At 70.9% G+C, this 55,523-nt stretch carries 55 protein-coding genes, 1 tRNA gene and 3 pseudogenes (2 of these 59 running past the window's edge); 32 read left to right on the top strand and 27 right to left on the bottom strand.

The annotated features are described in order from the left end of the window. Positions 1-573: the 3' portion of a phosphatase PAP2 family protein gene (locus O7627_RS07160; RefSeq protein WP_278092708.1), read on the top strand. The gene continues 378 nt to the left of window position 1, outside the view; the window shows 573 of its 951 coding nt (coding positions 379-951); its start codon lies beyond the left edge, outside the window; its stop codon occupies positions 571-573. Positions 574-688: 115 nt separating this feature from the next. On the opposite strand, the gene O7627_RS07155 is transcribed toward O7627_RS07160, so the two are convergent. Both O7627_RS07155 and O7627_RS07150 read right to left on the bottom strand, forming a co-directional pair. After that, on the bottom strand, positions 689-1,762 hold the full coding sequence (locus tag O7627_RS07155) for an SDR family oxidoreductase (RefSeq protein ID WP_347404703.1): 1,074 nt from the start codon (positions 1,760-1,762) through the stop codon (positions 689-691). Between the two features lie 102 nt (positions 1,763-1,864). Further along, positions 1,865-2,140 (bottom strand): annotated as a pseudogene (locus O7627_RS07150) (single-stranded DNA-binding protein); the annotation flags it as partial. Between the two features lie 1,178 nt (positions 2,141-3,318). Between O7627_RS07150 and O7627_RS07145 the strand changes: the two are divergent. Together O7627_RS07145 and O7627_RS07140 are read left to right on the top strand one after the other, a co-directional pair. Then, positions 3,319-3,633 carry a recombinase family protein gene (locus tag O7627_RS07145; RefSeq protein WP_278092707.1) on the top strand — a complete coding sequence of 105 codons (315 nt, stop codon included), beginning with the start codon at positions 3,319-3,321 and terminating at the stop codon, positions 3,631-3,633. Between the two features lie 788 nt (positions 3,634-4,421). After that, positions 4,422-5,327 (top strand): hypothetical protein, encoded by a 906-nt coding sequence (locus tag O7627_RS07140; RefSeq protein WP_278092706.1) that lies wholly within the window; start codon positions 4,422-4,424, stop codon positions 5,325-5,327. Between the two features lie 677 nt (positions 5,328-6,004). On the opposite strand, the gene ssb is transcribed toward O7627_RS07140, so the two are convergent. Then, on the bottom strand, positions 6,005-6,808 hold the full coding sequence (gene ssb, locus O7627_RS07135; protein ID WP_278092705.1) for a single-stranded DNA-binding protein: 804 nt from the start codon (positions 6,806-6,808) through the stop codon (positions 6,005-6,007). Between the two features lie 206 nt (positions 6,809-7,014). On the opposite strand from ssb, the gene O7627_RS07130 reads away from it, so the two are divergent. After that, entirely contained in the window at positions 7,015-8,100 is a 1,086-nt protein-coding gene (locus O7627_RS07130) for an alpha/beta hydrolase (protein WP_278092704.1), read from the top strand. Between the two features lie 337 nt (positions 8,101-8,437). Here the strand turns inward: O7627_RS07130 and O7627_RS07125 are convergent. Continuing rightward, positions 8,438-8,818: pseudogene (locus O7627_RS07125) on the bottom strand (DUF1444 family protein); the annotation flags it as partial. 91 nt (positions 8,819-8,909) lie between these two features. Between O7627_RS07125 and O7627_RS07120 the strand changes: the two are divergent. Further along, positions 8,910-8,982 (top strand) — tRNA-Arg (locus tag O7627_RS07120). 104 nt (positions 8,983-9,086) lie between these two features. Here O7627_RS07120 and O7627_RS07115 read toward each other — a convergent pair. Further along, positions 9,087-11,378: an Hsp70 family protein gene (locus tag O7627_RS07115; RefSeq protein ID WP_278092703.1), complete on the bottom strand. Its 2,292-nt coding sequence runs from the start codon at positions 11,376-11,378 to the stop codon at positions 9,087-9,089. Between the two features lie 92 nt (positions 11,379-11,470). On the opposite strand from O7627_RS07115, the gene O7627_RS07110 reads away from it, so the two are divergent. Continuing rightward, a complete protein-coding gene (locus tag O7627_RS07110; protein ID WP_278092702.1) occupies positions 11,471-11,878 on the top strand; it encodes a hypothetical protein in 408 nt (135 codons plus the stop codon). Between the two features lie 9 nt (positions 11,879-11,887). Here the strand turns inward: O7627_RS07110 and O7627_RS07105 are convergent, their stop codons facing one another. Then, the gene (locus O7627_RS07105) at positions 11,888-12,547 is read right to left on the bottom strand and encodes an MOSC domain-containing protein (protein ID WP_278092701.1); all 660 of its coding nucleotides are present in this window, start codon (positions 12,545-12,547) and stop codon (positions 11,888-11,890) included. 87 nt (positions 12,548-12,634) lie between these two features. On the opposite strand from O7627_RS07105, the gene O7627_RS07100 reads away from it, so the two are divergent. Then, on the top strand, positions 12,635-13,942 hold the full coding sequence (locus O7627_RS07100) for a hypothetical protein (RefSeq protein WP_278092700.1): 1,308 nt from the start codon (positions 12,635-12,637) through the stop codon (positions 13,940-13,942). 31 nt (positions 13,943-13,973) lie between these two features. On the opposite strand, the gene O7627_RS07095 is transcribed toward O7627_RS07100, so the two are convergent. Next, positions 13,974-15,320, bottom strand: a complete 1,347-nt coding sequence (locus tag O7627_RS07095) for a hypothetical protein (RefSeq protein ID WP_278092699.1) — start codon at positions 15,318-15,320, stop codon at positions 13,974-13,976. A 444-nt stretch (positions 15,321-15,764) separates the two neighbouring features. Here O7627_RS07095 and O7627_RS07090 point away from each other — a divergent pair, with 444 nt between their 5' ends. Continuing rightward, a complete protein-coding gene (locus tag O7627_RS07090; protein WP_278092698.1) occupies positions 15,765-16,193 on the top strand; it encodes a pyridoxamine 5'-phosphate oxidase family protein in 429 nt (142 codons plus the stop codon). Between the two features lie 15 nt (positions 16,194-16,208). On the opposite strand, the gene O7627_RS07085 is transcribed toward O7627_RS07090, so the two are convergent. The 4 genes from O7627_RS07085 to O7627_RS07070 are packed head-to-tail and all read right to left on the bottom strand — an operon-like array spanning position 16,209 to position 19,482. Then, positions 16,209-17,720 (bottom strand): amidohydrolase family protein, encoded by a 1,512-nt coding sequence (locus O7627_RS07085; RefSeq protein ID WP_278092697.1) that lies wholly within the window; start codon positions 17,718-17,720, stop codon positions 16,209-16,211. A 48-nt stretch (positions 17,721-17,768) separates the two neighbouring features. Next, complete coding sequence (locus tag O7627_RS07080) at positions 17,769-18,266, bottom strand: DoxX family protein (protein ID WP_278092696.1); 498 nt, start codon at positions 18,264-18,266, stop codon at positions 17,769-17,771. Beyond that, on the bottom strand, positions 18,263-18,625 hold the full coding sequence (locus tag O7627_RS07075; RefSeq protein ID WP_278092695.1) for a hypothetical protein: 363 nt from the start codon (positions 18,623-18,625) through the stop codon (positions 18,263-18,265). The genes O7627_RS07080 and O7627_RS07075 overlap by 4 nt, the downstream gene beginning before the upstream one ends. After that, positions 18,622-19,482, bottom strand: coding sequence for an extradiol ring-cleavage dioxygenase (locus tag O7627_RS07070; protein WP_278092694.1), 861 nt, complete (start codon positions 19,480-19,482; stop codon positions 18,622-18,624). Before O7627_RS07070 ends, O7627_RS07075 begins: the two co-directional genes overlap by 4 nt. A gap of 211 nt (positions 19,483-19,693) precedes the next feature. On the opposite strand from O7627_RS07070, the gene O7627_RS07065 reads away from it, so the two are divergent. The 5 genes from O7627_RS07065 (at position 19,694) to O7627_RS07045 (ending at position 23,544) form a co-directional block, all read left to right on the top strand. Next, positions 19,694-20,566, top strand: a complete 873-nt coding sequence (locus O7627_RS07065) for a citryl-CoA lyase (protein WP_278092693.1) — start codon at positions 19,694-19,696, stop codon at positions 20,564-20,566. Positions 20,567-20,616: 50 nt separating this feature from the next. Next, complete coding sequence (locus O7627_RS07060; RefSeq protein ID WP_278092692.1) at positions 20,617-21,417, top strand: IclR family transcriptional regulator C-terminal domain-containing protein; 801 nt, start codon at positions 20,617-20,619, stop codon at positions 21,415-21,417. A 111-nt stretch (positions 21,418-21,528) separates the two neighbouring features. Beyond that, the gene (locus O7627_RS07055; protein ID WP_278092691.1) at positions 21,529-22,707 is read left to right on the top strand and encodes a CoA transferase; all 1,179 of its coding nucleotides are present in this window, start codon (positions 21,529-21,531) and stop codon (positions 22,705-22,707) included. Positions 22,708-22,939: 232 nt separating this feature from the next. Further along, positions 22,940-23,152 carry a hypothetical protein gene (locus O7627_RS07050; protein WP_278092690.1) on the top strand — a complete coding sequence of 71 codons (213 nt, stop codon included), beginning with the start codon at positions 22,940-22,942 and terminating at the stop codon, positions 23,150-23,152. Continuing rightward, positions 23,143-23,544, top strand: a complete 402-nt coding sequence (locus tag O7627_RS07045; protein WP_278092689.1) for a type II toxin-antitoxin system HicB family antitoxin — start codon at positions 23,143-23,145, stop codon at positions 23,542-23,544. The genes O7627_RS07050 and O7627_RS07045 overlap by 10 nt, the downstream gene beginning before the upstream one ends. A 57-nt stretch (positions 23,545-23,601) precedes the next feature. On the opposite strand, the gene O7627_RS07040 is transcribed toward O7627_RS07045, so the two are convergent. Together O7627_RS07040 and O7627_RS07035 are read right to left on the bottom strand one after the other, a co-directional pair. Next, positions 23,602-23,976: a hypothetical protein gene (locus O7627_RS07040; protein WP_278092688.1), complete on the bottom strand. Its 375-nt coding sequence runs from the start codon at positions 23,974-23,976 to the stop codon at positions 23,602-23,604. 58 nt (positions 23,977-24,034) lie between these two features. Beyond that, positions 24,035-24,679, bottom strand: a complete 645-nt coding sequence (locus tag O7627_RS07035; RefSeq protein ID WP_278092687.1) for a hypothetical protein — start codon at positions 24,677-24,679, stop codon at positions 24,035-24,037. A gap of 183 nt (positions 24,680-24,862) precedes the next feature. On the opposite strand from O7627_RS07035, the gene O7627_RS07030 reads away from it, so the two are divergent. Then, positions 24,863-25,225 (top strand): hypothetical protein, encoded by a 363-nt coding sequence (locus tag O7627_RS07030; RefSeq protein WP_278092686.1) that lies wholly within the window; start codon positions 24,863-24,865, stop codon positions 25,223-25,225. Positions 25,226-25,440: 215 nt separating this feature from the next. Beyond that, on the top strand, positions 25,441-25,797 hold the full coding sequence (locus O7627_RS07025; protein WP_278092685.1) for a hypothetical protein: 357 nt from the start codon (positions 25,441-25,443) through the stop codon (positions 25,795-25,797). A gap of 205 nt (positions 25,798-26,002) precedes the next feature. Here O7627_RS07025 and O7627_RS07020 read toward each other — a convergent pair whose 3' ends face one another. Next, on the bottom strand, positions 26,003-26,656 hold the full coding sequence (locus tag O7627_RS07020; RefSeq protein WP_278092684.1) for a hypothetical protein: 654 nt from the start codon (positions 26,654-26,656) through the stop codon (positions 26,003-26,005). A 327-nt stretch (positions 26,657-26,983) separates the two neighbouring features. Next, positions 26,984-28,555 (bottom strand): restriction endonuclease, encoded by a 1,572-nt coding sequence (locus tag O7627_RS07015; protein ID WP_278092683.1) that lies wholly within the window; start codon positions 28,553-28,555, stop codon positions 26,984-26,986. A gap of 360 nt (positions 28,556-28,915) precedes the next feature. Here O7627_RS07015 and O7627_RS07010 point away from each other — a divergent pair, with 360 nt between their 5' ends. The 3 genes from O7627_RS07010 to O7627_RS07000 all read left to right on the top strand — a co-directional run bounded on the left by O7627_RS07010 (position 28,916) and on the right by O7627_RS07000 (position 30,448). Then, complete coding sequence (locus O7627_RS07010; RefSeq protein ID WP_278092682.1) at positions 28,916-29,440, top strand: hypothetical protein; 525 nt, start codon at positions 28,916-28,918, stop codon at positions 29,438-29,440. After that, the gene (locus tag O7627_RS07005) at positions 29,412-29,765 is read left to right on the top strand and encodes an ATP-grasp domain-containing protein (RefSeq protein ID WP_278092681.1); all 354 of its coding nucleotides are present in this window, start codon (positions 29,412-29,414) and stop codon (positions 29,763-29,765) included. Before O7627_RS07010 ends, O7627_RS07005 begins: the two co-directional genes overlap by 29 nt. Positions 29,766-29,929: 164 nt before the next feature. Then, a complete protein-coding gene (locus tag O7627_RS07000; protein ID WP_278092680.1) occupies positions 29,930-30,448 on the top strand; it encodes a DUF4279 domain-containing protein in 519 nt (172 codons plus the stop codon). 96 nt (positions 30,449-30,544) lie between these two features. On the opposite strand, the gene O7627_RS06995 is transcribed toward O7627_RS07000, so the two are convergent. After that, on the bottom strand, positions 30,545-31,036 hold the full coding sequence (locus tag O7627_RS06995) for a YfbM family protein (RefSeq protein ID WP_278098188.1): 492 nt from the start codon (positions 31,034-31,036) through the stop codon (positions 30,545-30,547). Between the two features lie 443 nt (positions 31,037-31,479). Here O7627_RS06995 and O7627_RS06990 point away from each other — a divergent pair, with 443 nt between their 5' ends. From O7627_RS06990 to O7627_RS06960, 7 genes are all read left to right on the top strand, one after another. Beyond that, the gene (locus tag O7627_RS06990; protein WP_278092679.1) at positions 31,480-31,815 is read left to right on the top strand and encodes a hypothetical protein; all 336 of its coding nucleotides are present in this window, start codon (positions 31,480-31,482) and stop codon (positions 31,813-31,815) included. Positions 31,816-32,229: 414 nt separating this feature from the next. Further along, positions 32,230-32,826, top strand: coding sequence for a hypothetical protein (locus O7627_RS06985; protein ID WP_278092678.1), 597 nt, complete (start codon positions 32,230-32,232; stop codon positions 32,824-32,826). Between the two features lie 193 nt (positions 32,827-33,019). Further along, positions 33,020-33,271: a hypothetical protein gene (locus O7627_RS06980; RefSeq protein WP_278092677.1), complete on the top strand. Its 252-nt coding sequence runs from the start codon at positions 33,020-33,022 to the stop codon at positions 33,269-33,271. Positions 33,272-33,884: 613 nt separating this feature from the next. Next, on the top strand, positions 33,885-34,802 hold the full coding sequence (locus tag O7627_RS06975; protein ID WP_278092676.1) for a 5,10-methylenetetrahydrofolate reductase: 918 nt from the start codon (positions 33,885-33,887) through the stop codon (positions 34,800-34,802). A 132-nt stretch (positions 34,803-34,934) separates the two neighbouring features. Next, positions 34,935-35,396: an SRPBCC family protein gene (locus O7627_RS06970; RefSeq protein ID WP_278092675.1), complete on the top strand. Its 462-nt coding sequence runs from the start codon at positions 34,935-34,937 to the stop codon at positions 35,394-35,396. A 672-nt stretch (positions 35,397-36,068) separates the two neighbouring features. Further along, positions 36,069-36,647 (top strand): TetR/AcrR family transcriptional regulator, encoded by a 579-nt coding sequence (locus O7627_RS06965; protein ID WP_278092674.1) that lies wholly within the window; start codon positions 36,069-36,071, stop codon positions 36,645-36,647. Further along, positions 36,644-37,300 carry a lysophospholipid acyltransferase family protein gene (locus tag O7627_RS06960; RefSeq protein ID WP_278092673.1) on the top strand — a complete coding sequence of 219 codons (657 nt, stop codon included), beginning with the start codon at positions 36,644-36,646 and terminating at the stop codon, positions 37,298-37,300. The genes O7627_RS06965 and O7627_RS06960 overlap by 4 nt, the downstream gene beginning before the upstream one ends. A 118-nt stretch (positions 37,301-37,418) precedes the next feature. Here O7627_RS06960 and O7627_RS06955 read toward each other — a convergent pair whose 3' ends face one another. The 4 genes and pseudogenes from O7627_RS06955 to O7627_RS06940 all read right to left on the bottom strand — a co-directional run bounded on the left by O7627_RS06955 (position 37,419) and on the right by O7627_RS06940 (position 40,417). After that, a complete protein-coding gene (locus O7627_RS06955; protein WP_278092672.1) occupies positions 37,419-38,213 on the bottom strand; it encodes a MarR family transcriptional regulator in 795 nt (264 codons plus the stop codon). 81 nt (positions 38,214-38,294) lie between these two features. Continuing rightward, a pseudogene (locus O7627_RS06950) lies at positions 38,295-38,614 on the bottom strand (DUF664 domain-containing protein); the annotation flags it as partial. A gap of 24 nt (positions 38,615-38,638) precedes the next feature. Next, the gene (locus tag O7627_RS06945; RefSeq protein WP_278092671.1) at positions 38,639-39,643 is read right to left on the bottom strand and encodes an alpha/beta hydrolase; all 1,005 of its coding nucleotides are present in this window, start codon (positions 39,641-39,643) and stop codon (positions 38,639-38,641) included. A 147-nt stretch (positions 39,644-39,790) separates the two neighbouring features. After that, positions 39,791-40,417 (bottom strand): TetR/AcrR family transcriptional regulator, encoded by a 627-nt coding sequence (locus O7627_RS06940; RefSeq protein WP_278092670.1) that lies wholly within the window; start codon positions 40,415-40,417, stop codon positions 39,791-39,793. Positions 40,418-40,490: 73 nt separating this feature from the next. On the opposite strand from O7627_RS06940, the gene O7627_RS06935 reads away from it, so the two are divergent. Both O7627_RS06935 and O7627_RS06930 read left to right on the top strand, forming a co-directional pair. After that, positions 40,491-41,678 (top strand): FAD-dependent monooxygenase, encoded by a 1,188-nt coding sequence (locus O7627_RS06935; RefSeq protein WP_278092669.1) that lies wholly within the window; start codon positions 40,491-40,493, stop codon positions 41,676-41,678. A 72-nt stretch (positions 41,679-41,750) separates the two neighbouring features. Beyond that, positions 41,751-42,530 (top strand): methyltransferase domain-containing protein, encoded by a 780-nt coding sequence (locus tag O7627_RS06930; protein ID WP_278092668.1) that lies wholly within the window; start codon positions 41,751-41,753, stop codon positions 42,528-42,530. Positions 42,531-42,628: 98 nt separating this feature from the next. Here the strand turns inward: O7627_RS06930 and O7627_RS06925 are convergent, their stop codons facing one another. The 3 genes from O7627_RS06925 to O7627_RS06915 form a co-directional block, all read right to left on the bottom strand. Next, the gene (locus O7627_RS06925) at positions 42,629-43,879 is read right to left on the bottom strand and encodes a DUF1501 domain-containing protein (RefSeq protein ID WP_278092667.1); all 1,251 of its coding nucleotides are present in this window, start codon (positions 43,877-43,879) and stop codon (positions 42,629-42,631) included. A gap of 15 nt (positions 43,880-43,894) precedes the next feature. Beyond that, positions 43,895-45,235 (bottom strand): DUF1800 domain-containing protein, encoded by a 1,341-nt coding sequence (locus O7627_RS06920; protein WP_278092666.1) that lies wholly within the window; start codon positions 45,233-45,235, stop codon positions 43,895-43,897. Between the two features lie 99 nt (positions 45,236-45,334). After that, positions 45,335-46,612 (bottom strand): serpin family protein, encoded by a 1,278-nt coding sequence (locus tag O7627_RS06915; RefSeq protein ID WP_278092665.1) that lies wholly within the window; start codon positions 46,610-46,612, stop codon positions 45,335-45,337. A 144-nt stretch (positions 46,613-46,756) separates the two neighbouring features. Between O7627_RS06915 and O7627_RS06910 the strand changes: the two genes are divergently transcribed. After that, positions 46,757-47,701 (top strand): serine/threonine dehydratase, encoded by a 945-nt coding sequence (locus O7627_RS06910; RefSeq protein ID WP_278092664.1) that lies wholly within the window; start codon positions 46,757-46,759, stop codon positions 47,699-47,701. Positions 47,702-47,809: 108 nt separating this feature from the next. Here the strand turns inward: O7627_RS06910 and O7627_RS06905 are convergent, their stop codons facing one another. From O7627_RS06905 to O7627_RS06890, 4 genes are all read right to left on the bottom strand, one after another. Beyond that, complete coding sequence (locus O7627_RS06905; protein ID WP_278092663.1) at positions 47,810-48,340, bottom strand: hypothetical protein; 531 nt, start codon at positions 48,338-48,340, stop codon at positions 47,810-47,812. Then, positions 48,337-50,037, bottom strand: coding sequence for a histidinol-phosphatase (locus O7627_RS06900; protein ID WP_278092662.1), 1,701 nt, complete (start codon positions 50,035-50,037; stop codon positions 48,337-48,339). The genes O7627_RS06905 and O7627_RS06900 overlap by 4 nt, the downstream gene beginning before the upstream one ends. A gap of 159 nt (positions 50,038-50,196) precedes the next feature. Then, positions 50,197-50,850, bottom strand: a complete 654-nt coding sequence (locus tag O7627_RS06895; protein WP_278092661.1) for a response regulator transcription factor — start codon at positions 50,848-50,850, stop codon at positions 50,197-50,199. Further along, positions 50,847-52,031, bottom strand: a complete 1,185-nt coding sequence (locus O7627_RS06890) for a histidine kinase (RefSeq protein WP_278092660.1) — start codon at positions 52,029-52,031, stop codon at positions 50,847-50,849. Before O7627_RS06890 ends, O7627_RS06895 begins: the two co-directional genes overlap by 4 nt. 220 nt (positions 52,032-52,251) lie before the next feature. Between O7627_RS06890 and O7627_RS06885 the strand changes: the two genes are divergently transcribed. The 4 genes from O7627_RS06885 to O7627_RS06870 all read left to right on the top strand — a co-directional run. Further along, positions 52,252-53,472 (top strand): ATP-binding protein, encoded by a 1,221-nt coding sequence (locus tag O7627_RS06885; protein WP_278092659.1) that lies wholly within the window; start codon positions 52,252-52,254, stop codon positions 53,470-53,472. Continuing rightward, positions 53,462-54,724, top strand: a complete 1,263-nt coding sequence (locus O7627_RS06880) for a hypothetical protein (protein ID WP_278092658.1) — start codon at positions 53,462-53,464, stop codon at positions 54,722-54,724. The genes O7627_RS06885 and O7627_RS06880 overlap by 11 nt, the downstream gene beginning before the upstream one ends. Next, on the top strand, positions 54,637-55,293 hold the full coding sequence (locus tag O7627_RS06875; RefSeq protein WP_347404642.1) for a response regulator transcription factor: 657 nt from the start codon (positions 54,637-54,639) through the stop codon (positions 55,291-55,293). Before O7627_RS06880 ends, O7627_RS06875 begins: the two co-directional genes overlap by 88 nt. Before the next feature lie 62 nt (positions 55,294-55,355). Beyond that, positions 55,356-55,523 carry the start of a hypothetical protein gene (locus tag O7627_RS06870; RefSeq protein WP_278092656.1) on the top strand. It continues 945 nt past the right edge of the window, so 168 of the gene's 1,113 nt are visible here — the first part of the coding sequence; it begins with the start codon at positions 55,356-55,358; the stop codon falls past the right edge of the window.

The raw sequence follows: 55,523 nt of genomic DNA, 5'->3' as shown, positions 1-55,523 counted from the left end.
CCGGCGACCTGGAACAGTCTGCCCAGTGGGCACAGCACGGCGGCGTTCTCGGTGGTGGTGGCGGTGCTGTTCGTCGTCCCGGCCCGGGTCCGGATGGTGACCGCGGTGATCGGCGTCGGTTACGTCTCGGCGACCGCGGTGGCCACGATCTCGGCCGGCTGGCACCGGGCCGGCGATTCGCTGGCGGCGTTCCTGCTGGTTGCCGCGTTGACCGCGGTGGCCGGAATTGTCGTCGCCACGATTGGGGACAGCAGCAAGCCGGCGCAATCGGCTCCGGTCGTCGCGGGTCGTAACGCGCGGTGGACGGCGACGATGGCGTCGGCGACCGTCGGGGTAGGTGCCACCGGGGCACTGGCGTTGGTCGCGGACTACTCGTTTCTGGACAGCAGAGCCGGCTACGCGGCAGCGCTGTTCACCAGCAGCGTCCTCGTTACCGGTATGGCGATCGTCACGACCGCGGTGGTGCTGCTGGTCCTGGACTGGGTCACCACCAGCAGGAGCCGGGGAGCGGGGAGCCGTCCAGCCGGCGTGGCCGCCCAGTCGATCGAGGGTGAAACCTCCGCGTCAGGTTAGGCCGTCGGAGCTGCACCTGGCGGGTCTGCGACAGCTCTGGATAGGTCACGGCGGCCAGCTCCTCGGGCGCACCGCAGATCGGGACGACCGGTTGCCGGCCAGGTCGGCGAGCCGGTCAGGTGGCTTCGGGGTCGGGTCCGTTGGCCGATCGTCCGCCGTCGACCGGGAGGATCACCCCGTTGATGAAACTGGCCGCCGGCGACAGCAGGAACGCGACGGCCTCCGCCACTTCGCCTGGGGTGCCGACCCTGCCTTGCGGATGCAGGGCCGCCAGCTGGGCGGCTGTTTCGGGGTGCTGGGCCCGGTACTGCTCGTACCGGTCGGTGGCGATGGAGCCCAGCGCGACGGCGTTGGTGCGGATGCCGTCCGGCCCGTGGTCCACGGCCACGGCGCGGGTCAGCCCCTCGATCGCCGCTTTCGCTGTCGCATAGGGCAGCGCTCCCCGGACCGGACGCTGCGCCTGGTGCGAGGAGACGTTGACGATGGCGCCGTCGCGCTGGTTGGCCAGGAAATGGTTGACCGCGGTGTGGCACCCGGTGACCGCCATCGCCAGGTTCGCGTTGATCAGCTCCAGGACGTCGGTGGCGGAGGCATCGCCGAGACCGGCGTCGCGGAAGATCGCGGCGTTGTTGACCCAGCCGACCAGCGGGCCGGCCTCCGCTGCCCTCCCGGCCGCTTCCCGGGTCGAATCCGGGTCGGCGGCATCACCGATGACCAGCGTGACGGAGGCGTGCCACCGGCTGGGCCGTTCGGCGACGTCCAGCACGACGACGTGCCCATCGCGGGCCAGCCGCGCGGTGATCGCCCGGCCGACGCCCTGCGCGCCCCCGGTCACCACGAACGACGGTCGAACCGACATGATCATTACCTCCCTCTCCGAGCTGCCCACAGCGTTACCGGTCCCGGAGCACCACCGCCAACCTCCGCAGGTCCCCGACACGGCGCACGGCGGCCCGAGACCGCGACGCGGCGGGCCACCGGCCTCGCCGTCACCGTCCTCGGCGCCGACGTTGCCGTCGGAACCGTCACCTTCCAGGCCCTCCCCGACCAGGTCTCCGGCGGCTTCCGAGCCGGCCGAACCCGTACCGACCGGCCCACCCCCGGCGGCCTCGATCCGGCCGGGCAGGTCGACATCGGCCGGACCGTCGGAATCGTGGTCGCCCTCGCCCGGCAGCCGGTCGAGCAGCACCCGGCTGTCCCGCTCGATCTCCCGGACCCCGGCCGGCAGCACCGGCAGGTCGAAGTCGTCCTCGAACGCGCGGCCGTCCGGGCGGGCCGGCACCTCGTGGTCCGGGACCGGCTCGGTGCGCTCACCGTTCACCCGGGCATCGGCCTCGGCGTCCTCGACGATGCTTGTCACGTTCGGCCGGTTGCGCAGGAACCGCGCCCGCCCCCTGGACAGGTCGTGGCCGACCGCCACCGCCTCCATCTCGTAGAGAGTCCGGTGGTTACCCGCCTCGTCGGTCCAGTCCCGGGTGTACATCCGCCCGAACACCACCACCGGATCACCGACCCCGACCGAGGCGCCCACCCCCTCGGCGAGCTTCCGCCAGCAGTTGACCCGCACCCCGGTTGTGAACCAGTCCCACACGAAATTCTTCCGCCCCCAGCACGCGGCGGGCCGTTTACCTGGCGGAAGGTTGAACGTTGGCCGCCGGGCCACACCGCCGAAGCGCGGCCGAGGTGTCGCGGGCACACACAACTTACGCGCTGCGCGCAACGTAAGCGCTCACGAAGCCTCTAATGCGCTGTGGGGACGCAACGCGCCGGCGGGTTGTGACGCGCAAGCGCTTCACTATGCGATGCTCTGTGCTGCAACGAAGCAGGGAAGACCCCCGCCCCAATGGTTCCGAAGCCCGAGGCGGAGGCCGTCCCACCCGGTTGGGGGCTCATCTGACCCTGAGGGTCAGGTGAGCCCGCACCCGTTTCCGGACGCCAGCATTCCTGCCAGCGCCACGGCGTACATGAGGATCCTCAGCAGAAGTGCTGTCACCTCTCCTGCTTGCCGCCACCGATCGGTCTTGGTTCGCAGGGTACTTCTACGGCCGGTAGGCCGTTCCCGACGCGCCATCCAGGCAACCTCTCCTCGATCGAGACAGAAGGCGTTCGCCTCCCGTATACGTCGAGGCGACCTATAACTTCCATCTCCCTCTGCGAATCAGTTCCGGGTTGGTGCGCCAAGCCGTCACTGTAGTGGCCGGACCCGACGACCTCGTCTGCGACACGTCTGGGCGTGTCGCCGTCCTAGGCGAGATCCATCCAGGCGTCCTGAAGCCGTCGTCTTGGCTGACTGGCCGCCTCTGCAACGGAGGGAGGCCCTCAAGAACTCCCAGGCCAGGTGCGGTTTCCACACGACGGGGTGGGCAGAAAGAAGCTGGGATGCTGGTGCCGGAACCTCTTGCCGAGAACCTCCACCATCGGCCACCCGTTGCCCGAGGCTGGCGCCGCCATTTGGCGAGGATTACCCCGAGCAGGTGGTATTACCGTGCTTGACTCGGGCACCGCCGACCGGACACCCCAGGCAGGCACTCTGCAACCCCAGTGCTATCGCCGTGGCGGGGTACGGCCGGACATGCGGGCTGCCCGCTGCCCGCCCGGACACCCTGTCTGGTTCTCCCACAACATGTGGCGCTGATTCTTGTAGAGCAACCAACACAACGCTCCGCACCAGGCCGCTACGAGGGCGTCGCTCGCCGACCGGGCGGGCGACCGAAGCCGGAGGGACCGGCGACCGGGCGGCGCTCTGTGGCCGGCATCGCCGGCACGAACGCCGTGTCGTGGGGGTACGACCCGACAGGTTGGCGGTCGTTGCCGGCCCGGGTCGGCACGGACGCCCTAGCTCAGGTCATCCAGGAGGAACACGCCGAGGTGATCCGGGAGGCCGCTCGGCGGGTGGCCAGCGGGGAAGCCTGCTACTCGATCGCTCAGGACTTCAACGCCCGAGGCATCCCCACGCCACGGGGCGGCAAGAAGGGGTGGAGCCTGAGTCAGATCGGCCGGATGTTGCAGAACCCCGGGGTACATCGGCAAGCGGGTCCACCTCGGCAGGATCGTTGGTGATGCTGACTGGCAGCCCCTGCTCGACGCGGAGACGTACGCGGTGTGCCGGTCGATCCTGACCGACGCTTGGCGGAAGATGCAGCGAGACACCACCGTGCGGCACCTGCTCTCAGGGCCAGCGCTCTGCGACGTGTGTGGCTCACGGATGCGGGTGCAGAAGAACCGCACGCACTACGCCTACCTGTGCGCCGAACGGTTCTGCGTCTCGGTGAAGACGACGGTCCTTGAGCAGTTCGTGGTTGCCGTGCTCATGTCCCGGCTGTCCCGACCGGATGCGCTCGACCTGCTCAACCCTGAGCGCGACGCGAGTAGCCGTCAGCAGGCAGAGCAGGAAGAGCCAGGGACAAGCGGGAGAGGCTCGAAGGCTGGTACGCGGCAGCGGCACCCGATGAGATCAGCCCTGCCGGTCTCGCGTCCATCGAGCGGACGTTGCTCGCCGACATCGATGATGCCGAGCGGCGTGCGGAACACGTTGACGTGCCACCCCTGGTGCGGGACCTGGTCGGACCTGGTGTTGAGGAGAGGCGGGAACGGCGGACCATCGGCCAGCAGCGTGAGGTGGTGTCGCTCCTGCTTGAGTTGCGGGTCGGCAAGACGTACCAGGGTGCGCGGAAGCTGGACCCTGCCAGGCTCGGCAACAGTCGCTGGCGTGGGGACTTGCGGACGTGGGCTGAGCGTGGGTTGGTCTGACCTGCTCGACGTTGTCGATGGGCCGGCTCGGGGTGCTCTGTGGACAGGAGTTGTAGCGTGGTAGACCCGCTTCCGGGCGAAGATCGGAGCACGGCCCCTTGACACTCCTTCTCGCGCTGTCCTGCGACTCGTTCGTGATGCAGGCTTCCGACAGGCGTCTTTCGGTAGCGCGCAAGCCTCTCACTGGTGAATGGAACAAGGCCGTTGTCTGGTGCAATATGGCAAGCATTGCCTTCACCGGGAACGCCTACCGGGATCATCGCAACGTCAAGCCAGTGGACGACTGGATCACCGAGATAGTCGGTGGCGCGAGATCAGTTCACGATCTGTACGCTTCCCTCCTCAATGGAGCAACTGACTGGCTGGAAAGCAGGCGAGTCCCGCACCCTCAGGCGTTCTCCTTGGTCGGATGGGCGCCGCAGCTCGACGGCACACACCTCGGGTACGTCGGGCTCATCAGCAACTTCCACGACAAGCGCGGCACCCTGCGCGCCCCCACGAAAGAGTTCACGTGGCTGCGCGCGATGAGAAACAGAACTGCGCGGCCACGCTCGTTCTTTCTGGCGCGAGCCGGCGCACTCATGAGACCTGAAGAGTTCCGTGCGGCCATGAGAGGGCTGAAGAGGGTAATGAAGGCCGGGGGAGATCCCGCCCGAGCCGCAGACATCCTCACCGGCGTTATTCGGCTGGTTGCCGAACGCGACCCGACGGTGGGCAGAGAGGTAATGATCACCTGCCTGCCCCGACCGTCCGGCACTGGGAATGAACAGTTCTTGGTAACGTCTCGTGCGGGCAGGCCGAGTCTCAGTCAACCGTCGTTCTTCTATCGCGGTACCGGCGACGACTCGGTGTCTTTCGCGCCGCAGACGGTGTGTCAGCACGCCGTGCAGACCATCGAGCGGATCAGGTACCTCAACGCCTCGGGTGGTGATGTCGACATGTTGATGTCCGTGCGGTTGCTGCCGTCGCACCCGATGTACCAGGCCAACCAGAAGAAGAAGTGAGGGAGGGGGTATGACCCCCTAAACGCCTTCATATTGGATGAAGGCCGACGCCATCGTAGCTGCGGTGCCTGCACCCTGGGGCCGAGCCGATTTAGCGTCAGCCGTCACCGCCTCGTCGGGTCGTCGCGTTGGGGAGGGCCGCCCGTGGCGCAGTGATGGCGCCATGCGAGGCGGGTGAGCGCCGGTGGCGACGCCGAGGACGACGCCCAGGTGACGGAAGGCGTCACGATGATGAAACTCAGGTCCTCTTCTATTACTTGTTCTGTCGTTGTCAAAGGTTCTAAGGAGTATTAGAGAGGCGGCGAGAAACGTCATCGTGACGCCTTCCGTCACCGACAGACCGCCCTGCCGCCTCGCAGGGGTGCCGTCACCGGCCGCCGCCCCCGGATAGGGCCTGGCCGTGACTGCGCCAGTCCGACGGCAGGCGGGCCGCCGCGCCAGCCGTCGCCCGCCCGCTTGGCTGACGCCGCAAGAAGAGGTGCGAGACCTAGATCACGAGCGTCGCTCTGGGCCTTTGGTGCACTTCTGTCCGGGTGACCCGACGCGGCAGGGTGACGGGTCGGTGAGGTGGCCGGCCCTGCCGCCGACCGACCACCCCACCTTCACCACCTACCGGCACCCCAGGCACCGGCAGGCGCCTCCGGCACCGGCGGGGAAGCCCGGCACCGGCAGGAACCTCAGGCCGGGACGGGAACCCGACCCCGCGCCCGCCTACCGCGACGCGGCAGGCCACCGGCCTCGCCGTCACCGTCCTCGGCGCCGGCGCTGCCGTCGGAACCGTCACCTTCCAGGCCCTCCCCGGCCAGGTCTCCGGCGGCTTCCGAGCCGGCCGAACCCGTACCGACCGGCCCACCCTCGGCGGCCTCGATCCGGCCGGGCAGGTCGACGTCGGCCGGACCGTCGGAATCGTGGTCGCCCTCGCCCGGCAGCCGGTCGAGCAGCACCCGGCTGTCCCGCTCGATCTCCCGGACCCCGGCCGGCAGCACCGGCAGGTCGAAGTCGTCCTCGAACGCGCGGCCGTCCGGGCGGGCCGGCACCTCGTGGTCCGGGACCGGCTCGGTGCGCTCACCGTTCACCCGGGCATCGGCCTCGGCGTCCTCGACGATGCTTGTCACGTTCGGCCGGTTGCGCAGGAACCGCGCCCGCCCCCTGGACAGGTCGTGGCCGACCGCCACCGCCTCCATCTCGTAGAGGGTGCGGTGGTTGCCCGCCTCGTCGGTCCAGTCCCGGGTGTACATCCGCCCGAACACCACCACCGGGTCGCCGACCCCGACCGAGACGGCCACCCCCTCGGCGAGCTTCCGCCAGCAGTTGACCCGCACCCGCAGGGAGTTCCCGTCGACCCACTGGCCGCTCTCCCGGTCGAGCCGGCGGGCGGTCGAGGCGACCTTGAAGTTGGCCACCATGGCGTTGCTCTGGGTACGCCGCCACTCGGGCGCGGTCAGCACGTTGCCGACAATCGTCACGTAGGTATCGAACATCGCGTCTCCACATCTCCAGGCCGTCAGGTCCGAGTCGACTCGTGGCAAGAGCCTGGCCGAGTCCGGCCGGCCCCGGCGACCGGATCTGCGGAGCTGTGGATGAACCGGCGGCCTGTGGACAACCGCCTGATCAAGCGGCGATGTGCTACATCGCGACGAGAAGTTGATCATCCGGAGGCACCGGCCGGCACGGTAACGTCGGCGTCGTGGATCCCGATGTGCTCGGCGAGCCGTACGAATGCCAGAAGATCGACCTGGGCACGGACGATGAGGGGCCGGTCGAGGCCACCCTGATCCGGAGCCGGGCCGACCGCCCGACCGGTCGGGCGGTCCTCTACGTGCACGGCTTCATCGACTACTTCTTCCAGACCCACCTGGCCGACTTCTACCGCGAGCGGGGCTGGGACTTCTACGCCCTCGACCTGCGCAAGTACGGGCGCAGCCTGCTCCCGCACCAGACCGCGAACTTCTGCCGCGACCTGACCGAGTACTTCCCGGAGCTGGACGAGGCGGCCCGGATCATCCGGGACACCGACGGGCACGACACGCTGCTGGTCAACGGCCACTCGACCGGCGGGCTGATCGCCGTACTCTGGGCCGACGCCCGCCGGGACGCGGGCCTGGTGGACGGGATCTTCCTGAACAGCCCGTTCTTCGACTTCAACGCCTCCTGGTTCGAGCGGCGACCCCTCGCGGCCACCGTCGACCGGCTGGGCCGCCTGGCGCCCTACCGGATCGTCCCGCTCGGGCTCTCACCGGTGTACGGGCAGAGCCTCCACGCCGATCACCGGGGCGAGTGGAACTACGACCTGACCTGGAAGCCGCTCGCCGGGTTCCCGGTCCGGGCCGGCTGGCTGGGGGCGATCCGGCGCGGCCAGCGCCAGGTCCGGGCCGGGCTGCGGATCCCGGTGCCGATTCTGCTGGCCTGCTCGACCCGCAGCTTCCGGGGCCGGCGCTGGGACGAGGCGGCGACGCTTGCCGACGCGGTGCTCGACGTGGAACACATGGTCAGGGCGGCGCCCCGGCTCGGCCGGCACGTCACCATCGCCCGGTTCGACGGTGGCCTGCACGACCTGGTGCTCTCCGGGTCGGCGGTGCGGGAGCGGGTGCTCAGCGAAGTGGCCCGTTGGGCCGACGCCTTCGTCGGCCGAACTCCTCCGGGGGCGGCGCGTCCGACCAGCGGACCGGTGGCCGACCCGGCTGACGCGGTGGACGCGGCTCCGGGGGCGGCCCCGGGCGGGGCGGCCGACCCCGCTCCCAGTGCGGCGGATCGGGCTCGTCCGACCGGCTGACCGGGGTCCGCTCGTCGGGCCAGTCGGCCGGCTCCGGGTCATAATCCGCCGGCTCGTCGTCGTCGGCCCAGTCGGCCGGGGCGGGCTCGTCGGACCAGCGGTCGATGGAGCGGTACTGGCGTGGTGGCGGACCGGACGTGGGGCCGGCCGGGGGTGGCGGCTCCTGCCAGCGCGGTAGCTGCCCGGACCGGCCGGTCGGCGGGCCGAACGGCTGCCATCCGCCCTGCCGCCACACCAGTAGGTCACGGCTGAGCAGATGCTGGTCGCCGGCGAAGAAGACCCGGTCGACCGCCCGCCGCGCCTTCTCCAGGCCCGGCGGGGACTCGGTGCCGGTGATGATCACGACATCCCGGGCCGGCACCCCGACCACCAGGTCACCGGGGACCGAGCGTTCCAGGTCGTCCCAGAACTCGTCCACCAGCAGCGCGCTGGATTCCAGGCCGTCGAACGAGAGCATCAGCGCCGGCGGCTGGCCGTGAATCCGCAGCCGGGTCAGGGCCGCGTACAGGTTGTCGGTCGCGGTGCGCCGCAGCACCCGCCCACCCATCCGGAGTCGCTCCAGGTCCGCCCAGGTCACGAGCCTGTCACCGTACGGTGGACCGAAGGCATAGCCGATCGCCATGTCCTCGGTGAAGTCGTCCAGCAGGTGCTCCTCGCCGTAGCGGGTGTCGTCGGCCGACACCAGCATGGGCAGAAACCTGGTGCTCGTGGCACGCACGCATGGAAACCTAGTCTCTGCAGGCCGCAACGTCACCCCCTCGGCCGTTCGGCCAGCGGTCTTCGGGGCGGTAGCCTCTTCTGGCCACCATGCGCCCGTAGCTCAGCGGATAGAGCAGGGGACTTCTAATCCCAAGGCCGCAGGTTCGAATCCTGCCGGGCGCGCCGAACTTCCCGGACCGGGCGCCTTCTCGGCGATGGACCTCTACCTACGTCGTCGCCGGTGACTCCCGCGCGAGGTCGAGAAACGCCAGTTGGTGCGCCATCGGTCAGGACAGGTCGAACACGTCGATCCCGCGCGGCCCCTGTGGCACCAGCAGCACGCGACCATTGTTGTCGACGGTGCCGGCGTAGACCCCGATCTTGCGGCGGGACTCCTCGTGCGGGCCCAGCTCGCCCACCGTCTGCCAGTCGCCGGTCCGGAAGACGTGCACCTTCTGATGTCCGTGGCTGGTGGCAAGGAGATATTCGCCGTTGCCCGACCACCGGACATCAGTGATCGAGCCGGTCGGGCCGTAGAGGGTGGCGACCCGGCTCCAGCCGGCGGTCTCCCACACCTCGACACCGAACTCGTTGATGCCGACCGCAACCAGGTTGCCGGCCGGGTGGTAGGCGAGCAACTCGGCCTCGCCGCTCTCCGAGGCCCGGCCGACGGTTGTCACCAGCGACCCGTCGGAGAACCGGCGGATCTCGAACAGCGGACCATCCTCTTGGCCGGCGTCGTACCAGGTGACCGCGAACATGTCGCCGACCGGGGCGATGCTGATCGAGCGGGCGCTGTAATCGACGGTTTCCAGACCGTCAGGGAAGAGGTTGCGGTCAGGCCGGCCGTCCGGTCCGGCCACCACGATGCGCCGGCCGAGATGCACGAGCAGGGCCGAGCCGTCCGGGTGCCAGGTGGGGGGATCGTAGACCGGCTGCGAACCGGTCCGCGCCACCGTCATGTCACCCGTCTCCACGTTGAAGAGGTGCAACTTCTCCCGGTAGGGCTCGCTGCCGCCGATTACCGCCACCGTCACGCCGTCCGACGTCCAGTAGATTGCGGGGTGGTTCAGGTAGCACCGCCCGTTCCGGGCCAGCTGCACGGGGAATGTGCGGAGCAGCTTCCCGTCCCGCTGGTAGATCTCCAGGCCGATGTCGGCACTCGTCACGGCGTAGTGGGTGCCGGCCGGGTTCCAGGCCGCCACGCAGGCCGGTCGGCCGGTGAGCAGGGTGCCCGCGTGGGCGTAGCCGGGCGGCCGGGTTGGTTGCGGGGTCGGCTCCTGGTCACGGCCGCTGACGGCCGCGATCGCGCCGCCGGCCGTCAGCAGCACCAGTACCGCCGCGGCGGCGCCGATCCGGGTCGACCGCCGGCGCGCCAGGCCCCGGATCCCGCCTGCCGGAGCGGCGACGGGACCCGCATCGGCCGTCCCGTGCGGCACCGTCGAGGCGACCGCGACCGAGGAGGCGGCGGGCGGGACGGCCGCGACCGAGAGGGCGGCGGGCGGGGCGACCGCGTGCAGGCCGCCCTCCGCGACGACGAGCTCGGGCTGTTCCAGCAGGACCGGGGGGCGCTGCAGCGCCTGGTGCAGCAGGGTGGCGACCAGCGGGAGCCGGGTCGCACCACCGACCAGGAAGGTGGCGTGGATGTCGGCGGCGCCGAGGCCGGCGCGCGCCAGCAACGAGCTGGTCGTGTGCAGGGTCCGGTCGAGCAGGGGCCGGGTGATCCGGTCCAGTTCCTCGCGTCCCAGGGGCGCGCCGTCGTCCACCCCCGGGATCCGTACGAAGACTCCGGGGGTGGTGGCGAGCAGTTCCTTGGCGGTCCGGACGTCGTCCAGGAACCGCCAACGGGTACGGCGCTGCTCCGGGGTGGTCGGCTGGGACAGCTCCCGGATGCGCTCCCCGACCCGCCCGGAGTAGCTGCTGGTCAGGTAGGAGACGATGCCGTGGTCGATGTCGGCGCCGCCCACGTCGTCGAGGCCGTCGGCGACCCGGACCACGAAACCGGCGGCGTCGCGCCGCACGATCGCCACGTCGAAGGTGCCGGCGCCCAGGTCGTACACCAGGGCGTGGGCGCCGACCGGCAGCCGGGCCTCGTGGCCCGCGACGAACGCGGCGGCGGCGGCCACCGGTTCGGCGACCAGCCGGGGGCGGACCCAGCCGGCCCGGTAAGCGGCCCGCAGCAGCGTCTCCTGCCGGGCCGCGCCCCAGGCCGCCGGGTGGGTCAGCACCACCTCGCCGGGCGCCGTGCCGCCGGTGACCCGGGCGAACTCGGTCGCCACCTGCCGGTACACGGCGGCGATGGCGTCGCCGACCGGGACCTCCCGGCCGCCCAGGAGAAGGATGTCCTCGTCGATGTGCCGTTTCGGGTACGGCTCGAACGACTCCGGATGGAACTGTGCCATGTAGAGCGCCGCCTGCCCGACCAGCAGCGACCCGGCCGGGTTCAGGCAGACGGCGGACGGCAACTGCGGACGGCCGTCGACGAGCAGCGGGCGGCTGGGCCGGCCCGGTTCGGCGAGTACCGCGACGGTGTTCGAGGTTCCGTAGTCCACACTGAGCCGGAACACCGGGTCGGCCATGAGCCCAGCCTACGCGAGCGCGTCGGCTCGACCTCCATTACGCTTTCGATCGACATCGATCACCGCAGCGTACCGGAGCCGACGAAATGATCATGGCCCTGCTACTCGACCTCGCCAACATCGTTGGCGGGTTCCTGCTCGCCATCGCCCTGCTGCGCCGGCTGCCCCGGGTCGGTGACGACCTGGGTCGGTTCGCCGACCGGATGGCGCCGTTCGGCTGGGTGGTCGGGATCGTCGCCCTGGTGACGGGCGGGTACTACCTGCTGGTCCACCTGATCTCGGGACCCCGGGTGTTCCACTACGAGGTGGTCGGGCTCGGTGTCGGCGTCGCCCTGCTGTGGGACCGGTTGACCGGCCGGCGGGCCAACCGCGCCGAGGCCCCGGCGGGCGGCGGGCCGGTGGCCGCGGACGCCGCGACCGGGGTCGGCCTGCTCCTGGCGATCTTCGGCCTGATCGCCATCGTGGTCGGCATCCAGGGGTTGTTCACCCCCGACGGTTGAGCCGGTGGCTCAGCCGGCGCCGATCCGCCGGGCCAGCGTCTCCCGCAGGTCGGCCGGCAGACCGTCGACCTGGAGCAGCTTCGGCAGCAGGTCCGGTTCGGACATGTACGCCCGGAAGCCGTCCGCGACGGTGACCCCGTGCGCCGGGCGGTCCACCACCCGCACCTGGTCGCCGGCCCGGACCTCGCCCGGTTCGAGCACCCGCAGGTAGGCCCCGGGCCGGTTCTCCCGGGTGAACGTCTTGAGCCACTGCGGCTCGCCCATCTTGTGCTGGAAGGTGGCGCAGGGGATGCGCCCGAAGGTGGGTTGCAGGACGAGCGCGGAGCCGATCAGCCACCGCTCGCCGATCACCGCGCCGTTGACGTCGAGACCGGTCGTGGTCAGGTTCTCCCCGAAGAGGCCGCCGGGCAGTTCCCGGCCGAGCCGCTCGGCCCACCAGTCGTAGTCCTCCCGGGCGTAGGCGTACACGGCCTGGTCGTCGCCGCCGTGGTGCTCGATGTCGAAGATCTGGTCACCGACCAGACCGCTGTGCAGCCCGGTGGTCTTGGGCCCGGGCGCGCGGACGGCCACCGGACCGTCGACGGGCCGCTTGTTGATCCCGGTGATGCCGACCCGCTTGGCCGGGCTCGGCTCCGGCACGGCGAGGTTGACGGAGAGGATTCTGCCCATGAAGCGGAACCCTAGCCGCAGCGTGCCGGATCCACCGCTGGGTTTCCGGTCGGCCGCCGGGCCGGTCCGGACGCCATACTGGTTCCCATGATCGGCACCGGGCGGCTGCTACGTGGGCTGCTCGCCGTACTCGTGGGGATGGCCGCCCTGGTCGGGGCGGTGCGGTTGGTCGCGCCGCTGACGGCCGCGCCCGATGACGAGCCTTTCGGGGTACGCCGGCAGCTGGCCTTCCTCCGCGCGGAGTTGGCGGGTGGCGCCGGTGAGCGGGCGCAGGAACTCTTCCCGGAAGGCTACTTCTTCAGTTACGCGCTCTACGGGCTGAGCTGGGTCGAGCTGGGCCGGCGCGACCCGGGGCAGCGGGCGGCGGCGCTGGAGCAGGCCCGCTGGGCGGTGCGGGCATTGGAGTCGCCGGCCGGGCGGGCGCCGTTTCACGCCGATCTCACTCCGGCGTACGGGGTCTTCTACTCGGGCTGGCTGACCTGGCTGCGCGGCGGGGTGCTGAGCCTGCAGCCGGTCCCGGACCGGGACGCGGCCGAGCTGCGCCGGTTCGAGGCGGACGCGGTCGCGCTCGGGGCCGCGTTCGACGCCGCCGGGACGCCGTTCCTGGCGGCGTACCCGGAGCAGGCGTGGCCGGTGGACTCGACCGTGGCGATGGCGGCGCTGCGGCTGCACGACGCACTGTTGCCGCCCCGGTTCACCGGCACGGTGCAGCGCTGGCTGGTCGACGTCCGGGACCGGTTGGACCCGGCCACCGGGCTGCTGCCGCACCGGGTGGAGCCGTCGACCGGGACACCGGCCGAGGTGGCGCGGGGCACCTCGCAGAGCATCATCCACCGGTTCCTGCCGGAGGTCGACGCGGCGTTCGCGCACGAGCAGTACCTGCGGTTCCGGGACCGGTTCGTGGTGTCGCCGCTGGGGTTGGGGCCGGCGGTCCGGGAGTACCCGGTCGGGACCGACGGGCCGGCGGACGTCGACTCCGGGCCGCTGCTGCTCGGCGTGAGCCTGTCGGCGACCGTGGTGACCCTCGGGGCGGCGCAGGTGCACGGCGACCACCGGCTGGCGGGGGCGCTGGCCAACTACGGCGAGTTCGTCGGTTTCCCGGTGGACACCCCACGGACCCGGCGGTACGCCCTCGGCCTGCTGCCGATCGGGGACACCTTCCTGGCCTGGTCGAAGACCGCCCGGCCGTGGCTGGCGACGCCGCCCGCGCCGCCGGCCGAGCGGTCCTGGACGTGGCGGCTGCCGCTGTTGGCGGTGCTGCTGTCGATCGCCCTCCTGCCGTGGCTGCCCTCGTCGGTCCGGTGGCTGCGCCGCCGCCGGGCGCGGGCGAATCGGCCGGCGGTCGGCCCGGAGTCGGGCGGGCGGGCCCGGCCGCTCCCGGCCCGATCCGATTGATCGGTACCTGGAACGGCCGGACCCGCCGGCGTCAGTTGAAGCAGTTCGGGATCGGTACGGGGCTGCCCCCGCAGTTGGTGGGTATGTTCCGGCTGATCACGGTCGCCGGGTCGACGGTGACCTGGGCGTGCTGGGCGAAGACGCCGCCCGGCTTGCGGCTGGCGACGTTCTCGGTCACCGTGGCCGCGAAGAGCTGGACCTGGCCGGCCTGCGCGAAGATCCCGCCGCCGGTCGAGTGGTGGCCGCCGGCGCTGTTCTTGCTGATCTCGGCGTGCCGCACGATCAGGGTGCCCTTCGTGGTGAAGATCCCCCCGCCGTTGCCCCCGGCCTTGTTCGCCTTGATGGCCCCGCCGTCGACGGTGAGCACCCCCTCGGTGTTGGCCACGCCACCGCCGTCGCCCTTCGCGGTGTTGTGGAGCACCGAGAGGTTCCGCATGGTCAACACGGCCTGCCGGTTGATCAGGCCGCCGCCGGTCTTGGCGGCGTTGTCGCGTACCTCGCTGTCCCAGAATTTCGTCCGGGCGTTGACGCTGGCCACCCCGCCGCCCTCGGCGGCGCGGTTGTGCGTGAAGGTGCTCTCGCTGACGTCGGCCGCCCCCTGGTAGTTGGCGAACCCGCCACCGAAGGCGTGCGCGCTGTTCTTCGTCAGGTGCGACTTCTTCATGGTGAAGACGCCGCCGTTGAGAACCCCACCGCCGCGGCCGAGTTCGCCCTCGGCCCGGTTGTGGTCGAAGGTGCCCGCCACGATCGTCATGTGCCCGTCGTTGAAGATCGCACCGCCGCCGCCGTCCCGGGCCACCGCGGCGCTGTGCCGGATCGTCACCCGGTCCAGGACGGCCGTGCCGTCGTGGCTGACGGCGACGCTGCCGCCGCTGCCGGCCCGGCCGTTCTCCAGGGTCACGTCGCTGAGGTGCAGTTCGCCGCCACCGGGGACGGTGAAGAACCGGAACATCCTGGCCGTGGGGTCCCGCAGGATCGTCGCACCCTCGCCCTTGATGGAGATCGGATGGTTGATCACCGGTAGTCCGGACCGGTCGTCGGGTTTGACGTGCGGCTTGCTCCGGTGGTCGTCGTACCCGGTGAGGGTGTACGTGCACTTCGGGGCGAGCTTGAGGCTGCCGCCGCCCTCGGCGTTGGCGCGTACCAGGGCGGCGATCAGCTCGTCGGTGTCGCAGGGCACGGCCACCACCTCGTGGTGGGTGCTGATCCAGTCGTGCCCGCCGTCGTACCTGCCGTCACCGGCGTGCTTGCCGCCGCCGTCGGGCTTGTCGCCGCCGTCGGGCTTGTCGCCGCTGGCGTGCGTGCCGCCGTCGTCATCGAACGAGGCCGGCACGACCCCGGGCAGCCCGCCGTTTCCGGCGAGGAGCACCCAGGCCACCAGTCCGCCGGTGAGGAGCCCACCGGCTAGGAACCACCGGGACCGCCGCCTCGCCGGCCGCGGCGCGGACCGGCCGGGAACCCGGGGACTCCCTCGAAGAATGGACATCAAATGTTGCCGCCTTTCCCAATGGATCGGCCGCACCGGCCCGAGCGCGGAGGGCCACCTCGTCGTGGCCGCTGAGCGCCAACGTACGACCGATATTGGGGCGGGACGGATTTATCCGAGCGAAGCACACGATTCGGCACCGGAGAGCCACCGATCGGGCCGATCCGGACAGCGGGCACAGAGCCGCTGCCCAGCACCCAGGTCGGTCATCCGGCGCGCAACTCGGCACACCGCCAGGAGATCACGAATGATCCCCGGGCCGGCCGGGTAGTACCTGCCGCAGGCAGCCCTCTCCATGCTGCTGGGCAAGACCGGATCGCCGATGAGAAGGCCGCGATGAGCACCGATACCAGCCAGTTGACCGCCGAAGACCTGGAGTTCCTGGCCCGTCCCCTGCACGGGTTCCTCTCCGTCGCCGCCGGGCCGCAGCCACCCCAGCCCCGGCCGGTGTGGTTCGAGGCGACCCCGGAGGGGACGGTTCAGCTCTTCACCGGTCCGGACACCCTGAAGGTACGGCGCCTGCGGCGCGATCCGCGGGCCTCGATCATCGTCGCGGCCCCGGTCACCGAACGCGAGCGATGGGTCTCCGTCGCCGGCCGCACCACGATCGAGACGGACGGCGCGCACGATCTCGCCGCCCGCCTGGCCGCCCGCTACTGGGATCTCGGCGATCCGGTCCGAGCCGCCGACCTGGCCGGGATTCTGGCCGAGGAGCAGGTCCGGATCGTCCTGCATCCGGAGAACGTGCGCCGCTACGCGTACTGATCCCGCCTGCGCCGCCTAGTTCGCCGGCTGCTGGGCGGCTGCCGGCGCCTCGCGCTGGGCGCGGTGCCGGGTGCTGCCGCCGTCGTAGTCGGTGTAGGTGTAGGGGTTGGGGACCCGCTCGGTGGGCGGCAGTTCCGGGGTGAGGCTCTGCTGCCACGCCTCGTCGCCCATTGTGGAACGGGCGTACTCGACGGTGCGCCCGACGGCGGCCCGCGCCGCGTCGAGGTCGACCCCGATCAGCTCGTGGTCGTGCTTGACGACCTTCCCGTTGACCAGCACGGTGTGCACGTCGCCGCGACCGGCCTGGAAGACCAGACTGCCGTACGGGTGCAGCAGCGGATAGAGCGCCGGGGACCGGTCGTTGCGGATCAGCACGATGTCGGCCTTCTTGCCGGCGACCAGGCTGCCGGTCACCGAGTCCAGGCCGAGCGCCTGCGCGCCGCCGATGGTGGCCCAGTGTGCGACCTGCTCGGCCCGCAGGTGGTTGTGCACCACGGTCTCACCCCGGGCGTGTGCCTCGTGGTGCTCGCGGGACCGGTCCGCCGAGAGGGTGGCCCGCATCGCGGAGAAGAGGTCGGCGCTCCACCAGACGCTGGTGTCCATCGACAGTGACACCGGGATGCCGTGCCGGCGCAGCTGCCAGGTGGGTGGGTAGCCCTGGCCGGCGCTCTGCTCGCTCTCGGTGGAGACCGAGACGGTCCCGCCGGTGGCGGCGATCCGCTGGTACGAGTCCTCGGTCAGGGTGGCCGCGTGCACGTAGGTGACGTCCGGCGTCATGAAGTCGTGCTCCCACATCAGCCGGATGCTGTCGTCGTTGGTGGCGCCCCACACCCCGGCGTGGGTGGTGACCCGCAGGCCCAGGTCGCGGGCGGCCTCGAAGGCGGCCTTCTCCGGGAACGCCGGGTCGGCGGTGACGTCAAAGGCCAACTGCAGCCCGAGCATGTCGTCCGGGGAGTCGAAGTGGCGCCGGACGAAGCCGCGGAACTCCGGGCTGTGGGTCCACTCCCACGGGGCGCCGAGCAGGTTGCCGTAGGCCAGCACGAACCGGCCGGGCACCGACCGGAGCGCGTCGACCGCGGCGTCGCCGTGCTCCACGGTCTGCAGACCGTGCGACCAGTCCAGGGTGGTGGTGACACCCGAGTCGATGGCCTCGATCGCCGACAGTACGTTGCCGGCGTGGATGTCCTCGGGCCGGAAGATCTTGCCCCAGGTGAGGTAGTAGAAGACGAAGTACTGGGTGAGGGTCCAGTCCGCGCCGAGGCCCCGCAGCGCGGTCTGCCACATGTGCCGGTGGGTGTCCACCATGCCGGGCATCAGGATGCCGCCGGTCGCGTCGATCTCGACGGCGTCGTCGGGCGCGGCGATCCCCTGCCCGACCTCGGCGATCCGCTCGCCGACGACAAGCAGGTCACCGCCGTCGATGACGGCGCCGTTCTCCATGGTCAGGATGGTCGCGTTGCGGAACACCACCGGTCGTCCGGGGGTGAAGGTCGGTCGGTCCTCGGATTCGGGTACGCCTGCGGTCATGGAAGATCACCTCGATGGCTGGGTGGTGGGGTGGCGGCAAGGGGTCAGTCAGTCGGTGCGCAGCGCGGCCCGGCGGCGCAGCAGGGGCGGCACCGCCGCGACGACGCCGAGCGCGACCGCGGCCAGGCCGAGGGCGGTGCCGTAGTGGTCGGTGAGGCCGAGCGCGTGGTCGAGCGACCACCGGCCCGGTCCGGTGAAGGCGAGCGCGGCGGCCAGGCCGGCGTAGACGACCGGGACCTCGCAGCCGCCCTGGTGTGCCCAGAGGCCGTTTCCGGCGTTCGGCGCCGCGGCGACGATCATCGTGCCGACGACGACGGCGCAGCCGCCGGGGGTGAGCAGGCCGAGGGCGAGCGAACCGGCGGCCAGCAGTTCGAGGACTCCGGCGACGACGGCCAGCCGGACGCCGGGGCGGAATCCCCACCTGTCGAAGGTCTCGCCGGTGGCGGCCGGGCCGGCGCCGCGGAACCAGCCGAACAGCTTCTGGCAGGCGTGCCCGGCCAGCAGCGCGGCCAGCAGGAGGCGGAGCAGCAGCAGCCCGAGGCTCATGTCGTGATGTCCGGGTACGGCAGTTCGAAGTGGGCCAGCCGGGCGCCGTACGCGAGCTGCATGGCCAGCGGCTCGTCGTGGTCACGCTCGAACATGGCGATCCAGAGGGTGAGGGTCAGGAACGGGTGGGCGCCCAGCTCGAAGAGCGCCACGTGGTCGTGCTCGGCCAGCGCCCGCCGTTCGGCGTCGGTGAACGACAGCCAGGTGCTCGCCTCGCCGGCCACGCAGTTCAGGATGGCGTTGGCCCGTTCGGCCTCCCACCAGGCGACGGTGCCGGCCGGGTCGGCGCGGTAGCGCTCGACGAGCTCCGGGTCCCGGTCGACGGTGAAGAGGAACTTGTTGACCAGATAGCGGCTCATCCGGGGGCTCCGTTCGGGTACCAGGTGAAGTAGGCCTCCATGGTGTGGAACAGGTCGAGGGTGTCGACGTAGTCGGCGCTGGTCTGGCCGGCGATGCCCATCATGAGCATGAAGTCCATGAAGCCGTGGGTGGCGTTGCCCGGGTTCCAGAGGCTGTCCAGGGTGACCTCGGAGAGCGCCCCTTCGATGTCGCCGTCGGCGATCCAGCGCACCGCCCGGGCGTCGAACTCGGGGTCCGGGCCGTGCGGCCCGAACTGGCGCGGGCCGCCGAGTTCGAGGGAGAGGTGGCCGGTGCCGATCACCGCCACCCGCAGGTCGCTGGGCCACGCCTCGATGAGCTGGCGCAGGGTCCGTCCGAGTTGGACGAACCGCTTCGGCTGGGGTAGCGGCGGAGCGAAGATGTTCGTGTAGACCGGGACGATCGGCAGGTCGTTCTGCGGTCGTACCGTGATGATCGGGCAGGTGATGCTGTGGTCGATCCGCAGCTCGTTGCTGAACGCCAGGTCGAAGCCCGCGTCCAGGCCGCCGCGCAGCAGGTACGCCGACAGCTCCTCGTGGCCGGTGAGCAGCATCCGGGGCAGCCCGAACTCGCGTTCCTCGTTGTAGAAGTTCGCGTCGTAGAACGGCGCCTTGCCGATCAGGAACTGCGGCATGTTGTCCAGCCAGAGCTGGTGGAAGTGGTCCGACCCGACCATCACCAGCACGTCGGGGTTCGCCCTGGCCAGAGTCTCGCGGTACGCCTCGACCTTGCGCTGCCACTCGTCGGCGAAGGGTGCCCGGTCGGCCCCGGTCGCGGTGGTGGCGCGGAGGTAGAAGGGGTGATGTGTGGTGGCCAGTACGGCCACGATGGAGGCCATGCCGCCCCTCTCCCGGACGCTCGTCCGCTGAACGGTCGCGGTGATGGGAGTCACCATGGCCATCGGGTGGCCCTCGTGTCAAGGGTTGGCACCGAACCCGTTTCACCGACGTTTCGTGTTGACAGTTTCACCAGCTCAGATGGGCTTGCGGGAGATGGCGACCCGGTCTAGCGTCTTTACGGACAGATGTCCGCTAGGCGGTGGGAGCGAGATGAGTGGTAGCGAGACGGGGACAACCGGGCAGCCGGCGACCGGCTACCCCACCGGCATCGGCACCTCGGACCTGACCACCATCCGGCTGCTCGGCCACGACCTCGCCGCCGACCTGCTCGGCCAGGTCTCCTTCGGTGAACTGGCGTTCTGGCTGGTCGCCGGCGCGCGGCCGACGCCCGGACAGGCCCGGATGTTCGAGGCGGTCCTGGTCGCGCTCGCCGACCACGGCTTCACCCCGACCGCGATCGCCGCCCGGCTGACCTACCTCAGCGCGCCAGACTCCCTGCAGGGCGCCGTCGCGGCCGGGCTGCTCGGCGGCGGCTCCCGCTTCCTCGGCGTCACTGAGGACACCGGCCGCTACCTCGCCGAGATCCTGTCCAGCGCCGCCGACTCGACCGGCACCGCGGGCCCGGCCCCGACCGCCGGCAGCCCGGCCGGCTCTCAGAAGCTGGATTTCGACGCGCTGGCGCGGCGCGCGCTGACCGCCAGCCGGGACGCCGGGCGAAAGGTGCCCGGCCTGGGGCATCCGGTGCACAAGGACGGCGATCCGCGGACCCCGGCGATCATGCGGATCGCCGAGGAGGAGGGGGTGCTCGGTCCACACCTGCGGCTGTTCGCGGCGATCGGCCGGGTGCACCCCGAGATCCTGGGCCGCACGCTGCCACTCAACGGCGCGGGCGTCTGCGGCGCCGCGCTCGCCGACCTCGGTTTCCGGCCGGAGATCCTGCGCGGTTTCGCCCTGCTGGCACGGACGGCCGGGTTGCTCGGGCACCTCGCCGAGGAGATGCGCCAGCCGGTCGCCGGCCGGATCTACCAGTCCGTCGACCGGGCCGCGCACTACGTCCCGCCGGGATCGGACACGCCGTGGTAGTACCCTCGCTGCAACAATCGACGGCCCAGGCGGCGGGAGGCAGGGACGGCGTGCGCGGTGAGACCGGCCCCGACTTCATCGAGGCGCTCGCCCGCGGACTCGACGTCCTGCGCTGCTTCCAACCCCGCCAGCCCCAGCTGACCCTCAGCGAGGTCGCCGCCGCGACCGGCCTGGCCCGGCCGACCGTACGCCGGATCCTGCTCACCCTCGACGAGCTCGGCTATGTCGCCACCGCCGAGCGCGGCTACCGGCTCACTCCGCGGGTGTTGGAGCTGGGGATGGCCTACATCAGCTCGCAGGGTCTGTGGGAGCTGGCCCGGCCGCACCTGGAACGGCTGGTGGCACAGAACAACGAGTCCTCGTCGATGGCGCAGCTCGACGGGTCGGACATCGTCTACGTCGCCCGGGTGGCCGTACCCAAGATCATCACCCTGGCGGTGACGGTCGGGACCCGGTTTCCCGCGCCGGCCACCTCGCTGGGCAAGGTGCTGCTCGCCGGGCTGCCGGCCGACCGGTTGCGGCAGGTGCTCGCCGAGCCGAGCCGGTCCGGGATCACCCCACGCTGGCAGCCGACGGTCGAGGAGCTGGAGCCGGCGCTGCGGGAGGTCCGGGCCCGCGGCTGGGCACTCACCGACGAACAGCTCGCGCCCGGCATCCGCTCGGTGGCCGCCCCGGTGCGCGACGGCGAGGGCCGGGTCATCGCGGCGATGAACGTGACCGTGCACGCGGCCGAGACATCGGTCGAGTACCTCACCGAACACCACCTGCCGCCGCTGTTGCGCACCGCCGCCGAGGTCAGCGCCGACTGGGCCGCCTGGCAGGACGTACCCCGGGTGGTTCTGTCCCGCTAACGGCCCCACGGACCGCAAGCGGCGCGACCCGCCGCCGACAACCCTGACGATCCGCCCAGCAAACGCCGAGACGAATCCGCCGGCGAAGCCAAGACGAAGAGGTGGACCCGTATGTCTGACCCGATCGATCCGCCGACCGTGTCCACGCCGGGACCGTTGACCGGCCTGCTGGTCGCCGACTTCTCCCGAATCCTGGCCGGTCCGTACGCCACGATGCTCCTGGCCGACCTGGGCGCGACCGTGATCAAGGTGGAGGGTCCGGCCGGCGACGACACCCGGACCTGGGTGCCGCCGGACCGGGACGGGGTGTCGACCTACTACCTGGCCATCAACCGGAACAAGCGGTCGGTGACGCTCAACTTCGCCGACGACGGCGACCGGGCCCTGGCCCAGGAACTGGCCGGCCGCGCCGACGTGCTGATCGAGAACTTCAAGCCGGGCGGGCTGGCCCGCTTCGGCCTGGACTACGCCTCGGTCAGCGCCGGAAACCCGGCCGTCATCTACGCCTCGATCAGCGGGTTCGGCACCGCCGGTGGCGCCTCGCTGGCCGGCTACGACCTGCTGGTGCAGGCGATGTCGGGGCTGATGAGCCTGACCGGTGACCCGGCCGGTCCGGCCTACCGGGCCGGCATCTCGGTCTTCGACGTGATGTCCGGGATGCACGCCGCGATCGGCATCCTGGCCGCCCTCAACCACCGCAACCAGACCGGCGAGGGGCAGCACGTCGAACTGAGCCTGCTCGCCTCGGCGCTCTCCGGGCTGGTCAACCACACCTCGGCGTACGTGGCCGGCGGGGTGGTACCGACCCGGATGGGCAACGCCCATCCCAGCCTGTTCCCGTACGAGCCGTTGCCGACGGCCGACAAGGAGCTGATCGTGATCGCCGGCAACGACGGCCAGTTCCGCCGCCTCTGCGCAGTGCTCGATCTGCCGGATCTGCCGGACGACCCGCGCTTCCTGCACAACCAGGATCGCACCCGCAACCGGGAGGAGCTGCGTCCGCTGCTGGTGGAGCGGTTGCGGACCCGGCCGGCAGACGAGTGGTTCCGGGAGCTGACCGAGGCGGGCATCGTCTGTGGACCGATAAACAACATCGACGACGGGGTGAAGCTCGCCACCGACCTCGGCCTGGACCCGGTCGTCGAGATCGACACCGTGCCCGGCATCCGCAACCCGATCACGTTCTCCAGCACACCGGCCAGCTACCACCGGCCGCCGCCCGCGCTCGGCGCCGACAACGACGAGGTACGGGCCTGGCTCGCCCGGGACCGCAGGGACCAGCTCCCGTAGCCGAGACCGCAAGGGTGCCGAACGATACAACGTCTGGCCCATTGCCTCGCCCGCCATTTTGACGTCCTATACGGCACGCTCTGCGCTGATACCCCGGCCGCCGCCCGCTCCAAACCTCTCTGGACGCACGGATCTGCCGATGAGAGCGTGTCGGTGGACGGAAGATGTATCCCGATCGGCTCGCCGTCTAGCTGGTTTTACTTGATCTATCTAGCGGACTAGGCTAGAGTCCATGAAGCGGGTCGACCTCATCAAGAAGATCGGTGCAGCGGCAGCCAAGGCGGGCAAAGAATTCGTGCTGCTTCGGGAAGGCGGTAGTCACTCGATCTTCAGGTGCGGCGGCGAGAAGATCGTCATACCCCGACACAGAGAAATCAACGAACATACCGCGCGAGGCATCATGAGCGACCTCGATGACCAACTTGGGGAGGACTGGTGGAAATGACGACCTACTCCGTGTCCTGCCGGCGGGTCGGCAACTGGTGGGCCATCAGCGTGCCCGAACTCAAAGGCGTCCACACCCAGGCCCGCCGGCTCGACCAGGTCGCCACCATGGCGCGCGAGGCGATCGCGTTGCTGCTCGAGATCGACCCGGCCGCAATCAACATCGAGGTACACCCAGAGCTTCCCGGAACAGTCGTGGCAGCACTGGACGCCAGACGGACCGCTCGGGACGCCGACGAGAAGGCCGAACAAGCGACCACAACAGCCGTACGGGCACTCCTGAGCGACGGATATACCGTCCGAGACGCGGGCGCTCTTCTGGGATTGTCGCCCCAACGCATCTCACAGATCGCCGCCCAGAACACCACGCGTCCCACCTCAAGCGCGGCGTAGGAACTGCCGGACCACGTTGTTCTGCCGCAGATCGCGCTAGACATAACGCCTGGAAGGTCACTCCCCGGCGATCGTCGAGGTGTCTCGGCCCGGGCCTTCGCATCGGACGCCGGCACTTGTGATGTCTCCGCTGCTCACCAGTTCTCGGATCGCCGAGGTCATCGCCGGTACCCCTGCTTCCGGCACGATCAACTGGTCGGCGGTCCAGAAGTAGCTGCCGTTCGCAGCCTCACCTGTCTCCCTCCACCGCGCCAACAAGCGGCCGACCTCATCGACGGTGAGGATTGTCAGTGCCCAGGTGGAGCCGTCAGGAAGGTCAACGAACGCGTCAACGTTGGCCACCGTGTCCACGGTGTCCGTGTCCACATCGAGCAGGAACCGCGCCACGAACGTCGGCTCGGTGATGGTGGTGTACGGATCGCCGGTGCCCATGGACGCCATCATGACGCACGACGCACAGCATCCCCATTCACCGCAGACCGAGGTGTCGTTACGAGCGGACGAGATCGTAGGCCCGCGCCAGGTCATCAGCCCAGGACATGTCGTGGTCACGCTCAAACGCCCGATACAGCCGGTCGCGGACCGTCTCGCGGCGCAGCCAGGCCGCCAGCGTGGCCGACCTCCGGTCCACGAAGACGGGTCCGTTCACGGTGTCGGCCAGGTGGCGATCTGCCGCCGAGTTGAGGACGAGGTCCCAGACGTCGAGGAATCGTGTGACGTTCTCACCGGCGGCGACGACCGCGTCGAGGAAGGTGGCCGGGTCGAGGAACGACCCGACCTGCGACGGGTACGTCGCCAGCAACGGCCGCCACACAGCATCCAGGTAGCCGTCAATGGCGTCCTGCTCGGCTTCGGGCCAGCCGCGCCACCGCTCGCGAGGCAGCTTGCCCAACACGATCGCTGGGTCGAGTTCCCCGGAGGTGACCATGCGCTCCAGCAGCAAGGGCAGCAGATGCTTCAGGTCGTCGCGGCCGCCGACCGTATTACCGAGGCTGATGGCCAAGGAGAACAAGTCATGATCGTCGACCGACGCAGGTCCCCGGCAATGCGGACAGCCATCGAGCACCGCCCTGCCCGGGTACCGGACGAACGCCTCCCGGAGTCGTGCCAGCGCCGCAATCAGATCGCCGTCCACCCGCCGATCCTCGCAGCCCGCACCCGCTCAACGTGAACTGCTCCACCTGGGCGACCCCCGAACGGATCGGACTTGATCACGTATCCGCTCATGCCGCCGGTCGCGCGCCCACCAGTGCCGACACCTACGTCACCTTCGGTAGCTGCCGAGTCGGGCGTAGGTAGCTGCGAGGGGTGCCCCGACGTGCCGGTCAGCGTCAGGCAGGTTGTGCACATGGAGAGAAGGGCTGACAGTGCACGTGAGGCTCGCTTGGTCTCTTTGCTGGAGCACAACATCAGGACCGAACTCCAGGTGGCGAACAGCGCGTTGGAGTTGGGTCTCAGCGACTCCACTATCGAACGGCTGATGGAGGGTGTCACCTCCGGCCTGCTGTATGCCTTCAACATCGACTGGTCGCCCGACTGGGTGAAGCCTGGACAGGTGCACACCTGGGAAGAGGGCGGGGCGTTCTTCGCCCGGTGTTCTGGGTGCCTGCGAGATTCTCCGCCTGCTGACAGCCGTCTGTCAGCAGAGGACTGGGCGCGTCAGCACGAGGCTCTGCACTGACGCCGTTCTCCGGCCCGACACAGCGCGCGTAAGGATCCTCGGCCGTTGCGCCGTCGAGACGAGCCGCAGTCCCGTCCTACATTCGCCCTAACCTACTGGCTCTCCTTCAGGTGGCCCACCCCAAGATCGGGCACACACATCTGCCGCCGACCGCGGTGTGCCGTCACGGCCAGCGCCGGGTCCAGCCGGCGCTAGAGACGTGTAAAGATCAACGAATGAGCTATGACCTTGCCATCTGGGAAGGCGAGCGTCCTGCCGACAACGAGATGGCTGGCCGGATGTTTGCCTCGCTGTACTTGCGCTACATCGACTCCGACGATCTGCAGCCTCCGACGGATCGTATCCGCGCGTACGCCGCCGCATTGCTGGACCGCTACCCGGACATCGACGACGACGCCGGAGCCGACAGTCCGTGGTCAACAGCACCACTCGCCAACGAGGCTGTCGGACCGCTGATGTACTTTCCCATGGTTTGGAGCAGGTGCGAGGAAGTCTCTGCCTGGGCGGCTCAGCTTGCTGCCGAACACGGACTGGTTTGTTACGACCCACAACTTGAATGCCTTCGGCCGTAGAGCCCTTCGGATCCTTACTCTTCTGCCGCGCGCCGCTCACTACGCACCGTCACCTCGTCGGAATTTCCGTCCGGCCAGACCTGCCGAGTTCAGATTCAGGGCGTCGGCGCTATCCTGCGGACTCACCGGAGTGAGTCCTGTCGGACTCGGCACGTGCTGCGGATGCCTGGTTGCCCGGGGAGTCGGTTCCTATGTAGGCGACCTGCTACTGCCGGACCGTGCCGGACGGGCGCCACCAGGTTCGGACTGTCGACGCAGCGACGACGACAGGCGTGAGTACGACGGCCAGTGCAAGCCCGCTGCGGAAGTCACGAGGTAGCCAGAGCACGTTGTCACCGATTCCTGCTGCATGTGCGAGCAGTGCCAAGCCGTAAACCGATCCGAGCGCCGCTGCGGTCACACCGGCCCGGCGCCACAGCTTCGCCTCGGTACGTAGCGGAACGGGCCGCGGGATTCGCGTGGGCGCCGGAACCACGTTCGTTGCCTCGACGGGTGCAGGCGCCGCGCCAGTGAGGTCGGCCACAACTCGGAGCAGGCCGCGGACCACCCAGGCCAGTGGCGGGAAGACGAACAACATCACGCCCGTGCCGTGCACTGTCCAAGCGCCCGCCAGAGTGGGGCCACCCCAGGCGTCGTAGTAGGTGCTGGCCCAGACACTTCCATCGTGGCCGCTCAAGCCGAGGATCGACCGCAGCGGGTAGCCCACGTTGATCAGGACCAAGCCGGTGAGCACGGTCGTGATGGCAACAGCTGCCACGGCGAGCGGCAGGGCGAGCAGCCCACGCAGGAACCGACGGGACACCATCGTCCGCGTGGCTGACGGTACCGCAGTCACCGCCGCACCGAGCTTGCGCCACATGATGGCTCCGTACGTCTGTCGGACGTAGCGGCGTAGTGTCCGCGCGATTCCTTTCGTCATGCTTGCCATCTTTCGCTGCCTCGGTGGCTGTGAACATCGGGATTCTCCCCTAACTCGTCCCGGAAGAAATCTTCGGGTTTGGTACCGGCGTGAGAGCAAACGCATGCGGCCGACGCAGCCAGCCCGGGCGTCCGGATCTGCCGCGATCCGCTTGTTACAAGGAGTGACGAGCCGGTCTGATCGCTGGCGTGCATTGGACTGCGGGGGACCTCGTTTTGCTCCACGGCAGCCGCTCAAGCTGCCCGATCAGCCCGTGTGGGGTTCTTGTCAGATGCCTTGTGGTGGCCCGAGGGCTCGAAGCGCTGCTACGAGGTCGGCTGGCACGGTGAAGTGGGTTGCTTGGACTCCGTGGTCATAGCCCGTTTTAAGCGGATACTCGATTTCTTCGGGGATGCGGCCTTGTTCGATGAGGGTGGCTGTGATGCGGTTGGTGGGCCGTGTGAGGCCGCGCAGCGTCCGGTCCGCTGGGAATTCGGCGATCGCGTAGACCTGTTCCCGTTCGAGCCGGCCGTTCTGGCGCGCAGCGGTACGGATCAAGGCTGCGCGCATCGGGGAGGAGTTGTCGAGCACACGCATCAGCTCCGCAGCTGCACTCGCTGACCAGCCTCGAACGTCACGTGGCACCCGCTCTGCCGGGTCTGCAATCACGATCTGCGGCTCGGGACGTCTGCGGTGCCGAGGTTCTGCCGGGAGGTTGCGTCGCAGGTACGAGGTATCGGCTGCGTCAGTCCCGGCGTCGCCTTGAGACTGCTGGTCGTCCTCCGAGGCGGGCCGGGGAGGTGCTTGCACGGGTTGGTATCGCAACTGGACCAGCCGGTTCTCCAGGAACAGGCTGATCGTTGGTAGTAAGGTCCGTCTCGCGTCTGCTGCTCGCCGGCGTTCCTGTTCGGGCGCGGAAAGCAGCCAGGTCTCGAGGGCGCCGGGGAGGCCGAACGACAGCCGGAAAGCTTCAGGATCCTCGGTGGGGGTGATGGTCCAGTCCCCGCGGGCCCCTTCGCGGCCGAAGCGGATATCTACTGGGATGTCCGAGCCGTGGTCGGCGATGAAGGTCTCGAAGTCGTTCATGCTGTCGGGGTGCATGGCCAGGATGAACGGCGCTGCGGGGAAGCCCAGGATGAGCCCTTCTCCGCTGGACGAGTCCTGCAGTTCGGCGGTCGTTCGGGCCGCCCAGGACGCCAGCTCCTCTGTCGGAAGTCCGCCGCCGGCGTCGTCGGTGGGCTTCTCGGCCATGGTCAATTCGGCTCCTGCGTTGCCGAAAGCGGTTCGTAGTGCCGTTCGTGCTTGCCGGAGGGGGAAGGTGGTGAGGCCTGTGGCGATGGCTGTCATGAGGATGAGGTTCGCGGCTCTTTCCACGGTGGTGATGAGGGGTTCGAACGCGGGCCCGGACAGGTCGACGAGCGAGATTTGTTGAGCGAGCGCGTAGCTTTGCGCTTCCTTCTTGAAACCGGCCGCTGAGAACAGTGCGTAGCGGTACTGGTACCGGCGTAGCGGATGCCGGTACGACGTCGATAGTTCGGTTGAGTACTGCTGGTTCACGTCGTCAATGACGCCGTGGGCGTTGCGCACCTCCGCCAGACCGACCTTCGAGCCGCGGTTCTTAGCCTCGACGAACAGTCGAACAGGTAGTGAGAACGGTGTCGGCACCAGCAGGTCACCCAGCACGTCGGCTTGGTGATCAGCGCCCCGGCCGCGAACCAGCAGACCGTGTCCCGCCTGGCATAGGGCCTGGTTGTCAGCGTCTGCGTGCTGCAGGAGCCGGTATCCGTTCGAGCTGAGTAGGAAGGCGATCGCTTCCTCGAGGAGATATCCGGCCAGGGCATCGGCGGAGATCAGCGCCATGGCCTGATCATCGCATGTGGAGGCCGATGGCCGTGGGGCGCACTGCTATGTGGGCGGATGCGTGGCAGGGTGGGCTACCAGCCGGTGTCGTCGTCTTCGTCGGCCCTCTGCCGCTCGTGGATGATCATGGTTTGGATGTATGCGTAGGCCGCTTCGTAGTCGGTCTTGAGGCTGAGGTCGGTCGCCAGCCCTTGGCCTGTGATGCGTGGGCGAGGGCGGAGTTGAGTTCCTGGCTCACACCATTGGCTGTGCCCCAGTGTCCGGATCCGAGGCGTTCACGCTCATGCCGCTCCCCGTGCGCGATGCGGGTGGAATATGGCGTGGAGGTTGCTAGCCGGGTCGGGCACGATGCGGGGTGTGATGCTGCTGGTTTCTGCCGATCCACTGCGACCGCGCCGTCCCGACGAGCATTTCAGGGCGGAGGCGGTCGCCGCTGGTGATGCCGGGCTCGACGTGGCGGTGGTCGATCACGACGCGCTTGCCAGGCCGGGGCGTGCGGATCAGGCGGTGGCGTTGGTGCCCGCCGGCGGTGAGGCGGTCTACCGCGGCTGGATGCTGCGCAGCGAGCAGTACGCGGCCTTCGCGGAGGCGCTGGCCCGGCGCGGCGTGACCCTGCGAACCTCGCCCGAGCAGTACCGGCGCGCCCACGAACTGCCCGGCTGGTACGCCGCGCTGGCGGCACACACCCCCACGTCGATGTGGACCACGGGCGACCTGCGGGCCGACTTCGATCGGGTACGCGTCGAGCTGGGCACCGGTCCGGCCGTCCTGCGTGACTACACCAAGTCGATGAAGCACTACTGGCACGAGGCGGCGTTCATCCCCGGACCTCGCCGATGGCGAGACGGCCTGGAAGGTGGCGAGCCGTCTGCGGCACCTGCGTGAAGACGACTTCGTCGGCGGGTTCGTGCTCCGCCGCTATGAGCGGTTCACCTCCGTCGAGGCGCGTACCTGGTGGGTCAACGGCGTTTGCGCCCTGGTCAGTTCGCATCCAGACACCCCGAACGACGTTCCGCACCTCGACGTGGACCTGGACGCGGTAACACCGGTCATCGCCGCACTCGGCCTGCCGTTCATCACGGTCGACCTCGCCCTCCGCGCCGACGGAGTCTGGCGAATCATCGAGATCGGCGACGGCCAGGTCAGCGACCGCCCGGCCACCACCGAGCCCAGCACACTGATCACCGCGCTGCTCGCCGGCACCAGCTGACTGTCGTATGTGTATCCCAGATCGGGGCATCCTGATCTGCCGCGATCCGCTCGTTATGGAGCGTGATGGACATCAATCGGGTCGGGGTTGGTGCCGGCTACGCGGGCTCTTCCCGGTGATCCTGGTATGGCACGGCGCCGTGGCTTGCCCTACCGTTCACGTCGATGGCCGAAGCAGGGGGCGGGACCGAGGGTGCGGCCGGCTGCGTTCAGCGTGCCTATCTGTATCTGGTCCGGGACGTCGAGGTGAGCGGGCCGCCGTTCGCCTCCAGCGATCTGGCTGCGATGGCGTTCGACCCGGACGAGGTGACGCGGTTGACTGGCCTGCAGCCGACCGAGTCGTCGCGGTCCGGCGATCGGGTGTCGGGCACATCGAGGTTACGTCGGTTCAGTCAGTGGACGTACGAGTTGCCGGAGGTGCGCAGCTACGACACGGAGGAGGTCGTCCTCGCACTGCTGGGCGCCATCGAACCGTACGCCGAGGGAATCCACGCCGCCTGCCGCACTCTGGGGATGCGGGCTGGCGTCATGGTGGTCATCACGATGTACGGCGACCGGGACACCGACGACGGTGGACTTGACGTGTCCACCGCATCCATCGCGTATGGGGCGCAGACCCTGCGGCGGCTGACCCTGCTGGGTCTATCCGTCGAACACGACCAGTATGTTTTTTTGCTCGATTAGCACATGGGAACGCCGTGCAGCTCAACCGCTGCTGGCGTGCTTGGCTGCGACGGCGACGAGTCGCTGTGCGCCTGGGAGATCGCCTTCGGTCTCAGGTCAGGCGAGCAGCACAGCTTGATCGTTGGCCGCAGCTTTGCTGTAGAAGGAGCGAAGCTGGACAAAGTACGACGCGAGGTAGGTGTCGAACACCTCGTTGGTGCGGTCCCAGATGTTGGGGTAGATGTCGGCGGCCGCCATCGCTTTCGGGTCGAACCGGGTGCGCAAGGTGTCGAGGTGCAGCGTGTCGAGGGCGGCGGCTACGGTTCGGACGTTCTCGGGGCTGAGTAGCCGAGCCGGCCCATAGCCGTTGTCCTCGCCGATCTCGTCGCCCCCGAGGATGGCTGCGCCGGCGCCTTCGTCTGTATCCCAAGCCGTCCCGGTGAGTAGGTAGTGGATGGCGTGCCAGGATTTGTCCAAGTCCAATTCGGGGTCTGGCATCGCGGCTTGGTCGTCGTCGAGGTCGCCATACAGCAGCATGTCGACGGTTGTCGGATCATCGAGTATCTGGCGCCACTCGTTGTGCGACAGCCTGCGACCGATCAGCACCATGCTCACGATTCACTTCCATCCCGATCTTCGTAGCGAAGTGCGGATACCTTGACGGCGGGCTGCTACAGCATAGGAGTTGTCGTTGGGCGTGGCGGACAGGGGCGAGGCGACCTCACATGCCGCCAACCGAGCGTCACGGTGAATGATGGACGTGCCGTGGCGATCGACGCGCGGTCGAGCCGAATAGTGGACGTCCATGTCTGGGCTGTCGGGGATGATGGTGGGTGCGGATGGGTGGCGAAACCGGAGGCAGTGGAGTGAACGGAGTGCTTACTAACGATGAACGCCGTGCCGTTCGTTGTGCGCACCAACTCGGGCTGATACTGAGCAGTCACTGGCCAGATGTAGCCGCTCATCTGCTCGCGCAAGGGGCGGAGGGGGAAGCAGTTGCTGAACTCGCCGGCCTGTCTCGGACGGCGTCGCCCTGGTTTGTGGATCAATTGGTGCCCGAGTTGCTTTCCGAACTTGCCGTGACTGAGTTGCCCGCAGACGAGGCCAGCAAGTTGGTTGGGCGTCTGGTTGGGCAGGCGGCAGCCGCGCGAACGGACGCTGACGAGTTCGCGGCGGTCCGGGAACTGGCTCGACTGAGCCCTGACCTCGACTACCCCGATGGTGTTATCGGCGACGCCTACTACGCCGCGGAATGGCTGGACTGCGAGTGCCATGCCGATTCGCCCGAACGGGATGCAGCGGTTGCTCTGGAAACCACCCTACGCGCCAGCGATCCGTTAAACATTGATCCCGGGTTGCTGTCAGCTGTGACCGCCACCGTCGCCTGACGTCAGCCAGACAAGAGCGGGCATCCGGATCTGCCGCTAACCGATCGTCACCATCGGTAACGGCGGTGCCGATCGCACCTTCCAGCTGTGCCGATGATGTTCGCTGTGATGGAGTGTCGATACCATGGGAGCACCAAGCCCTGACCGGATGGGACATCTCATGAGCCTGCGAATCAGGATCGTCGCCGTCGTCGCTCTCTTGGCCGCCACCGCTGTGGTCGCCATCCTGACCCAAGCCCAGACCCTTTGGAATGTCGCTGGGTACACCTGGTCCAACTGAGACGATGTCCCCTCGTCCGTGAGGACGCTCGGCCGGAGAGGGAGCGGTGCCTGTGGAGGGCGCGAACACGGCGAGCTCGGCCAGCAGGCTACTGTCTGGCAGTGACTTACGCCGGGCGCGCATTGAGTCCTGCCGTGGTCGAGGCGTTGCGATACTGGCCGGGTGTCGTGCATGCTGTCGCGCCGGCACCTGTGGACCTCGCGGTTCTGCCGCCCTTCTTCAACGCACTGCTCGCTCAGCTGCCGTGGTGGAACCGTGACTGGCAGGTCACCCAGGTGGAGCCCGCCTACCCGTGTGAGACGCCGTGGCACGGGGCCGGATCCGGAGTTGTCGAGGTGTCGGTGCCTGGAGCGGCAGGTTGCGGTACGGAGCACGTCCTGCCGTTCTCGGGCCGGGTACGGTTTAGGCATGATCGGCTGATCAGATTCCAGGCAAAGCTCGGTGACATGCTGATCGGTCCGAGCGTCGCAGCCGCTGGGGGGCCGGAGCCGCATCCCTTCGGTGCTGTCTTCAGCAGGCTGATGGACCTGCGCGGGATCTCCGTTGTGGAGATGGCCAGAGGAAGCGGTCGATCAATCTCGACGATCAGGGGACTCCGCAGCGGACACCTCAATCCGCAGCGGGAGGTTCTCGCCTATGTCCCTGACGTCTTGAAGGTGTCGGCAGAGGATCTCGCCGCTATTGCTGGACTTGATCCCGACGACGGCGCGGTCGTTGAACGCGAGGGCTGAGCGGCCAAGCAGCAGATGCGCAATGCCGCAGATCGGGCACTACTCGGCGTGAATCGTGGTCTCAGCCCTCCTGCCAGGGTCGAGCTGACCGCAACGCTGCCAGCGATACTGTCGGCTACAGTCGTACCCGACGTCGTCGTGAATCCCTACGCAACGGACGCGAACCACGTCGGCGAGCCAGGAGAGCTTCGCGATGGCGAAGTACGACCCTCTTACCGCATTCCTGCAGCGGCAGGAGCGGGACACGGTCCGGATGTCGTTCCGGCGGCTTGAGGAGATCATCGCCGCATCGTTGCCGCCTACCGCACGGTCCGATCGCACTTGGTGGGGCAACACCTTGAACCGAACCCGCGTGCAGGCACATTCGTGGCTGAGCGCTGGTTGGAAGGTCGACGTCATCGACCTGAGGCGTGAATTGGCGACGTTCATACGCGACCGGTCGTAGCCCTTCGACCCGAGCCGAGCCAGGCATCCGGATCTGCCGCGTGTAGGGCGTGCGGCGCGAAGCCGCGACCGGTTCGCTACACGCTGCCCCGCAGGGGAATCCCTGCAGGTTGACCTCGCCTGTCGCCGCTGCCCATCGATCTACGATCTACGCTTCATGCGTGGAAGGACTGGGCGCGACCTTGCTCGGCCTGTCCTGCTGTGTCGGCGGGATGATCGGAGTGTTGGTTCTGCTTGGCGCAATCACCGCGAACATGCAGGACAAATGATTGCATTACGGACATCGACGCGATTTTACTTCCCGCTTCCCTTGATCCCGTCGTGGACGTTGTCCTCTTCGAGCACGGCGGCGCGCTCGTCTGCCGCCTGTGAAGGGCTTGGGGCCGCCGCAGGAAGCTGAGCGGCCCCTGGACCCGGCCCGGCTTGAACGGGCTGCCACCCTCGCCGATTGCGGGTGCGATCATCCGGAGCCAGCGCACCTTGGGCGAGGACCTGCACAGTACGTGAGTTAGTCATCCAGTCCTGCCTGCGACACCCCTTCGGTGAGGCAGGGCGTCCCCCTGTTGGGGGTGCGTACCACGTAACTCCTTGCAGTGGCCCTATCGTGGGTCCCGATGACCGCCAACCCAATGCTCGCCCGTGCCCGCACCGGCGTTCTCCTGCTCGGTATCACCCCGCCCCGGCGCAACGCCACTCCGGAACGGGTCGCCGAGATCGCTAGCGCCACACTCGCCCGGCTGGAGTCGCTCGACCTCGACGGGCTCGTCCTCTACGACATCGACGACGAAAGTGACCGCAACCGCGACGAGCGGCCATTCCCGTATCTGCCGACGGTCGACCCCGCTGTCTTCCACACCGAGTATCTCGGCCGGTGGCAGCGGCCGGTGGTGATCTACCGATGTGTCGGTAAGTACGCCGAGGACGAGATCGCGGCCTGGCTACGCGCGGCCGATCCGGGGACGATGTCTGGCGTGTTCGTCGGCGCGTCCTCCCGCGACAAGCCGGTGCGTACCAGCCTCGCCCGCGCACACACGCTGCGCGGCGAGATCCGCCCCGACCTGCCGGTGGGCGGCGTAGCGATCACCGAACGCTATACCAGCGGTGGGGACGAGCACCTGCGGATGTTGGCGAAACAGGAGCGCGGCTGCACGTTTTTCATCTCGCAGGTCGTTTACGATGTCGGCGCGACCAAGAGCCTCGTCTCCGACTACTTCTACGCCTGCCGCCCGCGTGGCGTGGAGCCACAGCCGGTGGTCTTCACGCTGTCGGTGTGCGGGTCGCTGAAGACGCTGGCATTCCTGCGCTGGCTGGGCGTCGCCGTGCCACGGTGGCTGGAAAATGCGCTCGTTCACTCATCGGATCCATTGACCGAGTCGCTGAGCCAGTGCCGGGCCAACGCGCGCGAGCTCGCCGACTTTTGTCGCGGGATCGGGATCCCGTTTGGGTTCAACGTGGAGAGCGTGTCGATCCGCAGGGAGGAAATCGACGCGTCGGTGACGCTGGCTGCCGACATCGGCCGGATGCTGCGCTAGTCGTATTGACCAGGTACGTTGGTTGACACGTCTACCCGCGCGACCACGTGCACGCATCTGCCGCGACTCGCTCGTCGCTGAGGGTGCGGTCGTGCCGGGATGAGACCTTCATGGTGCGCCATGATGGGGGCTATGCCACGGACGGACAAAGCCTCGCGGGTGATCGCGGCCCCTCCTGATCATGTCTACGCCGCGCTTGTCGATCCAGACGCCCTCGCCGTGTGGCTTCCCCCCGCGGGGATGAGCGGCAGGTTCGAACGGTTCGATGTCCGGCTGGGTGGGTCGTATCGGATGGTGCTCACCTACCTGGACGCCTCGACCGCATCGGGCAAGGCCACCGCGGACTCCGACATCGTCGAAGCGCGCTTCGTCGACATCGTCCCCGGCGTCCGAGTGGTACACGCCGTCAATTTCGTCGCCGACGATCCCGGCTATGCGGGCACCATGACGGTGACCTGGGAGGTCACCGCAACCGACGATGGGACGCGCGTGGACCTCCGAGCCGACGACGTGCCCGCTGGCATCTCCGCGGAGGATCACGCGGCCGGGCTCGCGTCCTCGCTGGCAAACCTCGCCGCCCACGTTGAACGGTAACCCCGTCGCGAGATGGGGATCCGGGCTGAACGCGTCCGGCGCCACCAGTTCACGCCGTGAACCGGTGCAGCGCTGCGGTCACTGAACGATCTGTGCGTGCCGGTGACAACTGAACGTGCCGAAGGACGGGCGCTGGGTCGGGGCCGGGGTCCCACGGCCGAGGGCCGCTCCGGTTCGCGCGCCGGCCTGGCCCCGATTGCCGCTCAACTTTGTCGACTGCCAGGCTTGGTCTGGAACCAGAGGTTCACGGTCGCGGCGAAGAGCAGCGCCACAAAGAACACACACGGGCACAGCAGGAGCAACGCCATCCCTTCCATGGCTCACAGCCTCGCGCCGCGCGCCGGGTCCGGCACCGTGCACAGGCTCACGGTAATCCTCTCCTGGCTCCCGATGGTCACCGCAGTCCCGGACGAGCGCACGCACATGCTGCCCGGGGGGATCTGCGACCAGGGGTGGGACGGTCCGGGCTCCTATACTCGGCCGGTGATCGAGGGATGGTCGGTTGTCCCGCAGCGGACGGCTGTGGATGCCGCCGGCCGGGACGCCTCCCCCGTTGCTGGCCTTCCACGATGTCGCCGCCGGAAGCCCTGCGTCCGATCACACCGAAAGTAAGGACTGCTCTAGTAGCAGTCCGAGTAGACGTTGTCTACTCGCATCTGGTAGACAACGTCTATGCGAGCTGACGAGGGCGTACGCGAACGCCTCATCCGCGTCGGCGGCGAACTACTCGACAACGAAGGCCCGTCCGCAGTGTCGCTGCGAGAGATCGCCCGACGGGCCGGCGTCTCGCACGGCGCGCCACGTCGCTACTTCCCCACCCACCTGGAGTTGCTGTCGGCCATCGCCCGCGACGGGTTCACCGACCTCGCCACCCGGGCGAACTCCACTCTGACCGAGGCGGCCGGCGACCCACCCGCCCGGCTTACCGCGCTCGCCCGGGCCTACCTGGACTTTGCCGCCACCCACCGCGGCCGGTACGAGCTGATGTTCCGGCACGACCTGCTGGAGAGCGGCCACCTAAGACTGCGTGACACCAGCCTGCCACTGTTCCGGCTCCTCACCGACCTGGTCGCGCAGGCCCGACCCGAGCCCGACCCGCCAGCCCACGTCGTCGCCGGAGCACTGTGGGCCAACCTGCACGGCATCGCCCAACTGTGGAACTGGGGCAGCCTCACCCTCGCGACCGGCGCGACCGATCCGGACGCGCTGCTCGACGCCACCCTCACCGCGCACCTCGGAACCGCCGCATGACCCACACCCCACCCCTGTACGCGCTGGCCCAGCACACCATCGGCCGATACCTCCGCCACTCCTGGCGTCCCACCATCACCGGCCTCGGTCACCTCCCCGACTCCGGTGGCGCAATCCTGGCCGCCAACCACCTGTCGATCGCCGACCAGTTGTTCCTCGGAATCCTCACGCCCCGGCACATCGCTTTCTGGGCCAAGGCCGAATACTTCCGCTCCCCCGGGCCCCGCGGCTACCTCACCCGGCAGGTCGTCACCGGTATGGGCGCCATCCCGGTCGAACGGGGCGGCGGCCGGGCCGCCCTCTCCGCATTCGACGCCGCCGTTCCCGTACTCCGCTCCGGCGGCCTGGTAGCCGTCTTCCCCGAAGGCACGCGTTCCCCCGACGGCCGCCTCTACCGTGGCCGCACCGGCGCAGTACGCCTCGCCAACCAGGCCGGCGTCCCCATCATCCCGGTCGGCATCCGCGGCACCGACCGCATACGTCCGCCCGGCGCGCGCCTTCCCCAGCGCCACCCAGTCAGCATCACCTTCGGACCAGCCATCCCAGCGCACATCGAGGCGCCGGCGGACATCCGCCGGCTCACCGACACCCTGATGGCCACCATCCAGTCCCTCACCTTCCAGGAGTACGTGCAGCAGTACGCCCAGACTTGACCGCAACACGCCTACCCACCCGACGCATCGGAGTCGCCGCCGACCGTGCGTGTCGGTCAGCGGAACGCGTCACGCTCACCTCGGTAGCCGAGCCGGGGCCGGCGCCTGATGAGCCCACTCAGTCGACGGTGGCCGTCACCGCAGCGGCGATCGGCTCGAACCCTGCAATCAGCTCGTCTAGCTCGTCCGCGCTGAGCACGTCGTACGCCGGCGCCGCCAGCTCGTCGGTGAGGGCCTCGATCCGCTGCCTGGTCTCCCGGCCGGCGTCGGTGAACCCGCCGGCGGCGTCCACGAGACCGCGGGCGCGCAGCCCGTCGACAACAGCGGCCAGCTGCGCCTTGGGCAGGTGGTGGATCCGGCCGAACTCCTCCGCCCGCATGCCGAGGGAGAGAGCGAGCAGGACGTGGGACTCGATGCCGCCGATGCCGTGGGCGATAAGGGCGGCGGTGTGGCCGTCCCCACGGTGCTCTCGCAGCAGCGTCGCCGCGTGCCAGAGCCTGGCCACCGGCTCCGCGGGCAGGTCGAGCGCCCGGAGTCCGGCGTACAGTGTCCGGCCCTCGGTCGGCGCGCTGACCGCTGCTCGGGTGGCGAGGTCGGCTACCCGCACCAGATCGGGGGAGTCGGCGAGCGGCCCGATCAGCTGCCGCAGTGCGGCGGCGCTGCCCCGCTCACGCACGGCGATCGCCTCCTGCGGGTTGGTCTTCCCCCAGACCCACGGAATGTGGCGCGCAACCTCGCCGTCGGCGAAATTGTAGAAGACCGCGTGCACCACCGCGGCCGGTGCCAGCCCCAGCGGCGCGGCCCGGCCCGCGAAGTATCCGTCCCAGTAGTTGCGCATGCCGAGGGCCAGGAACGCCTCATTCGCCACCTCGGAGAACGTGACCGTGGCGATCGGCTCGACGAGCTCGAACATGCGGTGAACCTTGGCCTGTGGGTGCGGCATCGGTCGGCATCTCCTCTGGTCGCGACGGCGCCCTCGTAGGCGCCGCTCACCCTAGCTACGAACAACGCGGCCCGGATACGACAAACTCGGGTCGACATCAACGCCAGCATGCTGCGAACCGCCGGCAGCTGCCTGCGCAGTTCGCTCGATCCTCGCCCGGTGCGCCCCGCGAGCCGCGGTGTCGATCTGCTCCTCGTACTCGGCCGTCATCCCGGTCCGGCTGTCGATCTGCTCGCGCAGGATGTCGGGTGGCCGGCATGCCGGGTCGTGTCCTGCAGGACGTGGACCATCATGTTGAACAGCTTCACGTCCGGGCGCGGCCACCACGGCACGCGGCCCGGGGCGTCGATGGGAAGCCCTCTGATCGTCGCGCGCCGGCCGGGCCGCTGGCCGCGTCAGGAGCCGAGCAGCCGGCGCAGCCAGCGCAACCGGGCGTCCCGGGCTTCCCTGGAGAGGACGGCCTGCGGGGCGAACCCGTCGAAGCCGTGGAAGCCGCCCGGCCACACATGCAGTTCGGCCTGCCCGCCGGCCTGCCAGATCCGGGTGGCGTAGTGAACGTCCTCGTCCCGGAAGGTCTCGGCGGAGCCGACGTCGATGAAGGCCGGCGGGAGGCCGGACAGGTCGGTCGCCCGTGCCGGCGCGGCGTACGGTTCGACGTCCGGCCCGCCGCGCCGGTCGCCGAGCAGCGCCGTCCAGCCGGTCTCGTTGGCGGTTCGGTCCCAGACGCCCAGCCCGGCCATCTGCTGGCTGGACGGGGTGTCGTTCCGGTCGTCGAGCATCGGGCAGATCAGCACCTGCCCGATCAGCGCCGGCCCGCCCAGGTCCCGGGCCAGCAGCGCCACCCCGGCAGCCAGGCCACCGCCGGCGCTGCCACCTGCGACCAGGATCCGGTCCGGGTCGATGCCCAGCTCTCCGGCATTCTTCGCGGTCCAGACCAGGCCGGCGTAGCAGTCCTGAACGGGCGCCGGGTCCGGGTGCTCGGGCGCCAGCCGGTATTCGACCGAGACCACCACGAGCCCGAGCTTCTGAGCCCAGTCGAGCATCTCCGGCAGGCCGGTGCGGTTGTCGCCGAGGATCATGCCGCCGCCGTGGGTGTGGTAGACGGCGGGCAGCGGCACGGTGGCGCCGGTCGGGCGGCAGATCAGCAGCGACACGTCGGGGGCGCCGGCCGGACCGGGTACGGCGCGTTCCTCGATGTCGAACGCCCCGTCCCGCCGAAGCTCCTCGTCGGTGAGCCGCGGCATCGCCGCCCGCGCGGCCCGGACCGCCGGGAGCATCTCCAGGGTGAGGCTCGGCGACACCTCCTCGGCCATCGCGGCGAGGGCGGCGGCGAGCTCCGGGTCGAACGGCGGCGGCGGGCCGACCGGGGTGGTCTGCGGGGCAGGACGGGGGCTGGTCATCGCGCTCCCTCGGGGCTCGGGACGGTACGGTCCGGTGACCGCTGGCACCATCTTGACGCCGGTCAGCGCCGTCGTCGAGGGCAGCCGAGACCCGGTGGCGGACGGGGAGAGCGGACGGGAAGAGCGGACGGGAGAGCGGACGGCCGGTCAGGTGCGGCCGGACATGGCGTACAGCAGGGTCCGGACGGCGAGGGTCAGATCGTCGCGGTTGGCCTGGGTGCCGGGGGGTGGCGCCGTGCGGGCGCCGGCACCGATCAGCCGGTCGAAGAGCAGCCCGTCGATGCAGGCGACGAGGTGGTCGCCGCGCCGCTCGGCGTCGGGGGCACCGGCCTGGGTGAGGATCGCCCTGGCCTGGGACCGCGAGGCGTCGCCGTAGGCGAGGATCTCGCGCAGCTCGGGGTGGTGGGTGGCCTCCAGCAGGCAGGCGTAACGGGCCAGGGCGCGCTGCCGGCCGGCGGTGAGCCAGTGGTCGAGCAGGGCGGCGATGCCGGCCGCGAGCGCGTCCAGGTCGTCGCCGCCCAGGACGGAGGGCGCCGGTGGGTCGTCGGTCGGCAGCCGACCGGTCTGCGTGTCGATCCGGTCGAGGTCCGCGATCCGGCGGACGACCGCCTCGATGAGCGCCCGCCGGGTACGGAAGTAGGCCGAGGTGGTGCCCTGCGGCAGCCCGGCCCGGCTGTCCACGGCGCGGTGGGTGAGCCCGCGCATGCCCAGCTCGGCCAGGATCTCGATCGCCGCGTCGGTGAGAACCGCGAACCGATCTCCTCGTGCGGTCAACGAACTGCCCCCGCTTCGCTCAACACCTTCTACACCCGTAGTATGGTCTTCTACAGATGTAGAAGGAGTGCGGATGACCGGGCGCGAGGCGGTAGTGGTCGGCGGGGGCATCGGCGGGCTCGCCGCGGCGGTGGCGCTGCGGCGCGCCGGCTGGCAGGTCACCGTCCTGGAGCGGTCACCCGAGCCGAGGGAGGTGGGCGCCGGGATCACTCTGATGAGCAACGCGCTGCGCGCCCTCGACGCCCTCGGGTTGGCCGGGGCAGTCCGGGGCGACGGCCGGGTCGCGTCCGCGGGCGGCACCCGGACCGCCGACGGTGGCTGGATCGCCCGGCTCGACGGCACAAGACTCACCGAGGCGCTCCACACCGAAACCGTCGGCATCCACCGGAGAACCCTGCACCGGCTGCTGCGCGCGGAGCTGCCGCCCGACTCGCTCGTCACCGACGCGGAGGTGGTCGACGTCGTCGCCGGCCCGCCGGCCGAGGTCGGTTACCTGCGGCGCGGTCGGCTGGTCACGGTCGGGGCGGATCTGGTGGTCGGGGCCGACGGGATCAACAGCGTGGTCCGGTCCCGGCTCTGGCCCGACACCCCTCCCCCGGTCTACGCCGGCTCGACCACCTGGCGCGGGATCACCCGCGACCGGTGGGACGGCGAGGTCCTGGCGGCGGTCAGTTGGGCGCCGGGCGCCGAGTTCGGCATGGTGCCGCTCGGTGACGGCCGGATCTACTGGTACGGCGCGGTCAACGCGCCGCCTGGCGAGCGCTCTCCCGACGAGCTGACAGCCGTGTTCGAGCGGTTCGGGGGCTGGCACGAGCCGATCCACGCCCTGCTGGCCGCCACCGAACCGGCCGCGGTGATCCGCACCGACATCCGGTGTCTGGACACCCCGTTGCCGAGTTACGTCCGCGGCCGGGTGGCGCTGCTCGGCGACGCCGCGCACGCGATGACGCCAAACCTCGGTCAGGGCGGTTGTCAGGCCATCGAGGACGCCGTGGTGCTCGGCGTCGCCTGCGGTCCGCGGGTCGCCGCCGGCACCGACCCGGTCGAGGCCGCGATCTCCTGGTACGACGCGCAGCGCCGACCCCGTACCCAGCAGGTGGCCCGGGCGGCCCGGTTGATCGGACGGTTCGGCCAGCAGTTGGAGAACCCGGTCGCGGTCGCGGCCCGCAACACGGTGATGCGGCTGACGCCGGCCCGCGTCGCGTTGCGGTCGATGGCCCGGTACGCCGACTGGCACCCGCCCGCGCCGCCGGCCGGCTAGTTGCCAATTATTTGCAACAAGATGCCCGTCACCTCTGGACGGGAACTCGCGGCTGTAACTAGCCTGAGTTCCATGACTCCTTACATAGCCGATTCGGCGCCCATCGACGCGGCCGCCTGGCAGGAGAGCTGGGACCGCCAGCAGGAGGCGTACCTGCCGGACCGGGAGCACCGGCTGGCCGCCATGCTCGACGCGGTCGCCGCCGTGGCCGACACCGACCGGCCCCGGCTGCTCGACCTGGCCGGCGGCACCGGCACCATCAGCCTGCGGGCGCTGGCCCGCTTCCCGCACGCCGAGGTGACGCTCGTCGACCAGGACCCGGTGCTGTTGGCCATCGCCTCGGCCAGCCTGGCCGGACGGGCCGTGCTCGGCACCGCCGACCTGCGTACCCCGGACTGGCAAGCCGGCCTGCCCACCGGCGGGTTCGACGCCGTCCTCACCGCCACCGCCCTGCACTGGCTGCCCGCCGACCGGCTCACCACCCTGTACGCCGAGGTCCGCGCGCTGCTGCGGCCCGGCGGGATCCTGGTCAACGCCGACCACATGCCCGACGACGGCCTGCCCGGGCTCACCAAGCGGCTCACCGCGCACGCGGACGCCCGGCGGACCGCCCGTTGGGCGGCCGGTGCCGCACTGTCCTGGTCGGACTGGTGGCAGCGGGTGACGGCCGACCCGGTGCTCGCCGCGCCCGCGCAACGACGCCGGGAGATCTACCCGGACGGCCACACCGACAGCGCGGAGTTCCTGCCGACCGCCGGCTGGCATCTCGACGCGCTACGGACCGCCGGCTTCACCGAGGTCGGAACCGTCTGGCGCGGCGGTCCGGACGCCGCGGTGGCCGGCGTCCGATAGCCGGCCCGGTCACGCCTCCCGGACGGCACCGCCACACCGCCGGGAACGGCACGACCATCCGCGTGGACCGGCCGGTCACGCCGCCATGAGACGGCCGGTCACGCCGCCGTGAACGGGCCGTCGCAGCGGCCGGTCCAGCCGCCGAGCACGCGGCCCGGATCGGTGGCCAGCACCCGGTCGAGCAGCGTGGCGTAGACGTCCCGGAAGTCGGTGGTGAACTTGAGGTCGCCGGCGTCCAGGTCGGTCAGGCTGGGCGGCTCGCCGTAAAGGCCGCCGCGTACGCCCGCGCCGAGCAGCAGCACGTCCGACGCGGTGCCGTGGTCGGTGCCGTCCGAGGCGTTCGCGCGGACCCGCCGGCCGAACTCGGAGTAGACCGCGACCACCACCTCCCGCCCGGCGGGGCTGCGGTCCATCCGCTCGACGAAGCCGGTCAGCGCCCGATCCACCTGCCCGAGCAGTACCGCCTGCAACTGCTTCTCGTCGGCGTGGGTGTCGAACCCGCCGAGCGAGACCGAGAAGACCCGGCTCGACACCCCTGCCTCGACGCACTGGGCGACCAGGTCGAGCTGGGCGGCGAGCGGCGTCCGGGCGCCGCCGGTGGCGGTCGCCGACGGCTGTTCGTCGTCGTCACCGGCGGCCTCCTCGGCGGCCTCCCGGACGCCGGTGATCATGGCGTCGACCGACCGGAGGTCCGCGAAGCAGCCCGCCGCGCGGGCCCGCGCGGCGGGCTCCCCCGGGGCGGCGACGGCCAGCGCGGCAAGCGTCGCATCCGCCGGGCCGCGCCGGGTCGCCCGGCCACTCACCGGTACGACCGCACCCGCACCGTTCGCACCCACCAGCAGCGGCGGCAGCGTCGCCTCGAACGAGACCGCGAGCCGGGGATCGCCGCCGGACCCGTCCAGCCACCGGCCGAGCCAACCCGTCGTGCCGGGCCGGACCGGGTCGCCGGTCTGCCAGATGTCCATCGACCGGAAGTGGCTGCGGTCCGGCTTCGGGTAGCCGACCCCGCGCACGATCGCCAGCCGGTCCGCGCCGAACAACCCGTGCAGGCCGGTCAGGGCCGGGTTCAGGCCGACCACGTCGTCGAGCCGGAGCACCTCCTCGGCCTGGTACGCCAAATCCGGCCGGGCGTCCTGGTAGGCGGGGTCGGCGTACGGGATGACGGTGTTCAGTCCGTCGTTGCCGCCGTAGAGGGTGACGAGCACCAGGGTCCGACCACTGCCCGGCTCCCGCTCGCCGGCCGTGTCGAGCAGCTCCGACAGCGTGTACGCGGTCCCGCCGGCGACCAGGGCACCGGCGCCGACCACCCCGCTGGCCAGCAGGAACCTGCGCCGGGTGAGGGTGTCCATCGGGAGCGCCTCCGATCAGTCGACGGTGTATTCGGGGCTCACCAGGGCGGCCGCGAGCAGCCGCTCCGGGCGATCCACCAGCGGGGTCAGCGCGGCCCGGGTGCGCTCTGTCCAGGCGTCGACCACCAGCAGCCGTTCCAGCGCGTCGAGCCGGCCCGCGGCGGGTGCGGCGGCGAGCCGCCGGCCGACCAGCGGTGCCGCCGCGGTGGCGAACAGTTCCGCCAGCCGCATCCGGGCCTGCAGTGACGAGGTGTTCAGCCAGCCAGTGCCGGTCGGCCAGCCGCCGACGCTGGGTGGGTGCAGCGGCACCTGGTCCATTCCGGACAGTCCGGTGAGGAGTTGGCCGCGCCGCTGCCCGGTCAGCGCGGACGGCCGGATGCCGAGCTGGCGCATTGCGCCCACCGCCCAGTCGACCGGCTCCTTGACGCGCTGGCCCCGGGTGGCCGGGAACGCCGGGTCGGTGAGCACCGACCGCAGCGCCGCCAGCGTGTCCGTCGGCGGTTGACCCCCGACGGTGGCCGGCGCAGCAGACTCGCCCCCGGCGGCAGGGGTCGGGGCCGCACCGCTGGGGCCGGCGAAGCGCAGCCAGAGTCGGTCCCGGATGAACTGCGCCGTCCGGGGCTGGCGGGCGAGCAGTCGGGCGTAGGAGACGGCGCCGAAGGTGGCGGTGCGGCCGAGGATCGTCTTCGGCCCGGCGTCGTGGCGGTCGATCACGAACCGGGCGGCACCGGTACGCCGGTCCACCGTCCAGCCGGTCAACGCCCGGGCGCCGGCTTTCACGTCGGCCTCGGTGTAGTGCCCGACGCCGAGGGTGAACAGCTCCAGTAACTCCCGGGCCAGGTTCTCGTTCGGGGCGGCCCGGGTGTTGCGCTGCCCGTCCAGCCAGCGGATCAGCGCCGGATCACGGACCATCGCCGCGATGAGGGTGCCGTAGTCGCCGCGGCCGTGCCGGCGCAGCGTGTCGAGCTGACCGAGCATGAGCTGGGCGGACCGGACCTTGCGGATGCTTGTCGCCCAGTGACCGTGCCAGAAGAAGACCAGCTTCTCGGTGAGCTGGTGCTCGGCCGCCACCATCCGGTCCAGCCACCATTCGAGCAGTTGCCGGCTCTGCTCGCGGCGGCGCTGGTTGGCCTCCTGCCGCTGTTGGCGATCACTGTTCGGGCGGAGCGCCGCGGTCGGGTCGACGCCCAGCACCGGCACCGGAGTGGCCGCCGCGCCCGGGTCGGCGCCGGCCGGGCGGAGCAGTCGGTTCAGGGTCGCGGCGGGCCCGGCCCGCTCGGCGGCGTCCACCTCCTCGGCGCTCGGACCGAACGTCGCCCGGCGCAGCAGGTGCGCGACAGTTTCCCGGTCGGCCATGGCCCCGACGGTAACCGGTCAATGTTCGCGGCAGGCACATTTCGGGTTCGAGGCAGGTAAGGATCTGCCGCGCGGTGGTACGGGACGCTCGGGCCGCGGTCAGGCCGGGCCGGTGACCAGCGGGTCGTGGACCCGGCCGAGGAACAGCGGTATGCCGGTCAGCCGGTCGTGGATGACGTAGAGGAACGGGCGGTTCACGAAGAACTGCGGCCCCTGCGGGATCGACGGTGGCCGGATGATGACGGCCGTGGCGGCGGCCGCCTCGGTGCCCTTCTCGTCCACCGCGATGAACGTCTCGTGCACCACGTCGTCGATGCACAGGTCGGGATCGGTGGTGCTCATCGGTGTGAAGTCGGCCTGCGGGGTGAATGCCGTGGGCATGCCGAGGCCGCTCAGGGCGACGCCCAACTCGGCCGGCAGGCGGAACGTCCACCGCGGCATACGCAGCTGGACGTCGGTGGTCTGGAAGCCGGTAAGCAGCGCGCCCAGCCCGGTCCCGTCGAGGTTCGCCTCGACGGCGGCGAGGTCGCCGCTGGTCGGCATGACGATGGCCATCGCCAGCGCGCCGCCCTCGTACGGCACGTCGACCGCGCGCCACCCGTCCCCTTCGAGGTAGCCCATCCGGTCGAACGGGCCGCGCATCATCGGGACGTCGACGACGCTGCCATCGTCGCGGGTGAACGGCTCGACGGCCGTGGCCCGCGCGGTGAACGGGTACCGCCAGGCCGCCATCAGGTACACCGTGTTGGTGAGGATCAGCCTGGTGTCGGAGCTCACGCTGTCGGACCCGAGCAGCTCTTCGATCTTCGCGTTGGTGCGGTCGGAGACCCAGGCGTTGATCTCCTGCCGGGCCGACTCCGGCGCGCCGCCGAAGTCGACCGGGTGCGGCGCGGCACCGTAGTAGCCGGCCAGGGTGTCGCCGAACCCGGGTCGCAGCCCCAGGTCCAGTCGGGTCCAGAGGGCGTTGGCGGTGATCAGCCGGGGCTTCTTGGTCCCGTCGCCGTCGGCGAACCGGCCGGCGAGCGACTGGTCGACGGTGTTGAGTCCACTGTGCAGCGCGTCGGGTCGCGGGTGCGGCGCGTGCAGCACGGCGTCCATCTCGTCGGCGGTGGTCGAGCCGGCGCCGGCGCGGGTCATCGCGAGCGCGAGCCCGACCGAGTACGGCGCGCACACCACGTTGCCGCCCGGGTGGCTCGACGCGAGGGTGTGGTAGAGGTCGGCCGTGAAGCCGCGTACCGCGCCCGCGGCGGCCGCCATGGTGGCCGGGTCGGGGGGCAGGCGGACCGGATCAGCGGTCAGCCGGCGGGGAAGATCTGGCAGGGCGGCGACGGCGGCGACGGCAGGTACCGCCCGAAGGATCGATCGACGGGAGACCATGTCTCGACGCTAGAGCAGCCCGCCGGCACCGCGCCAGACCCGGAGCCAAAAACATCGATGTGGACGGATGTATTGGCACTGGCGCCCGGCGGACGTGAACTGGCTCACCCCGATCCGGCCAGGTCCCCGTGGCAGGGTGGTCGGGTGAACTCAGAGGCATCGACCCAGCCCCGGCAGCCGGTGACCGGAGCGCCCCCCGCCCTCGCGGACGTGCGGCGGGCCGCCGGCCTGATCGCCGGCCACGTGCGGCGCACCCCCGTCCTGACGACCGTCGTCGACGGTCGACCGGTCACCCTCAAGCTGGAGAACCTCCAACTCACCGGCTCGTTCAAGGTGCGCGGTGCGACCCACGCACTGCTGCGGGGCCAGCCCGGCGTGCCGGTGGTCGCGGCCTCCGGCGGCAACCACGGGCTCGGGGTGGCCACCGCCGCCCGGCTGCTCGGCGTACCCGCGACGATCTTCGTGCCGAACACCGTGCCGCCGGATAAGGAGCGGCGGATCGCCGCGACCGGCGCGACGGTGGTCCGGGGCGGCGACCGGTACGCCGAGGCGGCCTGCGCCGCGCTGAACCACGCGGCCGAGGCCGGGCTGCGCTACCTGCCCGCGTACGACGACGCCGAGGTGATCGCCGGGCAGGGCACGGTCGGGCTGGAGATCGTCGAGCAGGCTCCGGAGTGCGACTCGGTGGCGGTGGCGGTCGGTGGCGGCGGGTTGGCCGCCGGGGTGAGCCTGGCGGTCGGCGACCGGTTGGTCGTCGGGGTCGAGCCGGCCGGCTGCGCCAGCCTGCACGCGGCGATGGCGGCCGGTGAGCCGGTCGACGGCCCGGTCGACTCGGTGGCCGCCTCCGCGCTCGGCGCCAGCCGGGTCGGCGAGCTGCCGTACGCCCTGCTGCGGGCGGCCGACACCCGGCTCGCCCTGGTCGACGACGCCGAGATCCTGGCCGCCCGGGACCGGCTCTGGGACGAGTTCCGGCTGGCCGTGGAGCCGGCCGGCGCGGCCGCCTTCGCGGCCTGGCTGGCCGGCCGGGTCCCCGGTGAGCACCCCTGCCTGATCGTCTGTGGCGCCAACGCCGACTGGATCCCGGCCTGAGCCTCCCCGGCCGGGCCGGGCAGTATCCGCCGGCCGACGAGCCAGCGGCGGCCTGGACGGGCCGCCGGCGGGCTGGACGAGCCACCGGTGCCCGCCGCCGGCCGGCGGTCAGTGGTCGGCGCAGCAGGGCGTCGGGTCGGGCAGTTCGAACGGCGCGATCCGGCCCGGGCCGGCGTGCGCCGCGATCAGCACCAGCTGACCGTTGCGCCACTGCGGCCGGACGAAGTCGCGGGTGTCGACCAGGGCCACCGGATCGGCGTCCTCGCCGCCGAGCAGCACCACCCGGTCGATGGCGCTGACCTCGATCAGGTCGGCCACCCGGACGGTACCGACCAGTTCGGTCGAGCCCGGGTAGAGCACCGCCCGGCCCGACCGCCGGCCGGCGTGCTCGGCCGCCGCCCAGGCCGCCGGCCCGGCGAGTTCCGGGGCCGGCGGCGGCAGCACGTCCGGCGCCGGCACCGAGAGGCTGACCGCGACGTGCGGCCACGGGTGGCGTACCAGATGGGTGCAGGCCACCAGGTCGGGCAGGCCGAGGGGCGCCACCACCTCGCGCAGCCAGTGCTCGGCGTCCTGGTCGGTCCGGTGACCGAGGCTGAAGCCGCTGTGTTCGACCGTCACCGGCCGGCTGTCGGTGATCAACTCGGCACCACCCAGATCGGGTTCGCGTAGAACCAGAGGTCCTGCCACGGGTCGGCGGCGCCGACCACGTCCATCGCCGGCCCGGCCGGGTCGACGGCCGCGCCCAGCAGGCCGGGCGCGCCGCGGTTGCCGTCGGTGCCGCGCAGCCGGACGTAGCACGGTTCGGTGATCCGGCCGAGCGCGTGCCGCAGCGACACCCGCCCGGCGCTCCGGTTGACCTCGAAGGACCTGACCACCCTTGTGTCCGGGGCGGTGAACGTGTCGCCGTCGGCGACCGGGCCGGTGACCCGGCCGGCGATCACGTCGACCCGGGCCAGCACCGGCACGAACTGGGACCAGTTCGGGGTGTTCGCCAGCTCGATGTCGATGGTCAGTTCGACGGCGGTGCCGCGGCGGACCTTCAGCACGCCGCCGAGCGGGGTGCCGGAGTCGCGCCGCCGGTCGCCGGCGACCCGGGCCCGCATGTCGAGGCCGCTGATCAGCCCGCCGTGGTCGACCCAGACCCGGCCGGCCCGCAGCCCGTCCATCACCGCCCGGTAGGCGAACGAGGTCGCCCCGACGTGGGTCCGGCTGTACTGGCCGGGCCAGAAGTCGCCGGCGGTGGTGAGCAGCGGTCCGTGCACCGGGTCGTCATACCGGCCGTTGGCGTTGAAGTCGCTGCCGGGCCCGCGCTGCGAGGTGTCCAGGTAGTTGACGTGCGAGTCGGAGTTGGCGCTGATCCACCAGGCCCGGCCCTCGGCCAGCAGGCTGTCCCAGAGCCCGCCGACGGTGGCGGTCATCCAGTCGAAGCCGCCCCAGGTCCGGTAGCTCTCCAGCGGGTAGCCGGGGAACGACGCCGCCGACGGGCTGCCCTCGTAGTAGCCGCGGCCCCGGCCGGCACCGTTCGGGGCCGGTATCCCGGACGCCTGGTGCCCGGGGGCGCCCTCCATCCCGACCGCGACGGTGGGGTCGGCGTCCCGCCAGGCCCGGATCTCGTGCGGCGAGTCCACTCCGCGCCGGGCCGGGTGGTTGGCCAGGAACAGCGCGCCGTCGATCCGGCGGCGGCGGACCGCCTCGCCGAGGAAGCGGATGCCGGCGACCGCCAGCGCCTCGTTGGCCGGGCTCGGCGCGGAGGTGCCGGTCACCGAGCCGTCGTAGGTGTTCTCGAACTCCTTGAGCACCGCGACCTCGTTGCGGCCCGGGTGGACGAAGACCGTGCCGTGCTCGGCGGACGGGATGTTCCACTCCAGACCCTGGAAGACCAGCAGGTCGTCGAGGTGGTCGCGGGTGGCGACGATGTCCGGGTTGACCCTCTCGACGCCGATCTTGGCGTGGGTGGCGCCGCCGTGGTCGGTCACCACCATCCAGTCCAGCCCGTAGGCCCGCGCGTGCCGGGCCTGGTCGATCACCCGGTACTGGGCGTCGGAGCTGTACTGGGTGTGGATGTGGTGGTCGCCGGCGAGCCAGCGGAAGCCGCCGGTGCGGTCCCGGTCGCCGCCCGGCCCGTGCGCGTGCGCGGCTCCGGGCGCGACGAAGGCGGTCGCCGCGGCGCCCGCGCCGAGCAGCCCGGCGCTGCGCAGGAAGCCGCGCCGGGAGACGTCGGCCGGCGACAGCTCCGCGTCCGGCACGGACAGATCGAGAACCTCCGGTACGCCGTCAGTGGCGGCCCCGCCGTGGTCGTGCTCGCCGTGCTGGTGGTGCTGGTGACCGTGACCCATCTCGGTTTCCGCTCCCGCCGTACGCCGTCCGGGCCTACCGCGCCCGACTGTTCTGCCTGGTCGCGGTCAATCTCGCGGAGCTGAGGGAACGGCGGGTGACACGGCGGCGGCGCAGACACGAACATGCGACTGCGGCCTCGGGGAGTGCGGGACGCGAGGTCAGCCCGCGTCGTGGACGAGCAGGGCGATCTGCACCCGGTTGTTCATGTCGAGCTTGGTCAGGATCCGCGACACGTACGCCTTGACGGTCGCCGTGCTCATCAGCAGCTGCTGGCTGATCTCGTTGTTGGTCCGGCCCTCGCCGACCAGCTGCGCCACCGCCCGCTCGCCGTCGCTGAGCCGGGCGAGCAGCTGGCGGGCCCGGTCCCGGCGCGGGTCCGGGTCGGCGTCGGCGACGTAGGCCATCATCCGGCGCAGCACGTTCGGCGAGAGCATCGGCTCGCCCGCGGCCACCTGCCGGATCGCCTCGGCGATCTGCGGCGGCGGGGTGTGCTTGAGCAGGAAGCCGCTGGCGCCGGCCCGCATCGCCCGCCGGATGTGCTGGTCGGTGTCGAAGGTGGTGAGGATGATGATCTCCGGCGGGTCCCGGCGGGCGCGCAGCGACTCGGTGGCGGCGAGCCCGTCGAGCTGCGGCATCCGGATGTCCATCAGGACCACGTCCGGCCGGTGCTGGTTCACCGCGGGCAGCACCTCGATGCCGTCGCCGACCGAGCCGACCACGTCGATCCCCTCGAACTCGCTGAGCATCATGGCCAGGCCGGCGCGGACCAGGGCGTCGTCGTCGACGATGAGGACCCGGACGGTGGTGGTCATGCCCGCCACGGTATCCAGGCCCGCAGCCGGAAGTCTCCGCCGGGCGTGCGTTCGTGCTCCAGCCGCCCGCCGATCAGGTCCAGCCGTTCCCGCAGGCCGATCAGGCCGGCGCCGGCGCCGGGGATCTCGGCGGTGGCGATGCCCAGCGGCATCGGGTTGACGACCTCGATGGCGAGCTGGTCGGCCGCCGCCGGATCGGCTTCGGTCGCCTGGTCCGGCGCGGTGAGGGTGACCCGGACCTCGGCGCCCGGCGCGTGCTTGCGGGCGTTCGTCAGCCCTTCCTGCACGATCCGGTAGACGTGCCGGCCGATGCCGGCTGGCACCGGGTCGGGTTTGCCGAGCCGGTCGTCGAGGACCACCCGCATGCCGGCCCGGCGGGACTCCTCCACCAGCGCGGGCAGGTCGGCGAGGGTGGGTTGCGGCCGCTCCGGATCGGCTCCGCCCGGGGTTCCCCGGAGCATGCCGAGCACCTCGCGCAGGTCCTCCAGCGCGTCGTAGGCGCTCTGCCGGATGACCCCGGCCGCGCGGGCCTCCTCGGCGGTGGCGGTCCGGCGGAACTCCAGCGCGCCGGCGTGTACGGCCAGCAGCGAGATCCGGTGGGCCAGCACGTCGTGCATCTCCCGGGCCAGCCGCTCGCGTTCCAGATGGCGGGCCTCCTCCACCCGCAGCCGCTGACCCTCCTCGGCCTGCCGGGCCCGGTCCTGCAGCGACCGGACCAGCATCCGCTGGGAGCGGACCAGCATCCCGGTGGCGACCAGCGCGGTGTCGAGCAGCAGCATCGTGACCACCGTCTCGACGTACTGCCGTTGGGTGATCGGGGCGAACTCCAGCACCAGCACGTTCATCAGCAGGTGGGCACCGGCGACCGCCGCGGTCACCCGCCAGGAGCGGTACGCCGCGACGGTGAAGACGGCCAACGCGGTGGGTCCCATCGCGGCCGACGAGATCAGCGCCACCGGAATGCAGGCCAGCGCCAGCGCCACCGGCCAGCGCCGCCGGAACAGCAGCACCGCGACGCAGGCGGCCACCCCGATGCCGATGTCGAGGCCCAGCGGCGGCAGGGTCGGCGGCAACGGTTCGGCGGTGACCGTGGAGAGCAGGAAGAGGCCGCCCAGCACCGCGGCCCCGGCCACCAGCGCGGCGTCGACACCCCAGTCCCGGGCCGAGCGACGGACACCCACACCGCGACGCTACCGGCCCGGCCGGCAGCGGCAACCACCCGGCCGGCTGCCGCTGTCCCGCTGCTGGCCGGCCGTTGCCCGGTTGCCACTTACCGGCACAGCGCGGAACTGGGTACCGTTTGCATGCTATTCTCCCGCGTCGATGTGACAGGTCCGGCTTGGTCGGTCCAGCCGGATCGTCGCACCGCGCCCGCCCAGTTTCCCGCAGGGAGGACGGACCATGACGCCCGCCGTGTCCGCCCTGACCGGCCGGGCCGGCGCGGACGCGGACGCCCCGGGCGTCGGCGAGACCCCGGCCAGCGGGGCCCTGTTGCGGGTCTTCGCCATCCTGCCGGCGATGATCCGGCTCAGTTGCGGCCTGGCCGGCGCCGCGGCGGCGCTCGCGGTACGCAGCCCACCGGTCTCCACCCCGCTGCTGGTCGGCGCGGTGCTGCTGCTGACCGCTTGGTCGGCCGGCTACGCCTGGTGGACCGTGCGGCACGGCCTGACCGCCTGGGTCAGCTACGTCGACATCGCGCTCACCGCGGTCGCCTGTCTGTTCATCAACCGGTTGGTGGCGCCCGAGGTGCTGCCCGGGGAGGTGAGCTGGATCGCGATCCTGGCCAGCACCTCGGTGGTGGTGGCCCAGTTCGCGCTGCCACTGGGACAGTCGATCCCGGCCGGGCTGCTGATCGCCGCCGCGTACGCGGTCGGCGCGCACCGGGCGGGCGAGCCCGCGGAGGCGACCGCGCACGCCGTGACGCTCGTGGTGCAGACCGGGTTCGCGGCGGCGCTGGGCTATCTGACCCGGCGCAGCAGCCGGCGCGCGGACGCGGCGTTCGCCGACTACCGGCGCAGCGCCGAGCAGGCGGCGGTGGCTCGGGCCGCCCGGTCCGCCGAGCGTCGGCAGAACCGCGACCTGCACGACACGGTGCTCTCCACCCTCACCGTGGTCAGTCTCGGCGCGGTGCCGGCGGGCTCGGCGCTGCTGCGGGAGCGGGCCGGCGCGGATCTGCGTACCCTCTCGGCGCTGGCCGACGCCCGCGCGCACGCGGATGCCGACGGTCCCGGCCCGGACGCGCCGGTCCGGCTGGACCACCGGCTGCGTACGGTGCTGGCGAAGTTCCCGCAGGTGCCGGTGACCGCCGACCTGGCGCCGTGCACGGTCGCGGCCGCGGTTGCCGACGGGCTCGCCGACAGCGCGCTGGCGGCGCTGTCGAACGTGTCGCTGCACGCGCCGGGCGCCACGGCCGCGCTGCGGCTCGACCGGGTCGGCGCGGCGGTGGTGGTCGAGGTCCGCGACGACGGGCCGGGCTTCGACCCGGACACGGTGCCGCTGCACCGGTACGGTCTGCGCGAGTCCGTGCACGGCCGGATGGCCACGCTGGGCGGGCGGGCGGTGGTGGACTCGGCACCCGGGCGGGGCACCCTGGTCCGGTTGGAGTGGTCCGATGCGGGTTGACACCGACCGGGAGGCGGTGGCGGCGGTCGCCACCACCTCCGACCGGGGCACCCGGGTGGCGATCGTGCTGATCGCGTTCGGCTGGCACCTGGTGGTGAACCTGCCGGCGACGGTGCAGCACTGGTCGGCGTACCGGGCGCCCTGGGTGCCCGGTACGGGATGGCTGCTCTTCGCCGCGGTCGGCCTGGTCGCCGCCGGGGGCCTGTTCCGCGGGTCGGCCGTCCCGGCCGCGCCGCTGATCGGGGTGCTGCTGGTCGTCGACGCGGCGGTCTTCGCGGCCAGCCCGCCGGAGCTGATCTTCGATTCGGCGAACTGGGGTTGGAGCACGCTGGGCTGGTTCGCCCTGCTGGTGTTCTGGGACCGGCCGGTCGGGGCGTTGGTCGGGGTGCTCGCCGCCGGGGCGGTGATCGGCCTGGCCGGGCTGCTGGCCGACGGCCGGGGCGGCGCCGCCGACCTGAGCCGCTACGGAATGTTCGTCTACGCCACCGCGGTGTTGCCGGTGGCGTTGAAGCTCGGCGCCGGCCTGCTCGACAGCCTGGCCCGCGGGCGGGCCGCCGCGGCGGCCGCGCTGGCCGCGGTGGAGGCCGACCGACTGGCCGCCGGGCACGCGCATCGCGAACGGCAGGCGCGGCTGGAGCTGGTCGGCCGGACCGCCGGGGCGGTGCTCGCCGAGTTGGCCGACGGGCGGGCCGACCCGACCGACCCGCTGGTGCAGCGGCGGTGCGCGCTGGAGGCGTCCCGGCTGCGCCGCCTGATCGCCGAGTCCGACGACGTGCCGGACCCGCTGCTGCACGAGCTGCGGGCCTGCGTGGACGTGGCCGAACGCAACGGGCTGCCGGTCGAGTTCGTCGCCGTCGGCACGCCGCCGCCGCTGCCGGTGGAGATCCGCCGGCGGCTGGCCGAACCGCACACCGTGCCGCTGGCCGCGGCCACCCGGTGGGCGCGGCTGACGGTGGTCGCGCAACCCGACGAGGTGGTGGTGAGCGTGACCACCCCGAGCACGCCGGTGGACGGGGCCGGCATGGCAGCTGTCGACACCACCGATGGTGTGGTCGAGTATGTCTACGAACGGGACGAGGAACTGGTATGGACGCAGACCCGGTGGCGGGCCGCCCCGCCGACGCTGGCGGACGGATCACCGTCGCCATCGTCGACGACCACCCCGTGGTCGTGGAGGGGGTTCGATCCTGGTTGGCCACGGAGCCGCGGCTGGCGGTGGTGGCGACCGGCGAGGACCCGGACACCGTCCTGACGTCCGTCGACCCGCCCCCCGACGTGATCCTGCTGGATCTGCGGTTGCGGGGAAGGATGGCCCTGGACAAGGTGGCGGAGCTGAGCGCCGCCGGCCGGCGGGTGGTGGTCTACTCCGAACACACCGAACCGGAGACCATGCTGGCCGCCCTGGACGCGGGTGCGGTGGCGTTCCTGGCCAAACACGAGGGACGCGAGCACTGCGTCGAGACGGTCCTCGCGGCGGCCAGCGACCGCGGTTACGTACCGCCGACGCTGGCCGGCGCGTTCGTCGGTGACCGGCGTTCGGACCGGCCGGTCCTGTCCGACCAGGAGCGCGAGGCGCTGCTGCTGTGGTTCCAGTCGATGTCGAAGGCGTCGGTGGCCCGCCGGATGCGGATCAGCGAGCACACGGTGAAGCAGTACGTGGACCGGGCGCGGATCAAGTACGCCCGCGCGGGCCGGCCGGCCGCCACGAAGGCGGCGCTGTTGGCCCGGGCGATCGAGGACGGCCTCGTCCGGGCCGAGGAGATCGGCAACTACCGGTCGCACGCGGCGTCCGAACGGCCGACCCCCCAACGACCGTCATGACATCGAACGCTTTCTGGGACAGCCTTTGAGGAGGAAGACTTCCCCAGGAGGACCTTCGGCGCATGAGCGACGACGCAGCCCCGTTCTTCATCCGGCCGCACCGCTTCGACGATCCCGGCCCCGACGACGCGGCGTTCCCGGCGATCGACGGCCATCACCGGATCCTGCTCGACGAGGGTGAGCGGGTGCTCCGCTCGGAACGGCTGCGGGTCTCCGGCTATCTGGTCGGC

This window comes from Solwaraspora sp. WMMD1047, assembly GCF_029626155.1.
In the GTDB taxonomy this organism is placed as follows: domain Bacteria; phylum Actinomycetota; class Actinomycetes; order Mycobacteriales; family Micromonosporaceae; genus WMMD1047.
Note: the sequence above shows the minus strand (reverse complement) of the source record. Positions and strands in the feature narration are given on the sequence as shown.

What these genes read in the sequence shown, in the direction of transcription:
- O7627_RS07025 (WP_278092685.1), top strand. Translation starts at nt 25,441, where the DNA reads ATGAGCTATGACCTTGCCATCTGGGAAGGCGAGCGTCCTGCCGACAAC.
- O7627_RS06975 (WP_278092676.1), top strand. Translation starts at nt 33,885, where the DNA reads ATGACCGCCAACCCAATGCTCGCCCGTGCCCGCACCGGCGTTCTCCTG.
- O7627_RS06980 (WP_278092677.1), top strand. Translation starts at nt 33,020, where the DNA reads ATGGCGAAGTACGACCCTCTTACCGCATTCCTGCAGCGGCAGGAGCGG.
- O7627_RS07070 (WP_278092694.1), bottom strand. Translation starts at nt 19,482, where the DNA reads ATGGCCTCCATCGTGGCCGTACTGGCCACCACACATCACCCCTTCTAC.
- O7627_RS07055 (WP_278092691.1), top strand. Translation starts at nt 21,529, where the DNA reads ATGTCTGACCCGATCGATCCGCCGACCGTGTCCACGCCGGGACCGTTG.
- O7627_RS07105 (WP_278092701.1), bottom strand. Translation starts at nt 12,547, where the DNA reads ATGGGCAGAATCCTCTCCGTCAACCTCGCCGTGCCGGAGCCGAGCCCG.
- O7627_RS07015 (WP_278092683.1), bottom strand. Translation starts at nt 28,555, where the DNA reads ATGGCGCTGATCTCCGCCGATGCCCTGGCCGGATATCTCCTCGAGGAA.
- O7627_RS07075 (WP_278092695.1), bottom strand. Translation starts at nt 18,625, where the DNA reads ATGAGCCGCTATCTGGTCAACAAGTTCCTCTTCACCGTCGACCGGGAC.
- O7627_RS06965 (WP_278092674.1), top strand. Translation starts at nt 36,069, where the DNA reads ATGCGAGCTGACGAGGGCGTACGCGAACGCCTCATCCGCGTCGGCGGC.
- O7627_RS07000 (WP_278092680.1), top strand. Translation starts at nt 29,930, where the DNA reads ATGGCCGAAGCAGGGGGCGGGACCGAGGGTGCGGCCGGCTGCGTTCAG.
- O7627_RS07010 (WP_278092682.1), top strand. Translation starts at nt 28,916, where the DNA reads ATGCTGCTGGTTTCTGCCGATCCACTGCGACCGCGCCGTCCCGACGAG.
- O7627_RS06885 (WP_278092659.1), top strand. Translation starts at nt 52,252, where the DNA reads ATGACGCCCGCCGTGTCCGCCCTGACCGGCCGGGCCGGCGCGGACGCG.
- O7627_RS07110 (WP_278092702.1), top strand. Translation starts at nt 11,471, where the DNA reads ATGGCCCTGCTACTCGACCTCGCCAACATCGTTGGCGGGTTCCTGCTC.
- O7627_RS07080 (WP_278092696.1), bottom strand. Translation starts at nt 18,266, where the DNA reads ATGAGCCTCGGGCTGCTGCTGCTCCGCCTCCTGCTGGCCGCGCTGCTG.
- O7627_RS07020 (WP_278092684.1), bottom strand. Translation starts at nt 26,656, where the DNA reads ATGTGGCGCAAGCTCGGTGCGGCGGTGACTGCGGTACCGTCAGCCACG.
- O7627_RS06960 (WP_278092673.1), top strand. Translation starts at nt 36,644, where the DNA reads ATGACCCACACCCCACCCCTGTACGCGCTGGCCCAGCACACCATCGGC.
- O7627_RS06915 (WP_278092665.1), bottom strand. Translation starts at nt 46,612, where the DNA reads ATGGTCTCCCGTCGATCGATCCTTCGGGCGGTACCTGCCGTCGCCGCC.
- O7627_RS07065 (WP_278092693.1), top strand. Translation starts at nt 19,694, where the DNA reads ATGAGTGGTAGCGAGACGGGGACAACCGGGCAGCCGGCGACCGGCTAC.
- O7627_RS07040 (WP_278092688.1), bottom strand. Translation starts at nt 23,976, where the DNA reads ATGGGCACCGGCGATCCGTACACCACCATCACCGAGCCGACGTTCGTG.
- O7627_RS07090 (WP_278092698.1), top strand. Translation starts at nt 15,765, where the DNA reads ATGAGCACCGATACCAGCCAGTTGACCGCCGAAGACCTGGAGTTCCTG.
- O7627_RS06970 (WP_278092675.1), top strand. Translation starts at nt 34,935, where the DNA reads ATGCCACGGACGGACAAAGCCTCGCGGGTGATCGCGGCCCCTCCTGAT.
- O7627_RS06880 (WP_278092658.1), top strand. Translation starts at nt 53,462, where the DNA reads ATGCGGGTTGACACCGACCGGGAGGCGGTGGCGGCGGTCGCCACCACC.
- O7627_RS06920 (WP_278092666.1), bottom strand. Translation starts at nt 45,235, where the DNA reads ATGGCCGACCGGGAAACTGTCGCGCACCTGCTGCGCCGGGCGACGTTC.
- O7627_RS06895 (WP_278092661.1), bottom strand. Translation starts at nt 50,850, where the DNA reads ATGACCACCACCGTCCGGGTCCTCATCGTCGACGACGACGCCCTGGTC.
- O7627_RS07050 (WP_278092690.1), top strand. Translation starts at nt 22,940, where the DNA reads ATGAAGCGGGTCGACCTCATCAAGAAGATCGGTGCAGCGGCAGCCAAG.
- O7627_RS07115 (WP_278092703.1), bottom strand. Translation starts at nt 11,378, where the DNA reads ATGGCCGACCCGGTGTTCCGGCTCAGTGTGGACTACGGAACCTCGAAC.
- O7627_RS06930 (WP_278092668.1), top strand. Translation starts at nt 41,751, where the DNA reads ATGACTCCTTACATAGCCGATTCGGCGCCCATCGACGCGGCCGCCTGG.
- O7627_RS06925 (WP_278092667.1), bottom strand. Translation starts at nt 43,879, where the DNA reads ATGGACACCCTCACCCGGCGCAGGTTCCTGCTGGCCAGCGGGGTGGTC.
- O7627_RS06955 (WP_278092672.1), bottom strand. Translation starts at nt 38,213, where the DNA reads ATGTTCGAGCTCGTCGAGCCGATCGCCACGGTCACGTTCTCCGAGGTG.
- O7627_RS06995 (WP_278098188.1), bottom strand. Translation starts at nt 31,036, where the DNA reads ATGGTGCTGATCGGTCGCAGGCTGTCGCACAACGAGTGGCGCCAGATA.
- ssb (WP_278092705.1), bottom strand. Translation starts at nt 6,808, where the DNA reads ATGTTCGATACCTACGTGACGATTGTCGGCAACGTGCTGACCGCGCCC.
- O7627_RS06935 (WP_278092669.1), top strand. Translation starts at nt 40,491, where the DNA reads ATGACCGGGCGCGAGGCGGTAGTGGTCGGCGGGGGCATCGGCGGGCTC.
- O7627_RS06945 (WP_278092671.1), bottom strand. Translation starts at nt 39,643, where the DNA reads ATGACCAGCCCCCGTCCTGCCCCGCAGACCACCCCGGTCGGCCCGCCG.
- O7627_RS07100 (WP_278092700.1), top strand. Translation starts at nt 12,635, where the DNA reads ATGATCGGCACCGGGCGGCTGCTACGTGGGCTGCTCGCCGTACTCGTG.
- O7627_RS06900 (WP_278092662.1), bottom strand. Translation starts at nt 50,037, where the DNA reads ATGGGTCACGGTCACCAGCACCACCAGCACGGCGAGCACGACCACGGC.
- O7627_RS07085 (WP_278092697.1), bottom strand. Translation starts at nt 17,720, where the DNA reads ATGACCGCAGGCGTACCCGAATCCGAGGACCGACCGACCTTCACCCCC.